The sequence below is a fragment of the Modicisalibacter luteus DSM 23508 genome, from assembly GCF_000378505.1.
Classification (GTDB): domain Bacteria; phylum Pseudomonadota; class Gammaproteobacteria; order Pseudomonadales; family Halomonadaceae; genus Modicisalibacter; species Modicisalibacter luteus.
This window is the reverse complement of record NZ_KB899989.1, coordinates 172,382-230,052: the sequence shown is the minus strand read 5'-3', so window position 1 is coordinate 230,052 and position 57,671 is coordinate 172,382. Positions and strand designations below refer to the sequence as shown.

The 57,671-nt window shown below is 59.9% G+C and carries 50 protein-coding genes and 2 tRNA genes (1 of these 52 cut by a window edge); 30 read left to right on the top strand and 22 right to left on the bottom strand.

The features are described from left to right. Window positions 1-264 precede the first annotated feature (264 nt). The 9 genes from F568_RS0101050 to F568_RS0101010 all read left to right on the top strand — a co-directional run bounded on the left by F568_RS0101050 (window position 265) and on the right by F568_RS0101010 (window position 11,295). Window positions 265-1,035 carry an SDR family NAD(P)-dependent oxidoreductase gene (locus F568_RS0101050; RefSeq protein WP_019016846.1) on the top strand — a complete coding sequence of 257 codons (771 nt, stop codon included), beginning with the start codon at window positions 265-267 and terminating at the stop codon, window positions 1,033-1,035. 29 nt (window positions 1,036-1,064) lie between these two features. Further along, window positions 1,065-1,916 (top strand): SMP-30/gluconolactonase/LRE family protein, encoded by an 852-nt coding sequence (locus F568_RS0101045; protein ID WP_156817308.1) that lies wholly within the window; start codon window positions 1,065-1,067, stop codon window positions 1,914-1,916. A gap of 43 nt (window positions 1,917-1,959) precedes the next feature. Continuing rightward, complete coding sequence (locus F568_RS0101040) at window positions 1,960-3,225, top strand: ABC transporter substrate-binding protein (protein WP_019016844.1); 1,266 nt, start codon at window positions 1,960-1,962, stop codon at window positions 3,223-3,225. 58 nt (window positions 3,226-3,283) lie between these two features. Then, window positions 3,284-4,207, top strand: coding sequence for a carbohydrate ABC transporter permease (locus F568_RS0101035; RefSeq protein WP_019016843.1), 924 nt, complete (start codon window positions 3,284-3,286; stop codon window positions 4,205-4,207). Next, on the top strand, window positions 4,204-5,034 hold the full coding sequence (locus F568_RS0101030; protein WP_019016842.1) for a carbohydrate ABC transporter permease: 831 nt from the start codon (window positions 4,204-4,206) through the stop codon (window positions 5,032-5,034). Before F568_RS0101035 ends, F568_RS0101030 begins: the two co-directional genes overlap by 4 nt. A 3-nt stretch (window positions 5,035-5,037) precedes the next feature. Then, window positions 5,038-6,678 carry a glycoside hydrolase family 43 protein gene (locus F568_RS0101025; protein ID WP_019016841.1) on the top strand — a complete coding sequence of 547 codons (1,641 nt, stop codon included), beginning with the start codon at window positions 5,038-5,040 and terminating at the stop codon, window positions 6,676-6,678. Window positions 6,679-6,682: 4 nt separating this feature from the next. Continuing rightward, window positions 6,683-7,705: an ABC transporter ATP-binding protein gene (locus F568_RS0101020; protein ID WP_019016840.1), complete on the top strand. Its 1,023-nt coding sequence runs from the start codon at window positions 6,683-6,685 to the stop codon at window positions 7,703-7,705. 229 nt (window positions 7,706-7,934) lie between these two features. Beyond that, window positions 7,935-9,338 (top strand): sugar porter family MFS transporter, encoded by a 1,404-nt coding sequence (locus F568_RS0101015; RefSeq protein WP_019016839.1) that lies wholly within the window; start codon window positions 7,935-7,937, stop codon window positions 9,336-9,338. A gap of 154 nt (window positions 9,339-9,492) precedes the next feature. Then, window positions 9,493-11,295: an IlvD/Edd family dehydratase gene (locus F568_RS0101010; protein ID WP_019016838.1), complete on the top strand. Its 1,803-nt coding sequence runs from the start codon at window positions 9,493-9,495 to the stop codon at window positions 11,293-11,295. An 80-nt stretch (window positions 11,296-11,375) separates the two neighbouring features. On the opposite strand, the gene F568_RS0101005 is transcribed toward F568_RS0101010, so the two are convergent. Both F568_RS0101005 and argE read right to left on the bottom strand, forming a co-directional pair. Beyond that, window positions 11,376-12,173: a FadR/GntR family transcriptional regulator gene (locus F568_RS0101005; RefSeq protein WP_156817307.1), complete on the bottom strand. Its 798-nt coding sequence runs from the start codon at window positions 12,171-12,173 to the stop codon at window positions 11,376-11,378. A 101-nt stretch (window positions 12,174-12,274) separates the two neighbouring features. Beyond that, window positions 12,275-13,474: an acetylornithine deacetylase gene (gene argE / locus F568_RS0101000; RefSeq protein ID WP_371827856.1), complete on the bottom strand. Its 1,200-nt coding sequence runs from the start codon at window positions 13,472-13,474 to the stop codon at window positions 12,275-12,277. 90 nt (window positions 13,475-13,564) lie between these two features. Between argE and wrbA the strand changes: the two genes are divergently transcribed. Further along, entirely contained in the window at window positions 13,565-14,170 is a 606-nt protein-coding gene (gene wrbA, locus F568_RS0100995) for an NAD(P)H:quinone oxidoreductase (RefSeq protein ID WP_019016835.1), read from the top strand. Window positions 14,171-14,181: 11 nt separating this feature from the next. Here wrbA and F568_RS0100990 read toward each other — a convergent pair whose 3' ends face one another. Both F568_RS0100990 and F568_RS0100985 read right to left on the bottom strand, forming a co-directional pair. Further along, a complete protein-coding gene (locus tag F568_RS0100990; protein WP_019016834.1) occupies window positions 14,182-17,466 on the bottom strand; it encodes an AAA family ATPase in 3,285 nt (1,094 codons plus the stop codon). Continuing rightward, window positions 17,463-18,698, bottom strand: coding sequence for an exonuclease SbcCD subunit D (locus F568_RS0100985; RefSeq protein ID WP_019016833.1), 1,236 nt, complete (start codon window positions 18,696-18,698; stop codon window positions 17,463-17,465). The genes F568_RS0100990 and F568_RS0100985 overlap by 4 nt, the downstream gene beginning before the upstream one ends. A gap of 209 nt (window positions 18,699-18,907) precedes the next feature. Between F568_RS0100985 and F568_RS0100980 the strand changes: the two genes are divergently transcribed. Together F568_RS0100980 and nfi are read left to right on the top strand one after the other, a co-directional pair. Further along, on the top strand, window positions 18,908-19,330 hold the full coding sequence (locus tag F568_RS0100980; RefSeq protein ID WP_019016832.1) for a DUF1499 domain-containing protein: 423 nt from the start codon (window positions 18,908-18,910) through the stop codon (window positions 19,328-19,330). A gap of 63 nt (window positions 19,331-19,393) precedes the next feature. After that, the gene (gene nfi, locus F568_RS0100975; protein WP_019016831.1) at window positions 19,394-20,155 is read left to right on the top strand and encodes a deoxyribonuclease V; all 762 of its coding nucleotides are present in this window, start codon (window positions 19,394-19,396) and stop codon (window positions 20,153-20,155) included. Window positions 20,156-20,159: 4 nt separating this feature from the next. Here nfi and F568_RS0100970 read toward each other — a convergent pair whose 3' ends face one another. Beyond that, the gene (locus F568_RS0100970) at window positions 20,160-21,050 is read right to left on the bottom strand and encodes an aldo/keto reductase (protein WP_019016830.1); all 891 of its coding nucleotides are present in this window, start codon (window positions 21,048-21,050) and stop codon (window positions 20,160-20,162) included. 105 nt (window positions 21,051-21,155) lie between these two features. Between F568_RS0100970 and F568_RS0100965 the strand changes: the two genes are divergently transcribed. Together F568_RS0100965 and F568_RS0100960 are read left to right on the top strand one after the other, a co-directional pair. After that, entirely contained in the window at window positions 21,156-21,704 is a 549-nt protein-coding gene (locus F568_RS0100965; protein WP_019016829.1) for a DUF1415 domain-containing protein, read from the top strand. 156 nt (window positions 21,705-21,860) lie between these two features. Beyond that, entirely contained in the window at window positions 21,861-22,292 is a 432-nt protein-coding gene (locus tag F568_RS0100960; RefSeq protein WP_019016828.1) for an OsmC family protein, read from the top strand. 74 nt (window positions 22,293-22,366) lie between these two features. Here F568_RS0100960 and F568_RS0100955 read toward each other — a convergent pair whose 3' ends face one another. From F568_RS0100955 to F568_RS0100925, 7 genes are all read right to left on the bottom strand, one after another. After that, window positions 22,367-22,990 (bottom strand): glutathione S-transferase family protein, encoded by a 624-nt coding sequence (locus tag F568_RS0100955; protein ID WP_019016827.1) that lies wholly within the window; start codon window positions 22,988-22,990, stop codon window positions 22,367-22,369. Window positions 22,991-23,100: 110 nt separating this feature from the next. Next, a complete protein-coding gene (locus F568_RS0100950) occupies window positions 23,101-24,780 on the bottom strand; it encodes a GMC family oxidoreductase (RefSeq protein WP_019016826.1) in 1,680 nt (559 codons plus the stop codon). Window positions 24,781-24,871: 91 nt separating this feature from the next. Beyond that, complete coding sequence (locus tag F568_RS0100945; protein WP_019016825.1) at window positions 24,872-25,561, bottom strand: gamma-glutamyl-gamma-aminobutyrate hydrolase family protein; 690 nt, start codon at window positions 25,559-25,561, stop codon at window positions 24,872-24,874. Further along, window positions 25,558-26,559, bottom strand: a complete 1,002-nt coding sequence (locus F568_RS0100940; protein ID WP_026300252.1) for an amidoligase family protein — start codon at window positions 26,557-26,559, stop codon at window positions 25,558-25,560. The genes F568_RS0100945 and F568_RS0100940 overlap by 4 nt, the downstream gene beginning before the upstream one ends. Before the next feature lie 71 nt (window positions 26,560-26,630). Then, entirely contained in the window at window positions 26,631-28,178 is a 1,548-nt protein-coding gene (locus F568_RS0100935) for a cation:proton antiporter domain-containing protein (RefSeq protein ID WP_019016823.1), read from the bottom strand. Between the two features lie 58 nt (window positions 28,179-28,236). After that, window positions 28,237-29,310 (bottom strand): glycosyltransferase family 4 protein, encoded by a 1,074-nt coding sequence (locus F568_RS0100930; protein WP_019016822.1) that lies wholly within the window; start codon window positions 29,308-29,310, stop codon window positions 28,237-28,239. Window positions 29,311-29,350: 40 nt separating this feature from the next. Further along, on the bottom strand, window positions 29,351-30,097 hold the full coding sequence (locus F568_RS0100925; protein WP_019016821.1) for a sulfite exporter TauE/SafE family protein: 747 nt from the start codon (window positions 30,095-30,097) through the stop codon (window positions 29,351-29,353). Window positions 30,098-30,224: 127 nt separating this feature from the next. Between F568_RS0100925 and F568_RS0100920 the strand changes: the two genes are divergently transcribed. Further along, the gene (locus F568_RS0100920; RefSeq protein WP_019016820.1) at window positions 30,225-31,253 is read left to right on the top strand and encodes a succinylglutamate desuccinylase/aspartoacylase family protein; all 1,029 of its coding nucleotides are present in this window, start codon (window positions 30,225-30,227) and stop codon (window positions 31,251-31,253) included. A 36-nt stretch (window positions 31,254-31,289) separates the two neighbouring features. On the opposite strand, the gene dusA is transcribed toward F568_RS0100920, so the two are convergent. Next, window positions 31,290-32,336: a tRNA dihydrouridine(20/20a) synthase DusA gene (gene dusA / locus F568_RS0100915; protein ID WP_019016819.1), complete on the bottom strand. Its 1,047-nt coding sequence runs from the start codon at window positions 32,334-32,336 to the stop codon at window positions 31,290-31,292. A gap of 101 nt (window positions 32,337-32,437) precedes the next feature. Between dusA and F568_RS25215 the strand changes: the two genes are divergently transcribed. Then, window positions 32,438-32,596, top strand: coding sequence for a hypothetical protein (locus F568_RS25215; RefSeq protein ID WP_019016818.1), 159 nt, complete (start codon window positions 32,438-32,440; stop codon window positions 32,594-32,596). Here the strand turns inward: F568_RS25215 and F568_RS0100905 are convergent. The 3 genes from F568_RS0100905 to F568_RS0100895 form a co-directional block, all read right to left on the bottom strand. Further along, a complete protein-coding gene (locus tag F568_RS0100905) occupies window positions 32,593-33,492 on the bottom strand; it encodes an NYN domain-containing protein (RefSeq protein ID WP_019016817.1) in 900 nt (299 codons plus the stop codon). The genes F568_RS25215 and F568_RS0100905 overlap by 4 nt on opposite strands. Window positions 33,493-33,814: 322 nt before the next feature. After that, entirely contained in the window at window positions 33,815-35,095 is a 1,281-nt protein-coding gene (locus tag F568_RS0100900; RefSeq protein ID WP_026300251.1) for a Y-family DNA polymerase, read from the bottom strand. A gap of 2 nt (window positions 35,096-35,097) precedes the next feature. Continuing rightward, window positions 35,098-35,532, bottom strand: coding sequence for a LexA family protein (locus tag F568_RS0100895; RefSeq protein WP_019016815.1), 435 nt, complete (start codon window positions 35,530-35,532; stop codon window positions 35,098-35,100). Window positions 35,533-35,676: 144 nt separating this feature from the next. On the opposite strand from F568_RS0100895, the gene F568_RS24780 reads away from it, so the two are divergent. Further along, on the top strand, window positions 35,677-35,835 hold the full coding sequence (locus tag F568_RS24780) for a hypothetical protein (protein WP_019016814.1): 159 nt from the start codon (window positions 35,677-35,679) through the stop codon (window positions 35,833-35,835). Window positions 35,836-35,923: 88 nt separating this feature from the next. Then, complete coding sequence (locus tag F568_RS0100885; protein ID WP_019016813.1) at window positions 35,924-36,580, top strand: SOS response-associated peptidase; 657 nt, start codon at window positions 35,924-35,926, stop codon at window positions 36,578-36,580. Between the two features lie 573 nt (window positions 36,581-37,153). Here the strand turns inward: F568_RS0100885 and F568_RS26285 are convergent. Both F568_RS26285 and F568_RS0100875 read right to left on the bottom strand, forming a co-directional pair. Beyond that, window positions 37,154-37,507, bottom strand: a complete 354-nt coding sequence (locus F568_RS26285; RefSeq protein ID WP_019016812.1) for a con-10 family general stress protein — start codon at window positions 37,505-37,507, stop codon at window positions 37,154-37,156. 637 nt (window positions 37,508-38,144) lie between these two features. Continuing rightward, window positions 38,145-38,831, bottom strand: a complete 687-nt coding sequence (locus F568_RS0100875) for a type 1 glutamine amidotransferase domain-containing protein (RefSeq protein ID WP_026300249.1) — start codon at window positions 38,829-38,831, stop codon at window positions 38,145-38,147. 282 nt (window positions 38,832-39,113) lie between these two features. Between F568_RS0100875 and F568_RS21930 the strand changes: the two genes are divergently transcribed. Then, window positions 39,114-39,833 carry a Crp/Fnr family transcriptional regulator gene (locus F568_RS21930; RefSeq protein WP_040475718.1) on the top strand — a complete coding sequence of 240 codons (720 nt, stop codon included), beginning with the start codon at window positions 39,114-39,116 and terminating at the stop codon, window positions 39,831-39,833. Between the two features lie 378 nt (window positions 39,834-40,211). Here the strand turns inward: F568_RS21930 and F568_RS0100865 are convergent, their stop codons facing one another. The 3 genes from F568_RS0100865 to F568_RS0100855 all read right to left on the bottom strand — a co-directional run bounded on the left by F568_RS0100865 (window position 40,212) and on the right by F568_RS0100855 (window position 43,169). Then, complete coding sequence (locus F568_RS0100865; protein WP_019016809.1) at window positions 40,212-40,418, bottom strand: hypothetical protein; 207 nt, start codon at window positions 40,416-40,418, stop codon at window positions 40,212-40,214. Between the two features lie 80 nt (window positions 40,419-40,498). Then, on the bottom strand, window positions 40,499-41,134 hold the full coding sequence (locus F568_RS25530; protein ID WP_019016808.1) for a helix-turn-helix domain-containing protein: 636 nt from the start codon (window positions 41,132-41,134) through the stop codon (window positions 40,499-40,501). A 433-nt stretch (window positions 41,135-41,567) separates the two neighbouring features. Then, window positions 41,568-43,169: an SLC13 family permease gene (locus F568_RS0100855; protein ID WP_040475717.1), complete on the bottom strand. Its 1,602-nt coding sequence runs from the start codon at window positions 43,167-43,169 to the stop codon at window positions 41,568-41,570. Between the two features lie 482 nt (window positions 43,170-43,651). Here F568_RS0100855 and F568_RS0100845 point away from each other — a divergent pair, with 482 nt between their 5' ends. The 4 genes from F568_RS0100845 to F568_RS0100830 all read left to right on the top strand — a co-directional run bounded on the left by F568_RS0100845 (window position 43,652) and on the right by F568_RS0100830 (window position 46,474). Next, a complete protein-coding gene (locus F568_RS0100845) occupies window positions 43,652-44,548 on the top strand; it encodes a LysR family transcriptional regulator (protein ID WP_026300247.1) in 897 nt (298 codons plus the stop codon). A 97-nt stretch (window positions 44,549-44,645) separates the two neighbouring features. After that, the gene (gene gltX, locus F568_RS0100840) at window positions 44,646-46,124 is read left to right on the top strand and encodes a glutamate--tRNA ligase (RefSeq protein WP_019016804.1); all 1,479 of its coding nucleotides are present in this window, start codon (window positions 44,646-44,648) and stop codon (window positions 46,122-46,124) included. A gap of 173 nt (window positions 46,125-46,297) precedes the next feature. Continuing rightward, a tRNA-Ala gene (locus F568_RS0100835) sits at window positions 46,298-46,373 on the top strand. Window positions 46,374-46,398: 25 nt separating this feature from the next. Beyond that, window positions 46,399-46,474 (top strand) — tRNA-Glu (locus tag F568_RS0100830). A 630-nt stretch (window positions 46,475-47,104) separates the two neighbouring features. On the opposite strand, the gene gltA is transcribed toward F568_RS0100830, so the two are convergent. Continuing rightward, the gene (gene gltA / locus F568_RS0100825; RefSeq protein ID WP_019016803.1) at window positions 47,105-48,394 is read right to left on the bottom strand and encodes a citrate synthase; all 1,290 of its coding nucleotides are present in this window, start codon (window positions 48,392-48,394) and stop codon (window positions 47,105-47,107) included. Between the two features lie 415 nt (window positions 48,395-48,809). Between gltA and sdhC the strand changes: the two genes are divergently transcribed. The 7 genes from sdhC to lpdA form a co-directional block, all read left to right on the top strand. Then, on the top strand, window positions 48,810-49,187 hold the full coding sequence (sdhC, locus tag F568_RS0100820) for a succinate dehydrogenase, cytochrome b556 subunit (protein WP_019016802.1): 378 nt from the start codon (window positions 48,810-48,812) through the stop codon (window positions 49,185-49,187). Further along, complete coding sequence (sdhD, locus tag F568_RS0100815; RefSeq protein ID WP_019016801.1) at window positions 49,181-49,528, top strand: succinate dehydrogenase, hydrophobic membrane anchor protein; 348 nt, start codon at window positions 49,181-49,183, stop codon at window positions 49,526-49,528. The genes sdhC and sdhD overlap by 7 nt, the downstream gene beginning before the upstream one ends. 3 nt (window positions 49,529-49,531) lie before the next feature. Then, entirely contained in the window at window positions 49,532-51,304 is a 1,773-nt protein-coding gene (gene sdhA / locus F568_RS0100810) for a succinate dehydrogenase flavoprotein subunit (RefSeq protein WP_019016800.1), read from the top strand. 11 nt (window positions 51,305-51,315) lie between these two features. Beyond that, entirely contained in the window at window positions 51,316-52,026 is a 711-nt protein-coding gene (locus F568_RS0100805; RefSeq protein ID WP_019016799.1) for a succinate dehydrogenase iron-sulfur subunit, read from the top strand. Between the two features lie 228 nt (window positions 52,027-52,254). Next, the gene (locus F568_RS0100800) at window positions 52,255-55,092 is read left to right on the top strand and encodes a 2-oxoglutarate dehydrogenase E1 component (RefSeq protein ID WP_026300245.1); all 2,838 of its coding nucleotides are present in this window, start codon (window positions 52,255-52,257) and stop codon (window positions 55,090-55,092) included. 42 nt (window positions 55,093-55,134) lie between these two features. After that, on the top strand, window positions 55,135-56,733 hold the full coding sequence (gene odhB / locus F568_RS0100795; protein ID WP_019016797.1) for a 2-oxoglutarate dehydrogenase complex dihydrolipoyllysine-residue succinyltransferase: 1,599 nt from the start codon (window positions 55,135-55,137) through the stop codon (window positions 56,731-56,733). 51 nt (window positions 56,734-56,784) lie between these two features. Next, window positions 56,785-57,671, top strand: the 5' portion of a protein-coding gene (lpdA, locus tag F568_RS0100790; protein WP_019016796.1) for a dihydrolipoyl dehydrogenase. Its footprint extends 553 nt past the window's final position; the window shows 887 of its 1,440 coding nt (coding positions 1-887); the start codon lies at window positions 56,785-56,787; the stop codon falls past the right edge of the window.

Below are 57,671 nucleotides of genomic sequence, written 5' to 3'. Positions count from 1 at the left end.
AAGGATAATGCCGGTCGAATAAGCTTTCAGCCAGTTAGAAAGGCTCCTTTAAGCCGTTTCATTGCTCATCCTGCACATTTTATGCTCGGTTATTCGCCTTTTGTTGCAACGACTAAAGTGTCATGTGGGGGTATTTAATTCATATGCTAAATTAAATCTCACTCGAAGGTAGCCACATCGTGCGCTTGGTTGCTGATAGGGAGTCAAGCGCGGCTAGCCATGCAACCCCAAGAGCAATCAAGCAGCATGAAAAAAGGAGCCGATATGACCCACCCATCAGCGCGATACCCGAGCCTCGAACAGCGTGTGGTATTCATTACCGGTGGCGGCAGCGGTATCGGCGCCGCCCTGACACGCGCCTTTCATCGCCAGGGTGCCCGGGTGGTCTTCGTCGATATCGCCAAGGAGGCGAGCAAGGCGCTGGTCGAGGAGCTCGAGCTGGAAACTGGCCGGGCCCCGTGTTTCGAGTTCTGCGATATCCGCGATGTCGAGGCCCTGCAGTCCACCATCGTTCGGGTCGGCGAGACGCTCGGCCCCATTCGCGTGCTGATCAACAATGCTGCCAACGATGACCGCCACGATTGGCGCGATGTCGATGTCGCCTACTGGGACGAGCGGATGTCGCTCAACCTGCGTCCGATGTTCTTCACCATCCAGGCCGTGGCCGAGCAGATGCGCGAGGCGGGCGGCGGCTCGATCATCAACTTCGGCTCGATCAGCGTGCGCTTGGCGCTCGGTGACATGGCTGCCTATGTCAGCGCCAAGGCCGCGGTGCACGGGCTGACGCGCAGTCTGGCCCGCGACCTGGGCCCGCATGGCATTCGCGTCAACACCCTGGTGCCCGGCAGCGTCATGACCGAGCGCCAGCTCGAGAAGTGGATCGGTCCCGAGGACGAGGCCAATATTCAGGCTCATCAATGCTTGAAGGTGCGTCTGGAAGCCGAGCATATCGCTCCCGCTGCGTTGTTTCTCGCCGCCGACGATAGCGCCCAGATCAGCGCCCAAGAGATCCCGGTCGATGGAGGCTGGGGGTGAGCGCGCCCGCCGTCGCCGTCGCGCTCGACATGAGTCTGGGCGAGAGCCCCGTGTGGGACGCGGCGAGCGAGTCCCTGCACTGGGTGGATATCAATCGTGGGCTGGTTTACAGCTGGCGACCCGACAGTGACGACACACCGCATAGCGTCGTACTGGGCGAACCCCTGGGTTGTTTGGCGTTGGGTGACGCGGGGCTGGTCGTCGCCGCGCGCTCGGGGATTTACCGGCTGAACCCTGGCAGTGGCGAAAAAACGTTAATCGTCGCCAACCCCGAATGGCTCGATGAATCCGGCAACCGCTTTAACGATGGCCGCTGCGATCCGGCGGGACGATTCTGGGTGGGCACGATTGACGCCACCGAAGCGACGCTGAGTGCCAGCCTGTATCGCCTGGACGGCGAATGCCTCACATCGGTGAAAGGCGCGCTGGCCATTTCTAACGGCCTGGCGTTCAGTCCGGATGGCCGCTTCGTCTATCACAGCGACTCGCCAACCCGCCAAGTATGGCGTTACGCCTTCGACGCCGAACGCGGCACGCTCGAGGCGGGTGAGCCATGGATCGATCTGGCGCGTCATGGCCTGCCCGGGGTGCCGGACGGCGCCGCGGTCGACAGCCAGGGCGACTACTGGTGCGCACTCTACGGAGGCGGGCGGATCGCCAGGTTCAATCGCCACGGCGCTTTTCTGGAAAGCCATGCATTGCCTTGCCCGCATCCCACTATGGTGGCTTTCGGAGGGACCGACCGCAAGACGCTTTACATCACTACGGCCACGCAGCACCTGAGTGACGACGAAAAACACCATCAATGGCCGTCGGCGGGCAGCTTGTTCGCCATGCCCGCGCCCAACCCGGGGTTGGTCGAACCGCGCGTCACGCGCTGAGCGACCGCCCATGCCACGCTCCAACAACAAGACGGGAGTAGCCATGTTAAGCCATCCCAGAAAGACCCTGATGATCGTCTCCGTCGCTACACTGCTCGGCTCCGTACAATCGGCGATGGCGGATACCACCATCCGCGTGATGCGTGTGGAAATCAGCCAAGTCGAGAAGGACTACTACGCCGAGATCGCTCGCGAATTCGAGAACAGCCATCCCGGGGTGACCATCGAACTCGACTACCTTTCCAACGAGGCCTACAAGTCGAAGCTGCCCACCTTGCTGCAGTCCGACCAACGCCCGGACATCTTCTACAGCTGGGGTGGCGAAGCCTTGAAGGAGAAGGTCGAGGCCGGCTTCGTCAAGGACCTGACCGCGGCCATGCAGGACGGCTGGCAGGCGCGTTTCCCGGACTCGGCGATCGATGCCTTTACCATCAATGGCAAGATCTACGGCGCTCCGCTGTACGTGACCGAGGTGGGCTTGTGGACCAATACCGCGCTGACCGAAAAGGCCGGCGTGGATATCGACGCCATCGACACCTGGCAGGACTTCCTCAATGCCGTCGCCACGCTCAAGGAGGCCGGCGTCACGCCGATCGTGGTGGGGGCCAAGGATGGCTGGCCGATGCATTTCTACTGGGGCAGCCTGGCCACACGGCTGGCCGGCCAGCAGGGCTTCAAGGCCGCCAAGGCCGGTGAGGGCGAAGGTTTCGCCGCGCCACCTTTCGTCCAGGTCGGCGAGAAGCTCAAGCAACTGGTCGAGCTCGAGCCGTTCCAGCCCGGCTTCATGACCACCACCTACGAACGGGCCAGCGGCATGTTCGGCGATGGCGAGGCGGCTTTCCATTTGATGGGGGATTGGGACTATCTGCCCTCGAAACAGCGCTCGATGAGCGGGGAAGGGGTGCCGGATGAGGATCTGCGCTTCATCTCCTTTCCCACCGTGGAAGGCGGGCAGGGCAACGAGGCGACCTTCGGCGGGCTGAACGGCTGGGCGATCACGCGCGACGCCCCCGATGAGACAGTGGCTTTCCTCAAGAGCCTGCTGAGTCTCGACAACCAGCGCGAGGCGGCCAGGCGCGGCATCTTCGTGCCGATAGTCAAGGGCGCGGAGAAGGCATTGACGACCCCCTACGGCCGCAAGGTGGCCGAGGACATCGACCAGGCCTCCTATCATCAGATCTTCCTCGATCATGACCTTGGCGTTTCGGTCGGCGCGACGGTGAACGACATCAGCACCGATATCGCTCAGGGCGTGACCAGTCCGGAGGAAGCGGCCGAACGCGTCGAGGAAGCCTGGCAGTTCCGTTAAGCGTGCCTTTCGCCGGGGCCGGCAACGGCCCCTGTCGAGCCTCATATCGGGTGTTTGCATGATTACATCGTCGTATTCCTTTTCCAACTGGCGACAACGGCTGCGGCGCGGCCGCGCCAGCGGTCGGCTGAGTGCAGTACTGCTGTTGCTGCCGCCGGCGCTGATCCTGTTTTCGCTATTCGTCATCCTGCCCTTGGCGGACGCCGCCTATTACAGCTTGTTCGACTGGAACGGCTACGCTAAGCCCAGCGACTTCGTGGGGGCGGAGAACTATCAGCGCTTGCTGGGGCACTCGACCTTTCACACGGCACTATGGAACACCGTCCAACTGGTCATCGTCTCGCTGGTCGTGCAATTGCCGCTGGCGCTGGGCCTGGCACTGTTGATCTATCGCAAGACGCCGACCAATGCGCTGTTTCGGCTGGTATTCTTCCTGCCCTATATCCTAGCCGAGGTGGCCGCCGGGCTGATCTGGAGTTTCGTCTTCGACGGCGAATACGGGGTGACGGCCCAACTGTTTCATGCCTTGGACATGGAGTCGGTGTACATCCTCGCCGATCGCCAATGGGCGTTCGCCGCAATCATGACGGTCATCGTATGGAAGTATTTCGGCTTCCACATGATGATCTATATCGCCGCCCTGCAAGGGGTGCCGAAGGATCTCGTCGAGGCCGCGCGGCTCGAGGGCGCCGGCCCCTGGCAGATTGCCCGCCATGTGCAGATACCGATGATCAAGCACGCTATCGTCGTCAGCGTATTCTTCGCTCTGATCGGTTCGCTGCAGATCTTCGACATCATCATTCCGCTGACCAACGGGGGGCCATCGAACAGCACCCATACCATCGTCACCTACCTCTATACCTTCGGCCTGACCCGGTTGAAGATCGGCTTCGGCAGTGCCGCTGCCATCTTCCTGTTCGTCATTGCCATGTTGGTCGCCTTCTTCTACCAGCGCCACGCGATGGCCAAGGAGGGTGCATGAGCCGCTTGTTCCTGCTGCGCAACAGCTTGCGCGTGATCGTACTGCTGGTCGTCGCCGGTTTCGTCATCGGTCCGCTGCTGGCGGCGTTCTTCGGCGGTTTCAAGAGCAATGCGCAGTTGCGCACCAATCCGCTGGGGCTGCCGGCGAGCTGGGACGTCAGCCACTACGCAGGCATTCTCGATGATCCCAGCTTCTGGCAGTACCTGGGCAACTCGCTGCTGATCTCATCGGCGACGGTGATCCTGACGCTGATCGTCGGGGCGGCGGCGGCCTACGTGTTCTCTCACATCCGTTTCTTCGGCGCGCGCATGCTGCATTCCTACCTGCTGCTGGGACTGATGTTCCCGTTCGCTGCGGCGATCCTGCCGCTGTTCATCAAGGTGCGCGACTTGGGTTTGCTGGACACCTACTGGGCGGTGATCCTGCCGCAGACGGCTTTCGGGCTGTCGCTGGCGATCCTGCTGTTCAAGGCGTTCTTCGACCAGTTGCCACGCGAGCTGTTCGAAGCGGCCTACGTCGATGGCTGCACCTACCTGCGCTTTTTCTGGGCCTTCACGCTGCCGCTGTCGACGCCGATTCTCGCCACGGTCGGGGTGTTCGTCTTCGTACAGAGCTGGAACAACTTCCTGTTGCCACTGGTGGTGTTCAATACCGAGTCCATCTACACCTGGCCGCTGGGCATGATGCAGTTCCGCGGTGAATACCTGACCCAGTGGAACCTGATCCTGGCGTTCGTTTCGCTGACCATCCTGCCCGCCATTGTGTTCTTCTTGGCGGCGCAGAAATACATCGTCGCCGGGCTGACCGGCGGCTCCGTGAAGGGGTGAGGCATGGCCGTCACGTTCACCAATCCCATTCTCCCCGGGTTCAATCCCGATCCCTCAATCTGCCGGGTGGGCGAGGACTACTACCTAGCCACATCGACCTTCGAATGGTACCCCGGGGTACAGATCCATCATTCGACGGATCTGGTCAACTGGCAGCTGGTGCGCAGGCCGCTCGATCGGCCCGCACAGCTCGACATGCGCGGCAATCCCGATTCCTGCGGCATCTGGGCGCCCTGCCTGAGCCATGCGCAGGGCCGCTTCTGGCTGATCTATACCGACATGAAGCGCTACGAGGGTCACTTCAAGGACGGACTCAACTATCTGGTCAGCGCGCCGAGCATCGAGGGGCCCTGGAGCGACCCGGTGTTTCTCAACGCCAGCGGTTTCGACCCGTCGCTATTCCATGACGACGATGGCCGCCACTGGCTGCTCAACTTGAAATGGGACTATCGCCAGGCGGCCGGCCCGGATCGCTTCGGCGGCATCGTGCTGCAGGAGTACGATGCAAAGGCGCAGACGCTGACCGGCCCGATCCACACGATCTTCGCCGGCACTGACATGAAATTGACCGAAGGCCCGCACCTGTATCGGCGCGACGGCTGGTATCACCTGTTGGTCGCCGAGGGCGGCACGGGCTACGGCCATGCGGTGACCATGGCCCGGTCAAGATCGATCACCGGCCCCTACGAGGTGCACCCGGACAACCCGGTGCTGACCTCGCGGGGCGATTCGAGCCTGAGGCTACAGCGCGCGGGGCACGCCGACCTGGTCGACACGCCGTCGGGTGCGACCTATCTGGTACATCTCTGCGGTCGCCCGTTGCCGGGCACCCAGCGTTCGCCGCTGGGCCGCGAAACGGCGCTGCAGCGGGCTCGCTGGGACGACGATGGCTGGCTGCGCCTGGCGGCCGGCGGCAATGCCCCGGCGGTCGAGCTGGTGGCGCCGGACGGCGCGGCGCCCCGGCCACCCGAGCGGGAAGAGCGCCACGTTTTCGAGACCGCGACGTTGCCGATGGTCTTTCAATGGTTGCGCACGCCCTATCCCGAGCGGCTGTTCTCGCTCACCGAGCGGCGCGGATACCTGCGTCTCTACGGCCGCCAGTCGCCGGGCTCGTGGTTCGAGCAGGCGCTGGTCGCGCGCCGCCGCGATGCCTTCGCCTGCGAGGCGGAGACGACGCTCGAGTTCGCCCCCGAAGATTACCAGCAGTGCGCCGGCCTGATCGCCTACTACAACCGCTTCAAGTTCCACTACCTAGCGGTCACGCGCGACGATGCCGGCCAGCGCGTCCTGACGATCCTAAGCTGCGTCGATAACTGGCCGAGCGGCGATCTCGACTTTCCCCTGGCCTCACCGGTGGTGCTCGACGAGACCACGCCCGTGCGCCTAGGCCTGACGATGGACGGTGCCAGCCTCCGGTTTCGCTATGCCGAGGGTGCCGGTGAGTGGCAGCCGATCGGTCCGACGCTGGATGCCGGAATGCTTTCCGACGAGGGCGCGGGGCGTGCCCACGGCTACTTCACCGGCACCTTCCTGGGCATGGCGGCGCACGATATCAGTGGTCGCGGCCTGCCGGCGGACTTCAGCGCGTTTCGCTACATCCGGTCCGACGCGTACGCGGCCGGCAATGACTCACTGAGAGGATGATTCCATGGCCGACGTGACCCTGACGGGCATCCGCAAACGCTTCAAGGGCGGTGCGGATGTGATTCCCGATATGCACCTGGCGATCGATGACGGCAGCTTCACCGTACTGGTGGGGCCCTCGGGATGTGGCAAGTCCACGCTGCTGCGCATCATCGCCGGGCTCGAGACCGCCAGCGAAGGTTCGGTGTCGATCGATGGGCGCGACGTGACCCAGGAGGAACCCTCCGAGCGCAACGTGGCGATGGTCTTCCAGTCATATGCGCTCTATCCCCACATGAGCGTGGCCCGCAACATCGACTTCGGCATGCGCCTGGCCAAGGTGCCCGCCGAGGAGCGCAAGGCCAAGGTCGCCGAGGCGGCTCGGTTACTCAATCTCGAGGATTATCTCGATCGCAAACCGGCAGCACTCTCCGGCGGGCAGCGCCAGCGCGTGGCGATCGGCCGGGCCATCGTACGCAACCCAGGAGTATTCCTGTTCGACGAGCCGCTCTCCAACCTGGATGCAGCGCTTCGCAATCGCATGCGTGTTGAGCTGGCCGAACTCCACCAGCGGCTCGGCGCGACGATGGTCTACGTGACCCACGATCAGGTCGAAGCAATGACCCTGGCCGATCGGATCGTGGTCATGAATGGTGGACGCATCGAACAGGCGGGGAGCCCGATGGAACTCTACACGCGCCCCTCGACGCGGTTCGTGGCCGGATTCATCGGCTCGCCGCGCATGAACCTGATCGAGGGCGAGACTGCGCAAGCGTATGGCGCGCACACGCTGGGAATAAGGCCCGAGCATATCGATGTCAGCCGCGAGCAGGGCGCTTGGCGCGGTCGCGTGCGAGTGATCGAGAAGCTTGGCGCCGACACCTTCGCCTATGTCGCTGGCGAGGTTTTGGGCGATCTCATCGTGCGCTTGCCGGGCGATGACCCGACGAAGCCCGGCGAGTCGCTGTGGCTGACGCCGCGGGCCGACGCGCTGCATTGCTTCGATAACGACGGGATGCGCATCGAGGCACCGCCGCCGAGAGCATGAATCGCATGACAGGCAAACATCTTGTTGGTGACTTGGAGTGGCTGTCTAACGGTAGCCCCTGGGATGCCGGCGTGCGCTTCAAAAATTGGCCAGAACGGGTTCATCCCAGGCGGAGTCACCGTGCAAGCGGCGATTATCCCAGTCCTGCAGATTACGACTGGGTCTGCTGAAGTAGCTGCTTTCTTTCAAACCAGACGGCAATAACAATACACAAATAAAGGAACAAGGCATGCCAGCAACAAGCAAAAGACAACCAGTCTATATCTTCATCATATGTTGTATCGCTGCGATCGGCGGTTTCTTGTTTGGCTTCGATAGCGGGGTCATCAATGGCACCGTTGATGGCTTGCAGTCGGCGTTCGATTCCGACAGCGTCGGTACGGGATTCAATGTTGCCTCGATGTTACTGGGGTGCGCAGTCGGGGCTTTCTTCGCCGGCCGCTTGGCGGATCTTTATGGCCGACGTACCATTCTGCTGGTCGCTGCCGCGTTCTTCCTGATCAGCGCCTGGGGCTCCGGTATTGCTGCTTCGTCGCTGGAGTTCGTCATCTATCGCATCCTCGGTGGGATCGCTGTAGGTGCGGCAAGTGTCATGACGCCTGCGTACATCAGCGAGATCGCGCCGTCACGCGTGCGGGGGCGTTTGGCAACGATTCAGCAAGTAGCCATCATCTCCGGACTGTTCGTGTCCTTCCTGAGTAATTATTTGCTGGCACAGATCGCTGGCTCGTCCGTTTCGGCTTTATGGCTTGATTTTGCCGCCTGGCGCTGGATGTTCTGGATCGAGATTCTGCCGGCGGCGTTCTTTCTATCAGCCTTGTTATTCATTCCTGAAAGCCCACGCTACCTGATCAGTGCAGGCAAGGAGGACAAGGCCAGAAAGGTGCTAGCACTGGCTTACGCCGAGAGCGAGCTGCAAGCAAAAGTCATGGAGATTAAGGAAACCCTTTCCAGCAGCCATAAGCCGCGGCTCTCCGATGTGATCAATCGTGCAACTGGCAAGGTCCATAGTATCGTTTGGGTCGGCATCGGTCTGGCGGTTTTTCAGCAACTGGTCGGCATCAACGTGGTGTTCTACTACGGTGCGGTGTTGTGGCAATCGGTTGGCTTTTCCGAGAATGATGCGCTTTTGATCAACGTAATCAGCGGGGCGGTAAGCATCGGAGCCTGTCTAATCGCCATTTCGCTGATCGACAGTATCGGCCGCAAGCCGCTGTTATGGGGTGGTTCGGTAGGTATGGCGGTCACTCTGGGCATACTGTCCTATGTCTTCTCCACGGCCAGCATAATCAATGGCTCGTTGTCGCTGACAGATGATATGGGTGTTATCGCGCTGCTGTCGGCCAACGCCTACGTGCTGTTCTTCAATGTCTCCTGGGGGCCAGTCATGTGGGTCATGCTGGGAGAGATGTTTCCCAATCAGATGCGTGGCTCAGGCTTGGCGATTTCAGGGCTCTTCCAGTGGCTGGCCAATTTCTCGATCACCATGACTTTCCCGATCCTGTTGGCGTCGGTTGGTCTGGCTGGAGCCTATGGCTTTTATGCCCTTTGCGCAGCGGTTTCGATCTTCTTCGTCGTCAAGTTCGTCAAGGAGACCAGGGGAAGGGAGCTGGAAGCCATGACCTATGAGTGATAGTTGATTCATTATGTTGGACATATAATCCATTTGTTCAACATACAGGGTTTGCGGGATAGGCTACTCTCCCGAAGAAGGTGGTTGGGCGTTTAGGCTGGCCACCGGTAGTGTTTCGATTGTTCACGGATTCATTAGTTAAAGGCGTCAGACCATGAGCGACCAAAAGATTACGCCCAGCCAGCTCCGCTCGCGCTGGTGGTTCGACAATCCCGAGCACCCCGGGACTACGGCAATCTGTATCGAGCGCTACATGAACTATGGGGTGACGCTGGAAGAATTGCGCAGCGGCAAGCCGATTATCGGCATCGCTCAGTCTGGTTCCGACCTTACACCGTGCAACCGTCATCACATCGAGCTGGTCAAGCGCGTCAAGGATGGTATTCGGGCGGCGGGTGGGGTGCCGTTCGAGTTCCCCATGCACCCGATCCATGAGAACGTGCGTCGCCCGACGGCAGCGCTGGATCGCAACCTGGCCTACCTGGGCCTGGTCGAGGTGCTGCATGGCTACCCACTGGATGGCGTGGTACTGACTACCGGTTGTGACAAGACCACACCCGCCTGTCTGATGGCGGCGGCCACCGTCAATATCCCCGCCATCGTGCTTTCCGGTGGTCCCATGCTCAATGGCTGGCGTGGCAGCAACGAGCGTGTCGGCTCGGGCACCATCATTTGGGAGCTGCGCAAGCGCCTGGCGGCAGGGGACATTGATTACGAAGAGTTCCTCTCCCGAGCCACCGATTCGGCACCGTCCGTCGGGCACTGCAATACCATGGGCACCGCCTCGACCATGAACTCCATGGCGGAATGCCTGGGCATGAGCTTGCCCGGCTCGGCGATCATCCCGGCGCCGTACAAGGAGCGCTCCATCGTCGCCTATGATACCGGCAAGCGCATCGTCGATATGGTCTGGGAAGATATACGCCCGCTGGATATCCTCACTCGCGAGGCCTTCGAGAACGCCATCGTCGCCTGTTCGGCGCTGGGGGGATCGAGCAATGCGCCTATCCATATCATTGCCATTGCCCGCCACGCCGGGATCGAGATCACCAATGACGACTGGCAACAACTGGGGCACCAGATTTCGTTGCTGAGCAATGTCATGCCCGCCGGTGTCTACTTGTGTGAGGAGTTCTATCGTGCCGGCGGGGTGCCGGCGGTGCTTAACGAGCTGTTGAAAGTCGGCAAGTTGCATGGCGAAGCGCGCACGGTCAACGGGCGGACACTGGCAGAGAATGTCGAAGGCCGGGAAACATTGGACGAAGACGTCATCCGTCGCTACGACAAGCCGCTGGTCGAGCATGCCGGATTCATCAACCTCAAGGGCAACTTGTTCGACTCCGCGCTGATGAAGACCAGCGTGATATCGGACGAATTCCGTCAGCGCTTCCTGAGCCGTCCCGACGATCCGGATGCCTTTGAAGGTCGCGTGGCGGTGTTCGACGGCTCCGAGGATTACCATGCGCGGATCGACGATCCCGATCTGGAAATCGATGAGAACACGGTCCTGGTGATGCGTGGCGCAGGGCCGGTGGGCCATCCCGGTGGGGCCGAGGTGGTCAACATGCAGCCGCCCGAGGCCTTGATCAAGCGCGGTATCGAGTCGTTGCCCTGCCTGGGCGATGGCCGTCAGTCGGGGACCTCGGGCTCGCCGTCGATTCTCAATGCCGCGCCTGAAGCAGCGGTCGGAGGGGGGCTAGCGCTTCTCGAAACGGGGGATCGTATTCGCATCGACCTGCGCAAGGGCGAGGCCAACCTGCTGGTATCCGATGAGGATCTGGCGCAGCGCCGCGAGCGTCTGGCATCGCGGGGTGGCTATATTTATCCGCCACACCAGACCCCGTGGCAGGAGATCCAGCGCGGCATGGTCGAACAGCACGACCGTGGCATGACACTCGAGCCGGCGACTAAATATCGGGATGTGGCGCGGCGCACACCCCCACGGGACAATCACTGAGCCCACGAGTCAGACTGGTCAGCAAAACGCGCCTCGGGATTGCCCGAGGCGCGTTTTTTCGTGTGGCAGAACCGCCGGGATCAGGTCGCGGCATCCCTGGCTGGCTTTGTCCCATCGAATTCGCGGCCTAAAGCGCTTTCCCCGGGCTCTATGCCTAGCGCCCGTGCTGTACCGCCGAGCACGTGCTGAGCGGCAAGAAAGGCTTCGCGGGGCTGACGGGCGCGGATACTTTCCATCAGGCAACGGTGACGCTCGAGACTTTCTGCGGGGTCATCGGATTCACTCACGTTCGACATCGATACTAACAGGTAGATAGAAGGGCGCAGGATATGCGATAGCTGCGCCCAGACGATGTTGTGCGTCGCCTTGAAGATGGCGACATGGAAGGCGACGTCAAAATCGCTATGCAGTCTGGCCTTGGCGTTGGGGTCGTCGGAAGTCTGCGGAGTACGCAGGTGCTGGCCCATGCCTTCGAAGGCTTCTTCGATGGCGACCAGATCCTTGGCGGTAGCGCGCTGGGCGGCGGTCATTGCGACATAGGGCTCCACGTCGAGTCGGAAGGCCAGGATCTCGCGCTGCAACTGCGGATTGGGCGAGGCATAACGGGTCATCCACTCGGTGACCAGCGGGTCGAGGATGTTCCACTCGGCATGCTCGCGCACCTTCGAACCGTGGCCCGAGATACGCTCGATGATGCCGACGTCCACCAGTTGGCGCAGGTCGCTGCGTACGGCGGAACGGTTGATAGCGAACTGCTCGCAGAGGGCGAGTTCCTTGGGTACGAAATCGCCCGGCTGGTAGTGCCCTGAGAAGATCGCTTCGGCGAGTGCCTCGGCGACACTGGGACGGGAGGCTGTCTTGCGTTTCTTTTCCTTCACGTAACTGATGTCCAACTAGGTTTGGCATCAAGCTGCCATATGTTGAACATTTCGGCAACGTGACTCTTGGTTAACTATCCCTATTGGGGCAAGAAGCTGTATCAATCCCGGCAGAGGTGTTTACCCAGGCGCTGCATGAATGCCATGCAGGCATCGAGCTGGGAAATCTCGATATATTCGTCCGGTTGATGGGCCTGGGCGATACTGCCGGGACCGCAGATGACCGTCGCCAGGCCGGCCCGTTGGAACTGACCGGCTTCGGTGGCATAGGCCACCGCTTCGCTGTCGCGTTCGCCGAGCAAGGCATGGCACAGGGCCAAGGCTTCGGCGTTGTCACGATCGGCCAGGCCCGGGACGGTCTCGGTCAAGGGCTCGGTTCGGATGGACACCCGAGGCGAGCGATGCTGGAGCTCGCTCTCCAGTGTATGCGAGAAGGTCTCGAAGCGGCGGAAGACCTCATCGAAACCATCCTGGGGAAGATGGCGAATCTCCCAATCGAAGCGGCATTCGCGAGCCATGATATTGATCGCCGTGCCACCCTGAATCTTGCCGACATGCAAGCTGGAATGGCCGACATTAAAGGCATCGTCGACCCGTCCCTCGTCACGCAGCTCGGCCATGATGTCCTCGATGCGCGTGACCAGGCGCGCCGCGATATGGATGGCCGATACCCCCTGGTTGACCTGACTGCTGTGGGCCTCGCAACCCGTCACGGTAGTGCGCAGGTTGGTGATGCCTTTCTGAGCGACTACTGGGGCCATCAGCGTGGGTTCGCCGACGATCACGGCGGCAGGGCGGGGATGCCCGGCCATCAGGCGCTCGATCATGCGCGGCGCGCCCAGGCAGCCGACTTCTTCATCGTAGGAGAATGCCAGGTAGATGGGCCGCTCGAGCGGTTGCTCTACCCACGCCGGCACCAGGGCCAGGGCGCAGGCAATGAAGCCCTTCATGTCGCAGCTGCCACGGCCGTAGAGCCGCCCATCGCCACGGTCAGTGAGAGAGAAGGGATCGCTGGTCCAGGGCTGTCCATCGACGGGCACCACGTCGGTGTGCCCCGAGAGCACGACGCCACCGGCGACGTCGGGGCCGATGCGCGCCAGCAGGTTGGCCTTGCTGCCGTCGTCGTTCTCGATGCGTTCGTAGTGCACGCCGAAATCGTCGAGATAGCCCTCGATGAAGCGGATCAGGTCGAGGTTGGAGTCGCGTGACACACTGGCGTGACCGATCAGTGTCTCGAGCAGCAACGGTGCGGAGCCCATGGTGATCATTCCTGGTTCGAAAGCGTCACGCCAGCCTAGCATGCCGTTCGCCGGCGCCGGGAGCGTTTTGACGCCAGCAGGCTTGTAGACCATGGTTGAGAGGGCTTCATCCATGCACACAGGAGAACAGCGATGAGCAGAGTGTTGATTGTCTATTACTCGAGCTACGGCCATATCGAGACCATGGCCAAGGCGGTCGCGGAAGGCGCACGCAGCGTGGCAGGAACCGAGGTGGATATTCGTCGGGTCGCTGAACTGGTCCCTGACGACGTGGCTCAGAACTCCGGTTACAAGATGGATCAGGACGCACCGCTGATCGACGATCCCAACGAACTGGTGAACTACGACGCCATCATCATCGGCACACCGACCCGCTACGGCAACATGACCTCGCAGATGCGCAACTTCTGGGACAAGACCGGTGGCATCTGGGCGCAGGGCAAGCTGATCGGTAAGGTGGGAAGCGCCTTTACCTCCACTGCCAGTCAGCATGGCGGCCAGGAAACCACGCTGACCTCGATTCATACCATGCTGTTCCACATGGGCATGGTGGTGGTCGGTGTTCCCTACTCATGCGCGGCACTGACCGAGCTCAACGAAGTGTCCGGCGGCACCCCATACGGGGCGACGACCATTGCCGGTGGGGACGGTAGCCGCCAGCCTAGCGAGAACGAGCTGACCATTGCTCGCTTCCAGGGTGAGCATGTGGCAACCATCACCCGTCGCATGCAAGAGTAAGCGCTTTCCCGTCATGCCTGCCCTTGAGCAATAACGAGCCGGCTGGCGCCGTTGCCGGCCGGCTCCACGCAAATACGCACCGGGATGCGTTCATGCATTTCCTGGACATGAGAGATCACTCCCACCTTACGGCCCTGCGCTTGCAGGCCATCCAGCGCCTCCATGGCCAGCGCCAGCGATTGCGGGTCGAGGCTGCCGAAACCCTCGTCGATGAATAGCGACTCGATTTTCAATCGGCCCGAGGCCATCGAGGCCAGGCCCAGCGCCAGGGCCAGAGATACCAGAAATGTCTCGCCACCGGAAAGCGAATGCACGGAGCGTTGCTCGTCGCCCATGTCGGTATCAATGATCAATAGCCCGAGGGGGCTGCCGCCGCGTACCAGGCGGTAGCGTCGTGACAGCCCGGTAAGGTGGGTGTTGGCATGCTCCAGCAGGCGCTCGAGATTGTAGGCCTGGGCGATGCGCCGGAATGCCTTGCCATCGGCAGAGCCGATCAGCGAGGAGAGCCTGCCCCAGCGACGCTGCTCAGCGCGCGCCGCGTCGAGTTCTGTCTGCAGCGCACGCATGGCTCGGCGACGGCGGTCGTCGTCACGCAACAGGTGCAGTGTATCGTCGCGTTGCTGCTGAGCCTGCTGCTGGCGGGGCGCAAGCTCGACCTCTTCTCGTTGCAGTGTCGTCGCCAAAGCCTCGATATGGGAAACGCACGCCTCGGGATCGTCGCACAGGGCAGGATCAAGCTGGCCGTGGCGATGTTCCTTCAGTGTCGTAAAGCGCTCCTGAGCTCGCAACTGGCTATCGCGAAGCGACTGGTCGGCCTGCTGTAGCCGGGCGCGCAGTTCGGACTGCGCGGCGTCATCCATGCCGAGTAGCTGTTCCAGTGTCGTGTCGCTGATTGTCGGGTGCGCTTCACGCCATGCTTGCAGCTCACTCTCCAACGTCTCCATCTCGCGTCGAGCGGTAGCCTCTTGTGTGGCGCTGTGTTCGAGTTGCAGGCTAAGGCGCTGGTGCGCCTGACGGGCAGCATCCAGCGTGGTTCGTGCATTGTTCAAGCGCTTATCTGCATCAGTGACGTCTCGTTCCAGCGCGTTACGCCACTGCGCCACATTGGCATATTCGCCGAGCTGCTGTGTCAGCGTTTGGCGCAGTGTGTCCAGCTCGGCGATTCTGGGCGTGAGGCTGGCATCGATCTGCTCAAGCCGCTGCTGCTGCTGCTGGGCCTGGCTATCGAGCCTGCCAATCTCGACGGTAAGGCCCGTCAGCGTTTCGCGCAGTGGCGCCAGGCGCTGCTGATCCTGATCGAACTGGTGCAGGGCTTGCTGCCGATCGTCGCGTTGATGACGAGCGGACGAGAGCTGGGCTTCTAGCCAGTCACCGCGCTGTGCTTCGTCCTGAGCCAGCAGTTCACGGCCTGTCGCCAGGGCATCGAGTGTTTGATACGCCTCCGCAGTGGCACGGGTGGCCTCGTCCAGCGGTTCTTGTCGCTGGGTCAGCTGCGCCTGCAGGGTTCGGTAACGTGCCGTCAGTGCCTGATGGAGTTCGCGAGCCGCCTCGAGTCGCTCGGTGGCCTCGCTCAACTGGCGCTCTTCTTCACGCTCGGTCTGCTCGAGCATTTCCTGGGCTGGCGAGGCGGGTGGCTGGTGGCGGTAGGGGTGCTCGAGACTGCCGCACACCGGGCAAGGCGCGTCTGCCTGCAGTTGGGCGCGCAGCTTCTCGACACTTTCGCTGCGTACGGCACGCAGGCGTTCGATGCTCTCTCGCACTCGTTGCGCCTGTTGCTCCGCTTGCTCGAGGCGTAGCCTGGCGTCGCGGCCCTCTGCAGTGGTCTTTTCCTGCGCCTGACGATCCTGCTGTTGCTGGGTTTCCAGCGCGCTTTGCTGCTGCGTTAGCCGCTGCCAATGCTGCCAGGCGTGGCGGGCCTCTTCCAGTGCCATGAGCCGTTGGCGTGCCTGGTCTTCCGCCTGTTGTAGCGCTTGCCGGTGGTGCGCCGGTGAGCCGTGCTCGCCAAGGCGCCCCTCCAGCTGTTGCAGCTCTGCCTGGGAGTGGCTGTGTTCGTCGCGTTTGGCTGACAAGGCCTGCTGCGTATTTGTGAGGTTGTGCGCAAGTTGTTGACGCTCACGCTGCTGGGCGTCGATGTCCCGGGTGAGATCGTCCAGACGCTGGGCGTGGCGGCTGGCTTCGTCGAGCAGCGGCTGTGCCTGTTGGCGTGCCTCATAAGCTTGGCTGGCCCGGCGTTGGGCAGCGTCGAAGTCGAGCTGGCCGTCCCGCTGCTGACGTTCGGCTTGGTCAAGTGCACGGCGCGTATTTTCCTGCTGATCGAGCAGGTCGGCGAGGTCACGCTTGAGCTCACGCTGGCGCAGGAATCGATGTGCCTGCGGAGCCAGGGCATCGAGTTGAGTGAGTCGGGTGCGCTGATCGGCCAGGGCGGCATGTGCCTTCTCGGCTTGCTGACGGGCGGTTACGGCCTGCTGCCAGCTTTCGCGCAACTGGTATTCCTGCTCGAGCCAAGCACGGCGCGCCTTGAGTGCATCGGCACGGGCCTGAACGGTTTGCCAGGCCTGTTCCGCCTGCTCGGCATCGGCTTCCATGGCCTTGCGCTGTTCGGCGCTGGCTGGCAATTCGCCTTCCAGGCGTGACTCGAGACGCTTGATCTCGTCGCTGGCCTGCCGGGTACGCTGGTAGGCAGCCACTGAGATGCGCGAATAGAGGCCGGTATCGGTCAGTTTCTCCAGCAGCTCGCTGCGAGCATTGTCATCGGCCTTGAGAAAGGCGCTGAACTCGCTTTGCGCGAGTAGCACTGCGCGGGTGAACTGCTCGAAGGTCAGCCCCAGCTTGTCGGGCAGCAGGCGATCGAATTCGCGTTTCTGGCTGGCGAGGACCCGCTCGTCGGGAAGGGCAATCAGTGCCTGTTCCGAGGCTTGCAGTCGGCCTTCCGGGCGGTTCCGGGCGCGACGTACCGACCAGCGGGCGCGATAGTGGCTACCGTCGCGGCCGACGAAATCCACCTCGGCGAAACCCGATGCCGTGCCACGGCGCAGCAGGGTGCGTGGGTCGGCGGTGACCAGTTGTTCTCCCTCGACGTCGGGGGTCTGTGAGTCGCGTGCCGGGGCACTGCGCAGGCGTGGTGTGTTACCGAACAGTGCCAGGCACAGGGCGTCGAGCAGCGTACTCTTGCCGGCCCCGGTCGGGCCGGTAATGGCGAACAGTCCGCTCTCTTGCAAGGGGCCTTGCGAAAAATCCAGTGTGTGCTCGCCGGCCAGCGAGGCAAGGTTCTTCAAGCGAATGGCGAGGATCTTCATTCGTGCTCACTCTCCGCATCGCTATCGATGACCGACTGCAGCAGGTTGGCGAAGTCCTGGCGGGTCGGCTCGTCCGGCAGGCTTCCGTAGCTGTCCTGCCAGGCACGTTCGAACAGCGCCTGGGGGCCAAGGCTTTCAAGGCGCTGCTGGCCCGGTGAAAGGTCGCCTTCGCGTTGAGCGTACAGCGACTGGATGCGTACCAGGCGCACTGCCTGACCGTTCAGGGCGCGCTCGATGACGGCGCGCAGGTCGACTCGCGGCGCATCGAGTTGTACACGCACTTCCAGCCATGGCCAGCGTGAGCGGGGCAGGCGGGTATCGCTTTCCAGCGCTTCGAGTTCACTGACCACGTCATCGAGCGGGGCCGGACCCACGCGTAGCATGTCGACGGCACGTGGCACGGATATGATCTCGACGCCTCCAAGCGTTTCGCCAGCGAGTGTGACCTCGACGATCTGGTGCGGATAATGCGCCTCGGAAAAATCCATGGGCAGCGGGGTGCCGCTGTAGCGGATGCGAGCCTCGCCGACCTGCTGGGGCTTGTGCAGGTGGCCCAAGGCCACATAGGCGATGCACTCGGGGAACAGGTTGGCCGACAGCGATTCCTCGCCACCGATCACGATCGGGCGTTCGCTGTCTTCGGAAACGGCGGCACCGCGCAGGTGGGCGTGGCTCATGGCCACTAGCGCCTGGCCCGGCGCACGGCGTGCCTGTGCTGCCTCGATCAATTGCTGGTGAACCCGGGTGATGCCCGCCACGTAGTCGTCGCCGACTTCGCCGCCGGTAACTTCCGCAGGGCGCAGGAAAGGCAGGGCGAGACACCAGGCGCGTACCTCGCCATCATCATCTTCCAACGGGACCAGCAGGCGATGGGCGTCCAGGCGGCCATCATCGAGCCACACTACGCGGCCCAGTGCATGGGCACGCAGGCGCTTGAGCAAGGCTGCCGGTAATTCGATGCGCGCGCCGCTGTCGTGGTTGCCGGCAATCATTACCAGCGTCAGGCGCGGCAATCGCTCATGGACGGCGACGATGAAGTCGTAGAGCTGCTCTTGGGCGCGCAGCGAGGGATTGACCACGTCGAAGATATCCCCGGCTACCAGTAGGGCATCGGGGCGGCGTGCTTCTAGGGTGTCCAGCAGCCAGTCGAGAAAGCGCTGGTGTTCGTAATGGCGCTCCTGGCCGTGAAAAGTCTGGCCCAAATGCCAGTCGGAGGTATGGATCAGCTTCACGTTATGCTCCCGCCTTGATGCGAGCAGTGTAACAGGGCGACAGGGGTGGCCGAGAGCGAGGTTGCTCTTCTGTGCACCGAGACATGACATTCGCTGACAGCGAAGTGCTCGGTAGGGGCAAGTGGGGCTTGCAGCTTTCCTCCTGACAGACTTGACTGGATAAAGATCCGACAACAAGTCCAAGCGGAGACACGGCGAGGAACCGGCCCATGTTGACTAATCCGATGACCAGCAAGCGCCCCATCAACCTTGGCGTCAGCCAGGGCAGGCTGGCGATTTGCCCGACAACCCATAATTGTGTCTGTAGCCAGGCCGAGGATGAGGCGCACTATGTCGCACCGTTCTCGTCACCCAACATGGACGGCGGCAAGGAGATCCTGGCTCGCCTGGCCAGTGCCCTGCACGCCTGCGAGGAAGCCGAGGTCATCACACAGACCGATACCTACCTGCACGCCGAATGCCATTCGGCCTGGCTGGGGTTCGTCGATGACCTGGAGTTATTCTGGAGTGAGGAAGAGAAGGTTTGCCATGTACGCAGCGCTTCGCGGTTGGGCATGAGCGACATGGGCAAGAATCGGGCGCGTGTCGAGAAACTGCGCACCCTTCTCGAAGGCTGGGGATTCTGCGACTGAGGATTGGCTAGGCGAATAGGCTAGGCTGGGGGGCAGTGTCACACCGCTCAGGATAATGCCCTTATGCCAGATACTCTCCACGATTGGACGCTATCGCCCGAAGATGCCATCGCACTGCAACGTAGCCTGGCGCCACGCGTCGAACGCCGCGACCGGTTGGGCGAGGTCAGCGTTCTTGCCGGTGTCGATATCGGTTTCGAGGACGAGGGCGAAACGACGCGTGCCGCCGTGGTGCTCCTGGCATGGCCGGATCTGGTGCCGATCGAGGAGATCGTCCACCGCGAGCCCACTCGGATGCCCTACATCCCCGGACTGCTGTCGTTTCGCGAAATCCCTGCTGCGCTGGGTGCCTTCGAGCGGCTCTCCCGCCGCCCCGATCTGGTCATGGTCGATGGCCAGGGTATTGCCCATCCGAGGCGGCTGGGGGTGGCCTCGCACCTTGGCCTGTGGCTGGATCTGCCCACTATCGGCATCGCCAAGAAGCGTCTATGTGGACGTCACGGTGAGGTGCCGGAGGAGCGTGGTGAGTGGACCTGGCTGACCGATCGACGGCGCAAGGAAGACCCCGACGATGCGCAGCAGAATGAGGAGGGGCGAGTGGTGATCGGGGCCATGTTGCGCAGTCGCCAAGGTGTCAAGCCGGTCATTGTCTCGCCCGGCCATCGCATCAGCCAGGTCACGGCGCTCGATTGGGTGATCGCCTGCCTCGGTCGTACCAAGCTGCCGGAGCCGACCAGGCTGGCGGATCGGCTGGCATCACGGCGCGGACGCCGCTTCCGGGATGCCAGCAGTCAGGACACCTTGGGGCTCGATGAGAGGGCCTGAACCTTCAAATGATGTCGAGTGGCGGCTTGCGATCCGGGACCGGGAACTCCCTGTCCAGCGTGGCCAGGTCATCTTCGCTCAGGCGCAGCTCCATGGCGGCTGCGTTGGCCTCGACATGGGCAGGTTGCACGGCCTTGGGAATGGCGATGACGTCATGCTTGCCGTCTACTGGGCGGATTGCCCAGGCCAGCAGCACCTGGGCCGGCGTGGCAGCGTGAGCCTTCGCGACGGTACGGACTGCATCGTTGTCGAGTAGCCGCTGGCGCAGCCGTCCACCTTGGGCAATCGGGCTATAGGCCATGGTCGGCAGCCCATGGCGGCGCTGCCAAGGCAACAGGCTGTGTTCGATACCGCGCGAGCCCAGGTGATACAGGACTTGATTGACGGCGCAACGCGGCCCATCGGGCAGGGCGTAGAGCTGCTGCATGTCATCGATATCGAAGTTCGACACTCCGAAGCGCAGGATCTTGCCCTGCTCGCGAAGCCGTTCGAAAGCCTCCCAAGTCTCTTCAAGGGGGATACTGCCCGGCCAGTGCAACAGGTAGAGATCGAGATAATCGGTGCCCAGGCGTGCCAGGCTACTTTCGCATGCTGCAATGGCGCTGTCGCGACCGGCGTTCCAGGGGTATACCTTCGATACCACGAAGGCTTGGTCGCGACGATCGCGAATGGCTTCACCGACGACTTCCTCGGCACCGCCGTCGGCATACATCTCCGCCGTATCGATCAGCGTCATGCCCAGCGCCAAGCCCTGCTGCAGGGCGCGCACTTCATCTCGGCGTGGGGCAAGGCCCTCGCCCATGTACCAGGTGCCCTGGCCAATGGCCGGCAGGTCGAGGGCGGCCAGGTCACCGTCGGCAGCCAGGGCAACGTGGGGTCGGGAATGTTGGGGCATGTCTCTCTCCTGTGCGGCAGTTTTCATGAACCTTGGTGAACTGATCGGGAAAATGCCAGTCCCTGGCGGTGTATACTGCCAACCCATATCCCTAGAGAGCTTGTTATGAATTCCTCGCTCGAGCCGTTGCGCCAGTCCCAAGCCTGGGTCGAGCGTTTCGTGGTGGCACTCGATGTATGCCCGTTTGCCCGGCGGGAAACCGAGCGCGACAGCATACGTTATGTTCCGGTAGACGCTTCCGACGTTGAGCATCTGCTATTGACCTTGATCGAGGAGTGCCGCCACCTTGATGCCTCGCCGCAAACCGAAACCACACTGCTGGTCCTGATCGCTGGCGCTGAAGATTTCGCGCACTATCTCGATTGTCTTGATCTGGGTGAGACCCTGCTCGAGCAGCAGGGTTATGAAGGGACGTATCAACTGGCGAGCTTTCATCCCGATTATGTCTTCGGCGGGACCGCCCCGGACGATCCGGCAAATTACACTAATCGTTCGCCCTGGCCGATGCTGCACATCCTTCGCGAAGCGAGCATCGAGCGTGCCTTGGCCCACTTTCCCCGCCCCGAGCGTATTCCCGAGCGCAATGTCGCGCTGATGCGCAAGCTGGGCATCGAGTCGCTGGCCGCACGTCTGGATGACTTGAAGCGCTCCTGAAGAGGACCTGTCACGGGCATGAGCATGGTCAGAACGCTGCCATCGTCTACAGTGTGTAGGGCGGCAGGCCGCTAAACGCTATCTGAAAATCAGCGAGCGCAGATACTTTTCACGTGTGGCCGCGCATTCTCATCGGTTCACCCATAGGAGGGCAGTATGAGCATCAAGAAAAAGGGCTCCGCAGAATGGCAAGGTAGCCTGAAAGAAGGCAAGGGGACGGTTTCCACCGAAAGTGGTGCTCTCAAGCAGAATCCTTACGGCTTCAATACCCGTTTCGAGGGACAGGCGGGAACCAACCCGGAAGAACTGATTGGGGCCGCGCATGCCAGCTGCTTCTCGATGGCCTTGTCGATGATTCTCGGCCAGGACGAACTCGAGCCGGAAAGCATAAAGACCGAGGCCACGGTGACGTTGGAACAGGATGACAGTGGCTTCACTATCAGCGCCATTCATCTCGAAACACGGGCGCGAGTGCCCGGAGCCGACCAGGCCAGGTTCGAGGAAGCGGCCAACAAGGCCAAGGAAGGTTGCCCGGTTTCCAAACTGTTCAAGGCCGAGATTACGCTAGACGCCAAGCTGGAAAGCTAATCTTCTATTCGCACAGCCAGTACAACGCCGGCCATGGGCCGGCGTTGTCGTGTTCGAAGGGAGTCTGTGCCGACTCAGCTAGTGAAACGCGTGTCGTGAAAGCTGCGCCGCGTCAGGCGAGTATCTTCCCAGGCGGCCAGGGCCGGAAAACGCAGCGGCCATTCGACTTCCGGCAGACGAAAGCGCAGGTAGTCGAGGGCGACGCCAATAACGATATCGTCCAGAGTCAGTTGGGTATCGCCATTGTAACTGTTCCGCGATACGGTCTCGGCCTCGAGACGGCTGAGAATCCTTTCGATGGCGGCTAGACGGCGCTTGCCGAGATGGCTGCGGTCGGCATCTGTGCGACCGGCATACTTGCGGGCAATGACTGTCTGGAAACCGGCATCCACCAGGCCCATGCCGAGGCCGACGCCATGCAGGACCGCTGCCAGCGACTCCCGGGGTAGCAGGATCGGTTTTTCCGTCAGGCTGTCGAGATAGTAGAGGATGGGCAGCGTTTCGGTGATCGAGGTGCGGTCTTCACAGCAGAGCGCCGGCACCTTGGCGCTGGGGTTGACCTCGATGAGTTCTGCATCATCCGCCCAAGGGTCGACCCAATTCAAGATCAGCCTGTCTTCGAGCCCTTTCTCCAGGGCGCACACACGTACGATGCGTGCATAGGGGGACGTGGCGTTGAGAAAGAGTTCCAAGGGCATCGCTATCTCCTGGCCGGTCCTGCCGATAGGGGCACCCTAGGAGGATAGTTGAGAAAATGATGATGCGTTGCCCCAACGCCACGCTTTCTTCTTATACCGGGCCCACGACGTCAGGGATTGACGGCCTCCGAATTGGTACGCGCCGGTGTGGTGTCGCCGATGGCCCTCCATTGTTGCTCCTCGAGGATCATGGCGGCGGCTTTCTCGGCGATCATCAACGTCGGCGAGCAGGTATTTCCCGACGTGATGGTCGGCATGATCGACGCATCGACTACGCGTAATCCTGCCACGCCGTGAACTCTCAGGCGCGGGTCGACGACGGCGTTTTCGTCCTGTCCCATCTTGCAGGTACCTACCGGGTGGAAGATTGTCGTGCCGATGTCACCGGCGGCGCGCATCAGGTCCTCGTCGCTTTGCAACTCGGCCCCGGGCTTGATCTCTTCCGGACGATAGCGCGACAGCGCCGGGGCTGCAGCGATACTCCGGGTCAGGCGAATGGCATCCACGGCGACACGCCGGTCCGCTTCTTCGCTCAGGTAGTTGGGCTGGATGAGTGGCGGTGTGGAGGGGGTAGCGGCGCGAATGGCTACCCGGCCCCGGCTGGCGGGGCGCAGGTTGCACACCGAGGCGGTAAAGGCCGGATAGGGATGCAGCGGTTCGCCGAAGGCCGGTAGCGATAGTGGTTGTACGTGGTACTGGAGATTGGCGCTGGGCTGGTCCGGCGTGGAACGTGCAAATACCCCCAGCTGGCTGGGTGCCATAGTCATCGGCCCGCTGCGTGACAGCAGGTACTGCCAGGCCATGCTGGCCTTGCCGAACCAGGTCCCGGCAATCTCGTTGAGGGTCTTGGCGCCCACGACTCGATAGATCATGCGTAGCTGCAAGTGGTCCTGCAGGTTTTCACCGACACCGGGAGACTCATGCACCACGGGAATGCCGAGTTGAGAGAGCAGTGGGCGAGGCCCAATGCCGGAACGCTGCAGGATCGATGGAGAGCCGATGGCGCCGGCGCTCAGGATGACCTCGCGGGCACGAATCTCCTGCCAGGCGCCGTTCAGGCACACGCGGACGCCACAGGCTCTAGGCATCGCTTCATGCGTATCGAAGATGACTCGATCGACCTCGGCATTGGTGACCAGTGTGAAGTTGGGACGACGCTCGAGCCCTTTGAGGAATGCCTTGGCAGCATTCCAGCGCACGCCGCTGCGCTGGTTGACCTGAAAGTAACTGCTGCCTTCGTTGTCGCCGCCATTGAAGTCCTCTATCGGTGGGATGCCGACCTCGGCGGCGGCCTCGCGGAACGTTTCGAGGATGTCCCACTTGTGGCGTTGCGCTTCCACGCGCCATTCGCCGCTGGCGCCATGCAATGCATTCTCGCCAGCATAATGGTCTTCGCTCTTGCGAAACAGCGGTAGCACGTCCTCCCACGCCCAGCCGGGGTTGCCCATGGACGCCCACTGATCGTAGTCACGGGCCTGGCCACGCATGTAGATCATGCCGTTGATCGACGAACAACCGCCCAGTACTCGCCCGCGCGGGTATCCTAGCGAACGTCCGTTGAGTCCGTCCTCGGTCTCGGTCCGAAAACACCAGTCGGTACGCGGATTGCCAATGCAATAGAGGTAACCCACCGGGATATGGATCCATGGGTAATTGTCGCGCCCGCCGGCCTCGATCAGCATGACGCGGTGGTGCGGGTCCTCGGAAAGCCGTTTGGCGAGTAGGCAGCCGGCGGGGCCGGCACCCACGATCAATGTATCGACGGCGGCATAGGAGTGGGTCAGTGTCATGGCAGCTGTCTTCTCTTGTTATCGTTTCGCTGCTTCCAAGACTAGGCGAGAGTGCCTCGCAGCAAGAGAAGACGTTGGTCGTAGCCGAGGGTCAGTGGGCCTGGGCGCGTTGCTCGGCATGTTCACAGGCGGCACTGACCAAGGCCCGGATCAGGCGCTGCTGGGGCCGATTGAAAATCAGAAATTCAGGATGCCATTGAACGCCGATCAGGAACCGGTAGGCGCGGCTTTCAATGCCCTGGACCAATCCGTCGCGGTCGCGGGCGACGATATCGATGGTATCGCCGGTACGGTCGATAGCTTGGTGATGGAGACTGTTCACCTGGCACCAGGCAACGCCGAGAAGCTCATGCAGGTAGCTTCCCTCGACCACGTCGACCGTCTTGCGTGGCAGGACCGTGCGACGTTTCCTGATGTGGTCGAACGTGGTGTAGATATCGCTGTACAGTGACCCCCCCAAATGCACGTTGATGATCTGCGCGCCGCGACAGATGCCAAGCACTGGACAATTACTTGGCAGCAAGCGCTCGAGCAGGTCGAGCTCGAGAATGTCGCGCTTGGGATCGACCCGCACATCGAGCTGGACTTCGCCGCCGTAGAGCTGGGCACCGATGTCGTCACCGCCACCGATAACCAGCCCGTCGAGCCCCTCTGGCACCGGGCGCGACGGCGACAAGCGTATAGGCTTGCCACCAGCCCGCCATACGGCTAGCCAGTCACACAGCCAGGCAAGGCGGCTCTTGTGGTCCGAGGTCGTGATGCCGATCCGGGGGCGTGTCATGAATCCTTCATCCACTCCTTGAGCCGTTCCAGCCAGCGTGTCACGGAGGAACGGCGATGGTGTTCCAGGTAGGCGTCGCCGCGTTCGGCCAGGCGATCGGGGTCGGCCGCCAGACGTTCGACCTCGACCCAGCGGTTCCACTCGGCGACCGCACTCCAGTCGGGTTGCGAGAGCTGCGCATTGGGCAGACGGTAGTGGAAGGTCGGACGCGGTTTCACCAGTTCATCGGACAGGTACTCGCTCGGGTGATCAGGACGCAGGTGCGCGAACAGCGGATATAGGTCGAGTTCACGGTTGCGTGTAGGGTTGGCGGCGAGGTAATCATCGATCAACGTATCCAGGTCGGGCGCGTAATCGGGGTCGAGTACCTTGAGTGCGTATTCCTTGGTGAATGGATTGGCATGCGGCAGCACTTCCCGCGTGATGTCGATATCGATCTCCTCACGCAGCCACTCAGCCAGAATCAGATAGGCGCGCAGGTGGGCCAGAAGCGAGGCCACGTCGGTACCGGGAACCTCAGGGTTGAGATGCAGACCGAAGCCGTATAGCAGGCTATCGCGGGTATCTCGGGCACCGTGCTGGCGCAAGGCATCGAACAGCAGATCCAGCTCGTTGAGGGCTAGCCAGGGGATTGGTGGACAGACTATCTCGGTTGGCACGACGACAGCCACGGCATCACCAATCAGTTCCCGTGTGCGGTTGTGCAGTTCCAGACGCAAATGCGACAGCTCATCGTCGCTGCCCTTGGCCTCGGCTTTCTGGATGAACTTGGAATCCGGGTGGGCATACTTGGCATCAAGTTCGATAGTGAAGTCACCCCAGCGTGTATCGACGACCTTGATGCGATGAGGGCTGAGTTGCCTGATCTTGCCGCCATAGCTCTCTTGCACCAGCCCGGCAGCAGCCAAGGGCGCAATGGCGGCAAACTCTATCTCCACGCCAACGCGGCGTACGTGACCTTCGCCGCTGCGTGGACAGGGTGGGGCTTCAGGTTTCACACGGCTCTCCTGCCGATTCTTCACCATGGTTCATCGTTGCGGCATCCCTGCGCGAACCACCAATAACTTTATCACGTGGGGTTGAGTCCGTGACGAACATGCTCGGCCAAGCCAAGACCCGCTTCATGCATGGTCAGGTAAGTCTGGTCGGCACCCGCCTGACGGATCAACTCAGCTTCGTCTGCATAAAGGCTATGCGCAACGATGGCGCCCGTAAAGCCATGACTGCGTAACTGACGTGTCGCGAACACCTTCGACTCGGCATCGGGTAACGACAGTACTACCGCCTGTACCCGGCTCAGGTCGACACTGTTCCAGAAACTGATGTCTTCGCCGTCGGCATAGACGACCTGCCGCCCGCCGGCGGTGTGGCTGGTTATCCGGCTGGGGTCGGCATCGATGCCAATGATCGGGATGTTGTCCTCGCTGAGCCGGTCATAGGTCGAGGTACCGGTCCGGCCCATGCCGATGATCAGTACCTGGGCATCGCCCAGCGAGGCCGGCTGCTCATCAGGATGCCACGTATGCGTCTCGAAGCGGATCAGACGAGGCTCCAGGCGCCCGTAGAGGTCATGAGCATAGCGCTGCAGGGGCGAGGCGACCAGGAACGAAAGCGCCACGGCCAGCGCCAGGCCGACCAGCGCGTCGGGAACGAGCGCCGCGGCGACGATCAGGCCGAACTCGCTGTAGCTGGTGAGGCTGACTGCTGTCTGGAAGGCATTGCGTGAGCGCAGCCGAAACAGGATAAGCAGGAAGAAGAATAGCAAGCCCTTGAGCGGCAGAAGAAGGACAAAAGCCACCGCAAAGCCAAGCGATTGCCAGTCGGGCAGGCCGGACATGCCGATCTTGAGGAAGAACCCGACCAGGAACAGCTCCTTCAGTGCCCACAGGGACTTGCCCAGCTCCTGAGCACGCGGATGTTTCGAGACCAGCGCACCCAGCACCAGAGCGCCAACTTCACCAGACAGGCCAAGGGCGGAGAAGCCGGCGCCGCCAACGACGATGGCCAGGACCAGGCCCATCAACATCAGCAGCTCATCATGGCCGCTGGCATCGATCAGGCGGTGCATCACGGGGCGCAGCAGTGGCAGGGCAAGCAGGCCCAGCGCCCAGGGCGAAGGCACCTGACCGACCGAGAAGGCCAGAACAAAGAGGGCAATCAGATCCTGGATGATCAGGATGCCGATCGCTACCCGGCCATGAAAGGCACGCAGCTCCCGGCGGGCCTCCAGGCTCTTGGCTGACAGGACGGTGCTCGAAAAGGCCAGGGCGATACCCAGAATCAGGGCGTTTGACCAGGCAATGCCACCAAGCCAATGCAGGCCAGGGGCGAACACCCCGACGGTAACGGCGAAATGCAGCAGGCCGCCACCGATGACTTCCGGCTGTACCAAGCTCTTGAGCTTGAGCTTCAGCCCGACGGTGAACAGCAGCAGCAACACACCGAGGTGCGCTACGTGATCGAGGATTTCCGGTGTCGAATGGGGCAGGTGCAGAATGTCCTGCAACGGATTGATTAGAAAGCCTGCTGCCAGGAAGCCGATCAGCGCAGGCAGCCCGCAGGCGCGTGCAATCAGGCCGAGCACGAAGGCGAATGACAGGCAGATGACTTCCAGCATGAGCGACTCCGGAGAACGATAAAAACGTCAAGAATAACGCGGCGTTGCGTTGTTGGCCTTAGTCGTGATGCTGCTGGCGAGGCGGGCTCTTCAGGGCGTTGGCGAAGACTTGGCCGATATCTGACCAGGAACGCAGCGAGGAACGAGCCTGTCGGGCACCCTGGCGCAGGCGCTCACGCAGGGCGGCGTCCGTAAACCATTGACGCAGCGAGTCGGCCAGCGCCTGAGGGTCGCCGGGTGGTACACCAATTCCTGCACCGCGGGGCAAGGTGTAGGCCAAGGCGCCGCCAGTGGTCGTGATAATTGGCAGCCCGCGGCTCACGGCTTCGGTGATCACCATGCCATAACCCTCGTAATGCGAGGGCAGCACGAAGAGGTCGGCTTGGTCATAGGACTCACCCAGCTTGTCAGCTGCACGTTCGCCTACCAGTCGAATCCGATCTTCAAGGCCCTTGTCGCGAATACGTGCAGCGACGGCCTCGGCATGGCGAGGGTCGTGTTCGAGCCCACCAATACAGTCACACTGCCAGTCGAATTCGCTTAGCTGGGCCAAGGCATCGACCAGGATATCGTGGCCCTTGCGGGGCGTTAGTGTCGCTACGCACAGCAGCCGTTGGTGGCCGCTTGACGGTTGCTCGACCGAGGCTGCCAGCGGCGCCGGCTCCACGCCGGGCTCGACGACTACCACCTGCTCCGCCGACACCTCGAAATCGGCCAGCCGGTGGGCGGTGAACGGACTGGTGGCAATGACGCGGTTGGCAGCAGCGAGCGCTCGGGTCTCGCTGACCTTGAAGCGGGTTCGTTGTGCGTCGTCGAGGCCGGTTTCGTCCGCCAGTGGATGATGCACCAAGGCTGTGAGATCGAGTCGCTTGGCATGCTTGGCCACGACCTCGGGCAAGCCGCCCATGGCCATGCCATCAATGATGACACTGGCTCCTTCGGGCTGTGCCGCCAGTGCCGATTCCAAAGCCTGGGTTGCCGTAGTGTCGGGTTCGGGAAAACGCCCCTCCAAGCCGATGACCTCTACCTGCCAGCCTTGCTCGCGAAGAGCAGCAGTGACACGGGCGTCGTAGACATGGCTACCGGTCAGCTGGGCAGGGTCGCCAGCCACGATGAAGGTCAGTTTCGGCATATGATTGCTCTCCTTAGCAAAATGACTCAATGATTGGATCCTAGCCAAGCGCCTTGACGATCAGTTGGATGCCGACAACCACCATAGCTACGATGATCAGCCGGTAGAACAGTACCTCATTGACACGATGCTGTAGCCAGAGACCGCTGCGTACGCCGGCCCAGGCGACCGGTACCAGCAATAGCGAGGCACTGGCGCTGGTCAGGTTGATTTCGCCAAGCCACAGATAGGGGCCAAGTTTCATCAGGTTGACTGCCGCAAAGGTTACCACGCAGGTAGCGATGAAGGTTTCCTTGCGTAGCCGGCGCGGAATCAGGTAAAGGTTGATCGGTGGCGCGCCGGCATGGGCCAGGAAACTGGTGAAACCGCAACCGGCCCCGGCAGGGAAGGCCCACCACCGGCTGATGGGGCGTGAGGCGGCTGGCTTGAGCAGCATATAGATGGCGAACAGCAGGGCGATGACCCCCAAGACCAGACGTATCAAGTTTTCATCCAACGTGCCGATCAACAACGTACCTGCAAGCACGCCGACCACTAGCCCCGGTATCAGGCGCTTGACTTCGGTATTGTCCTGGCGCCCCCGCCAGGCCCTGACGCTCAACATATCCATGACCAGTAGCAGTGGTAGCAGCAGCCCGGCTGCCTCGATCGGCCCGATGGCAATCGCCATCAATGGCACCGAGAGCGTGCCAAATCCGCCGGCGAACCCGCCCTTGGAGACACCGGTCATGAAAGTCGCCAGCACGATCAGCGTCCAGGCCAGGGGAGAATAGTCGGGAAGGGGCATTCCAGGTCCTTTGCGAACATGATACGAGGCTGCAGTTTATCAGCCGGCACTGGAAATGGCCGGTTGCGCTCGCCATTGGGCGACGACCCGAGTATAAAAGGAAACACTGTTCTTATAGAGGTAACCCATGGCTCGAGCCCCTTTCGAACTTGCCGGCGTGCGTGTGGCGCCGGGCTCGCGGGCACAGATCGATGTGCCTATTGCCAAGCTCTATACCCATGCGCCGCTACATATTCCCGTCGAAGTCGTTCATGGGCGCCAGCCCGGCCCAGTGCTGTTGGTTTGTGGCGCGATCCACGGTGACGAGATCAACGGCGTCGAGATCGTGCGTCGCCTGCTGCGCTCCTCGGCGATTCGGCGACTCCGCGGTACGCTGATTGCGGTCCCCATCGTCAATGTCTTCGGCTTCGTGCAGCACACCCGATACCTGCCTGACCGGCGCGACCTCAACCGCTGCTTCCCCGGCAGCGAGGCAGGCTCGCTGGGCTCGCGGGTTGCGGCGCTATTTCGAGAGCAGATTGCCGATCAGGCGACCCACATCATCGACTTGCATACCGGGGCCATCCATCGCACCAATCTCCCTCAGGTCCGTGCCCAGCTACAGCAGGGCAGCGAGACTGCTGCCATGGCCGAGGCCTTCGGTGTGCCGGTGATTCTCAATGCGGAACTGCGCGAAGGCAGCTTGCGCGCCTATGCGCAAAGCCGGGGCGTGCCCGTACTGACCTATGAGGCAGGTGAGGCGTTACGCTTCGATGAGTGGGCCATCGCCCCTGGCGTACGTGGCGTATTGCGCGTCATGCGCCAACTGGGCATGCTCGCTGCCAGTCGCCGGCGTAGCCAGCCGCCGGCAGCCGAGGTCGCCAACGGCTCGAGTTGGGCGAGGGCGCCGATCGACGGCATCCTGCGCCCACGAACGCGTCTCGGGGCCCGTGTCGCCAAAGGACAGATATTGGGTGTGGTGGCCGATCCCTTTGGCAATTCTGAAGACGAGATCGTGGCCAATGCCGATGGCATCGTCATCGGCATGAGCAACCTGCCATTGGCCAACGAAGGCGAAGCGTTGTTCCATGTGGCCCGCTTCGATGCTATCGAGGAAGCCGAAAATGCGGTGGAATCGTTCCAGTCGGACTACGAACCGGCGCCGGAAACCCTTTAGCAACATACCTGGCCTGTCCCTGCCGTGGGAGTTGGGTTAGGCCTCGAGGCACGCACGCTCCGGCTCGGGTACCAGCCCCAGCGCATCGTCGAATACCTGCAGTCCGGCTCCTTCACGGTGGGCATGTTCGGAAAGGTGGCGCCGGAAGCGCCGCCCACCGGGACAGCCCTGGAACAGCCCCAGCAGGTGGCGGGTAACATGGTTCAGGCGAGCGCCTTCCTCGAGGCGACGCGTGATGTAGGGACGCAGGGCACAGGCTGCCTGATGGCGTGACTGTGCCGGGCCCGATTGTCCATAAAAAGCTTCGTCGACCGAGGCTAACAACCATGGATTCTGGTAGGCCTCGCGTCCTATCATCACACTGTCGACGTGCTGCAGGTGGTCTCGGCAGTCGTCGAGTGTCTTGAGCCCGCCATTGATACCGATGTGCAGTTCAGGACGACTCATCTTCAGGCGGTGGACACGTGGGTAATTGAGCGGCGGGATGTCACGGTTCTCCTTGGGAGACAACCCCTGCAGCCACGCCTTGCGAGCATGCACGATGAACGTATCACAGCCAGCATCGGCTACCTGCGCGATGAAACGCTCCAGATCGGCATCTTCATCCTGATCGTCGATGCCGATACGGCACTTCACCGTTACCGGAATCGAGACTGCCTCCTGCATGGCGCGAACCGCGTCCGCAACCTTGGCAGGGTATCCCATCAGGCAGGCGCCGATCAGATTGTTCTGTACCCGATCGCTGGGGCAGCCCACGTTGAGATTGACCTCGTTATAACCCCATGCCTCGGCAATGGCCGCGCATTCGGCCAGCTCGCCGGGATCACTTCCGCCCAGCTGCAGCGCCAAAGGGTGTTCGGTGTCGTCGTAGCCAAGAAAGCGAGTCCGCGGGCTACCGTGCAGGATGGCCCCGGTTGTGACCATCTCGGTATAAAGCAACGCGTGGCGAGTCAGTGTCCTGGCGAACACACGGTAATCGCGTGTCGTCCAGTCCATCATCGGCGCGACGGAGAACGTCCTATCCAGCGCAGGCCGCGCGGTGCCAGTATTCATGCCGGTTTTAGCTGTTGCCATCTTGTTCATGACTGTTCATATTTACAGTGGTTTTGCCCTGTTTTACGTCATGTGCTGGTACAAATTTGGTACACAGGGCTTCGGCGATTTGGTACATCGAGGAGGTTCGCTTGGCGACGATCAGGAAGCGCCGCAAAAAGGACGGCAGTTTCTCATACCTGGCGCAGATCCGCATCGGCCGCCATGGTCAGCCTGACTATTCGGAAGCGAGAACGTTCCCTAAGAAAGCGATGGCGGATGAGTGGGCCAAGCGCTATGGATGCTATTAGCGTCTCAGCGACACACTGACCGCACACGGCCCTCTATCGTTTGCCCCGATCTCAAAGCTTACTGGGTCTCCGGCCTTGAGAGCTTCGAAGTCGGTATTCACTACGTCGCCGGAAAAGAAAAATAGGTTGTCTTCGCCGGTTTCTGGGGTAATGAAGCCGAACCCATCCTTGACGTGGTGCACCGTGCCATAGCGGGCCGCTCCGTTATCGCCCTGATCAGCGTATGAGTCTCTGGCCGGGGCGGGCTTCACCCCGCGGGAGAGGAACAGGTTGTCAATGGTGCGATCGTTGCGCAGGGTGCGGTCATCAATCACCTGATGCATAAGCACTGGATAGGTCACGGCATTGAGCAACGCCTGGGCAGTTCGCGTCTCACGTACGCTGCCCCGGTTATCTTTAAAGCGAAAATCCCAGGCAAGCAGCATGACCTTGATGCCCAGCGTATTGAGCTTGCGGACCAATGGCAGGAAGTCGCCGTCACCAGCGATCAGTACCACCATGTCGAAGCGCTTGTAAAAGGCCAGCTCGTACACTTCCAAGGCCAGCCATACATCGATGCCCTTCTCGCCTTCTGCACCCAACGGCAGGTAGTGGGTGGTAACGCCGGCATGCATCAACGCATCGTCGAATTTGCGCTCCTTGAGCAGCACGTCACGTTTCTCAGCGTCTTCGGCGCTCAGGCGCCCTCGGAAGTAATGCGCATCTACCACTTGGCAGTAGTTGGGATCCAGTGACTCCTCAGAGGCTACTCGCTGGCGTATGAAATCATGCAACCCTGAGATACCGATGCGTGCATTGCGCGGATGTTCATACTGGTAATAGTTGCTGACGTGGAAGAAGTAGTTGCCATCGTAGAAGACGCCGATGCGCGTCAAGGCCTTGCCGGTGTTTGCCATGGTGAATCCGTTTTAAGCATGGATAGCATCGCTCTCTTGGAGCCTTGAACACTTGGTATCGGCGACTAGTTGCCCCCGCTTTAACTACGTCAGCTTTGCGGACTGGACCGGGACAGCGGTGGGTGCCGAAGGCTGATCTGCCTCAATACCGTGTGGCAGGTATATTACTAAACCTTCTGTATGTTCTACAGAACCTGTAAGCAATGGCTTACATCACAACGAGCAATTTGACTCATTTTTGCCCGCTGCAAAACACGTAGCATTGGCTCTGGGGTAGGACGCCTGGCTGCAAGACCCCGGCAAGGAATGCCGGGGCGTTTACTTAAAGCACTCTCACCTTGGGAATCTCCTCCCATCGCGTGGACCATCGCGGTGTGCGATTGGCGCAGCGCAGGTGCCAGGCCGCGCCCTCTGTCGGCATGCCCAATCTTAGCGTACCGCGCCCCATCTTCTGGTTCAGCGCATCCATGGTCGCCATCAGCCTTTCGCTCCGTGTGCGATCGGTGGCGCTCTGAGGCGTGTCGAGCAGCGAAAGCTGCTGCCGGTTGGCATCGACCAGGTCGAGCAGCATTACGCCAGCCTTCATATAGGCAAAGCGGGGCAGGAAAATACGCTGCAGCGCCTGACTGGCTGCGTGCAGGATCGGGCGGCTGTCGTCGGTAGGGTGTTCCAGCTCGACGATTAAGCTGGGCGAATACTGGGGCAGGTCAGGGCGGTGCGGGTTGGTCTTGAGAAAGACGAGCACGGCCCGGGCCAGGCTGCCTTGCTGGCGGAGCTTTTCAGCGCCGCGCTGGCCGTGTTGACGAATGGCTTCCTGAACCTCCTGATAATTGCCGGTGAGCTTGCCAAACGAGCGACTGGTCATGATGCGCTGCCTGGGTTCATCAAAATCATTCATTTCGATGCAGGGGGTGCCTTGCAGTTCGAGCACGGTGCGTTCCAGCGTCACGCTGAACTTGCGGCGGATCTGCCTGGGATCGGTGTTACGCAGGTCCCATGCCGAGCGAATCCCCATAGTATGCAGGCGTTCGATGAGGCGCCGACCCACGCCCCAGATATCCCCCAGCTCGACCCGCTGCAGCAGGCCCTTGGTGGTCGTGCTGTCGCGATCCAGTACACATACACCGCCATAACCGGGAATCTTCTTGGCAGCGCAATTGGCAAGTTTGGAGAGCGTTCGGGTTGGGGCAACACCAATGGAAACCGGGATGCCGGTGAACTGGCGCACTTGCTGGCGTAGCTTCCGACAATGCGTGGTCAGCGCCGCTGTCTCGAAGCCGTCGAAGCGTACAAACATTTCATCGATGGAATAGGGCTCCACCTGCGGTGCGAACTCCTCGAGCACGGACTGCACACGGGAGGACATGTCGCCATAAAGCTCATAGTTGCTGGAAAGCAGTACTACGCCGCGGTTATGACTCAGGTGCTTGAGCTGAAATGCAGGGGCGCCCATCTCTACGCCCAGCGCTTTCAGCTCAGTCGAGCGAGCGATAACACAGCCGTCGTTGTTTGACAGTACCCCGACGGGGCGACCTTCGAGATCCGGCCGGAATGCCCGCTCACAGCTCACGTAGAAGTTATTGCAATCGACAAGGCCAATCATGGTCACACCGGATACTCGTGGATCACCGAACGGACGACACCCCAGACTTGGCACTCGTTGTCACCGAGGGGGATGGGGGCATAACGGGAGTTACCGGAGCAGAGATAAGGGCGGTTGCCTATGATCTCGTAGCGCTTGACGATCACTTCGCCATCGACCAGTGCGGCGAGGATTTGTCCAGGACGGGGTTCTATTGAGCGGTCCACGACCAGAATGTCGCCATCCTGCATGCCGAACTTGACCATACTGTCACCGACCACCTGCATGAAGAACGTGGCAGAGGGACGCTTGATCAGTCGTTCGTTGAGATCCAGCGTGCGGCCTTCGTAATCCTGCGCGGGGCTGGGAAACCCGCTCAAACCCGCGCGGATGAGCGTCTCGGGAAACGGCAGGGCGAGCGGCGGCGGTGCAAGCTCGGCATGGATGAGTGGCGACATAGGGATTTTCTCCTGTTGCTGGTTGGATATACAGTATTTAACGAATCCTCGATCACAGGCAAACGCTAATATACGGATGGCCGCCAACGCTGAGGCGGGAGTCGGTAAGTGAAACCAATAAAAACAGGAGGTTGCTGCCGAATAATGTTTGTGATGTATCTCGGCCCGCTGATGGCAGGTGGTCACCATCCGACGCTAGAAGGGTATGGCCTCAGCCAGTTCAGCCCGGCGCGTTTGTTGGTGCCGCCCTGGAAAAGCCGGGATGACTTCCGCGCGGTGGCTGGGCCTGCGGAGTGGCGGTAAATCAGGCCAGGCGGTATGTGCACTAGCATGGCTTGCCGAGCCAGAAGTTACTGCCCACGCTTAGGAAAAGCTCTTTCAGGAGTCGTTTATGTGCGGCCGTTTCGCGTTATATAGTGCCTACCCCAAGTTTGCGACGAAAGTAGGGATATCTACCGTTGAGGGTGAGCCGGCCCCGCGTTACAACGTGCCGCCTGGCACCTGGATCACGGCGATACGGCGCATGTCGGGTGATGAGCCGCCACACATGGATGAACTATGGTGGGGGTACAAGCCGAAGTGGGCGAAGGGCAAGGCGAGCCAGCCGATCAATGCCAGGGTCGAGACGGTGGCCACGTCAGGCTATTTCAAATCTTCCTTCCAGAAGCACCGCTGTCTTATACCCGCCGATGGGTGGTATGAATGGGACAAGGCCGCCTCACCCAAGCAGCCTCATTTCATTTGTCGGGAGGACCGAGAGCCGATTTATTTCGCAGGTATCTATACCGAGCGCGAGGACGGCTCCCTGGGCTGTGCCATCATCACCGAGCCTGCCCGGGGCTCCGCCCAAGACATACATGACCGCATGCCGCTGATTCTGGACGACGAAAGTCTGGAGCCTTGGCTCGACGTTGACCTGACCGATCGCGAGACCCTACGCAACGTAGTGCATCACCTCAATGCCAAGCTGATTACGCACTGGCCGGTCAGCACTAAGGTAAACCGGCCAAGTGGGGCGGGCGACGAGTCGCTAATCAATCCAGCGTAACGATGAGACACCGAATGGTAAAATAGCGTCACAAAATAGGCTTATTCAACGATTTGTACATGAGGCCTCCTGTTAGGGTGTTGGTGTGACGTCTTTTTTACTCGTCCTGCATTCCTTGCAGGTTCGTCATAGCTCTACGTCACTGTCTTTTGCCCCGGCCGATAGCCGGGGCTTATTTTTTCTCTATCTTCCTAATCCGCCTACCTTCTGTAAGCTTTTTCTTACAATTTTATCCTGTTATTCCCTACGTCTTGTGTTCGCATGGGTTAATTGTATATACGCTGAGACAGGGCATAGTGGTCTTGCGTTCATGGATGAACTCATCAAAGGAACCTGGGCAAGGATGCTCAAATTACCAAGGACGCATGAGCAGGATGCTCATGGAGAGATGCAGGATGCATGGCGCTGTGTAGCGTTACGGAGCTCGGTCTCTACAGGCCGAGCTCCATCCAAGCGTAGATGGACCTAACTACTCTAGAAAAATTGACTGCCAACGGTAAGGCCGTTGGCAGTGGCACGGGAACTCGTTCCTTAGGTATACATCCCTCCTTAAATCACTTCCGGACGGAATGATTAGGAGTTACGGCCTCCACCATGGCTATGCTCGCCGCCTTTCTTGCCAGCTTCAGAGGCTTTCTCGCGATCGTTTGCGAAGTTACCGCCACTTTGCTTGCCGCCTTTCTGGCCAGCCTCGGAGGCCTTTTCAGGGTCGTTGGCGAAGTTACCGCCACTATTCTGACCACCTTTGTGGCCTGCTTCAGCAGCACGCTCGGGATCATTCTTGAAGTTGCCACCACTACTCTGACCACCTTTATGGCCAATATCTTCGTAGAACTCCTTACCATGAGATTCTGAAGTGGCTTCGCCGCCTTTCTTGCCAGCTTCGTTTACGCTCATGTTTCCTTGGTTACGCTTATCGTCTGCCATCGAAACTCTCCTTAATTCTAGGGGCTTCTAATTGCCTAGAAAGCAATACTTTCCTTATATTGCTTAATGCCATATGCTAAAGGCGTATTGATAAATTAGGTGCGATATAAGTGTGTCGCAAGTTAATAAAGGTTTCTGTTTTTTAAGACTCGTGTAAAGTGGTTTTTAAACGTGCTTATTGAAAATTAAAACAACGTGATCTGATAAAAACGACACATGGAAAGTTGGCTTTAAGGGCTAGATTTAAATAGCCATGAAGCATCCTTGGTCCATCTTGCTCCGGCGAAAGCCGGAGCCTTCTTGCATTCGATGACAGCCCTGCATATGGTGCCTGAAGCCACACGCCTATGCGAACCCAACTCTACACCAGCGGGCCATTTGGGTATAAAGTGGCTATGAACTGCTTGGTTATTGGCTTTGGCCAATCCAGCGCAGGGCGGCGGAGAGCGTCCTATCCGGCGCAAGTATAGTATCAGTACTGATGCTGGTTTGGCTGCCATGCTTTTGCGTCAGGCAGTATATTGGAAGGGGGCGTTTATTTATGATCAGGATGCGCCCCAAAGAATAGCTGTTTCGTATATATGATGCAGGCTCATCCCCATACAGAGGGCGCCCCATCAAGGAGCGCCCTCTCTTGTCACTGTGCTCGTTTGAGTACTTCAAGCAATGTTTTTGCCGTTTCGTCTGATGAGCCAGGGTTCTGGCCGGTAATCAGGGTGCCATCCACTACCACGTAAGAACTCCAGTCTTCTCCCTTGGAATATTCACCCCCGTTATCCTTCAGCATGTCTTCAACCAGAAAGGGCACGACCTCGGTCAGTTGGACCCCTTCTTCTTCGGTGTTGGTGAAGCCTGTCACTCGCTTTCCACTGACCAGGAGCTGGCGGTCGGCGCTTCGAGTGTGGCGGAAAACACCTGGGCCATGGCATACGGCAGCGACGGGCTTACCTGCCTCGTACATGGTTTCGATAAGCTTGATGGAGTCGGTATCTTCCGCGAGGTCCCAAAGCGGGCCATGTCCACCAGGATAAAACACGGCGTCATAATCCTCAGCGTTTATCTCAGCCAGTTTCACTGTGTTAGCCAAGGCGTCTTGTGCCTGTTTGTCTTGGTTGAACCGTACGATGGATTCGGTCTCGTCGTTGGGGTCATGGCTCTTGGGATCGACCGGCGGTTGGCCGCCTTTGGGTGAAGCTAACGTGATCTCGGCTTCGCCCTCAAGGAATACGTAATAGGGTGAAGCAAACTCCTCCAGCCAGAAGCCGGTCTTGTTACCGGTATCTCCCAGTTGGTCATGTGACGTCAGTACCATTAAAATTTTCATCATCTTTCCTCCCTGAAACTCGTGACCTACTTGCGGCAGAGTAGAAGCTCTACCTTGTATGTGCGAGCCATTTGAGGGTAAAGACAAAAGCCCACCTTGGGGAGGGTTTGGGTCAGGGCGGTTTCAAGATAGGTATCGAGAGCCGCTACCCGGATTATTCTCGGCCACAAAGCCATTCACTGCTGGTTCTTATACTAGCTTCGGCCTGTATCGAGAGTGGTCCTGAATTGCTAGTTTGTTGAGTTACTTCCCTCTTCTGCGCTTAATGAGGCGGTTTTTTCTGTGACAGCTAATTTGCTCAATAAGCTTAATAATTTCATAGAGTTAACGGACGAAGAAAAGCGCTCTATAGAAAACGCAGCCATTATTAGAAAGAACTATCGAAAAGGGCAAGACATCATTAGCGAGGGCCAGCGACCGGATGCTGTTCATCTGGTTGAAGAAGGCTGGGCGTGCCGATACAAATCGCTGGGAAATGGCAATAACCACATCATGGCCTACCTCATTCCTGGTGATCTGTGCGACGTGCACGTCACGATTCTCAATGAAATGGACCACTCTATCCGTGCATTGACCCCACTGAAGGTGGCCTTGTTGCCTGCCCATAAGATCAGCTATCTCATGGAAAGCAATGGCCGCCTTGCGCGGGCTCTATTCTGGTCGACGCTTGTCGACGAGGCGACACTTCGCGAATGGCTGGTCAATGCGGGCAGTCGATCCGCTGACAGGCGTCTGGCCCATGTATTCTGCGAGATGCTGCTGCGTTCACGTATCGCTGGGCTGACCGACAATACCAGCTTCGATCTGCCACTGTCCCAGCTTGAACTGGCCAACTCGATGGGGATGACTCATGTTCATGTCAACCGAACGCTACAGAAACTGCGCTCCGAGGCGCTGATTGCGTTCAGTAACAAGCGCATGACGATTCTGGACTGGGAGCGGCTCAAGGTATTTGCCGGCTTCAAATCCAACTACCTGCATTGCGAAAATATCGAGTGTTAGCACTCTCGGCCGGGCTTTCTATGCGCCGGGCCCTGCTGGAGAATTACACGTCCCTAGGCTCTATTAAGCTTGTCTCACACTTTTTGTAGTCAATGTCTTACAAGAATACATAACGCTGTTTAATTTGCTGCGTGCAAATTCTTGCGATAGTACCCGCCGTGAGCAGGGAGTGGTCCTAAGGAACCCGAGCAAGGATGCTCGACGAACCAAGGATGCCCGAGAAGGATTCTCGTAGATGAACTGCAGGATGCAGGGCGCGATTGGGCGCTACGAAGAAGCCCGGCCTTGATAGGTCGGGCTTCTTTTATGCAAGCCATACAGGAACGCGGCTCGTATTCGGCACTACCGGGCCTTCTCTAGCTCTAGGCGAGGATAGCCTCAAAGGCCGTAATCTTCAGGCTCTTCGCCCTGCTCTCGGAGAAACGCGGCGATCAGTGAATCCTCTCCGTCATAATCGGAACCGCTATTGTAGGCGAACTCGATAAGCTGCTCCTCCTCGAAGCCGTCGTACCATTCCAGATCCTTGTAGTCACTGGTGGAATACCAGTCACTGGCAGCTTCATAGCTATCGAACAGCATGGGCATAGCAAATCCTCCCTGATCACCATTTACTTCTGCAACGTAGGTAGGCATCGAGAGGGATGCAAGTCGAGGCGGCGATCGATTCAGTCTGTCGGCTCTGGCTCGATCGCATGGATATCCTTGCTTTCCACCAGTTTCCAGCGTGCACGGATCTGTCCAACCAGGCGGAAGGGCAGAGCATTGGTAGGTACTGTCTCCACGTGCTCTGATTCGTTCCTGATTTGTACATCCCCGCTCGAAGTGCGGCTCAGGTGCCGGATGGTCAGCTTGCCCAGGTAATCAAGCACATAAAGCCCATCGCGAGCGAAATCGGAAAGAGGAAACACCGCTGCCAAGTCACCTTCAGCGAGAAAATCAAAGGTTTCGCCGTGCCCTGGTGTGACGAGATGGCAATCTCTCGTCAAGCCTGGCAATGGCAAACCGCCGAGAAGATGGGCAGGCACGTCACCATGGTGTAGCCAAGGGGCTGACTGGTGCACCTGTATATGCAAGACGCCATGTTGTGGCGGAGGGGCGGGCGTTCCGTGTAATAGGTCCGCCAGCGTACAGTCGAGTGCACTGGCCAGAGCGACTAGACGCTCATGACCGATCTGCCGGATCGTGCCCGACTCCCAATAGGAAATAGTGACATCGGAAACGCCGACCCGTCGGGCCAGAGCAGCTTTGCTCAATTTGGCCTTTAGTCTCAATTGTTTTATGCGGGATCCCAATGCGTCCATCGTTGCATCTCGCCTTGACGTGAACGCGATAGCATAGCCACCTGCCACCGAAGTTTGTTTCGGATTAAGAATCGTTCTGAAAAGTTCGATGGTCAGGCAGCATGCTAGGTAGAAGCTATCGCGCTAAATGGTTCAGATTGCAGATCCCTATGCCCAAGGCTCGCGGTGGCGGGCCATTCCAATACCGGCATCGCCGGTATCACTGTAATCATGACTTACCAAACGGGCTTAACGGGAAAGACACCGTATACGAGTGGCTAGTACGTTAGTGATGCATACATGAACGCGTGCCGCAACAACGCGGTTGGTAAGACGAAATAAAAAAGCCCGCAGAGCCCAGCGTGCAGCGAGCAAGATCTGATGGGGGGCGTTCGTCCTGCACAAGTTAATCGGTATCAACGGCAGAGGCCCCCCAAGCTTTTACTAGCGCGAACTAGAACTGTAGCCCGAGCGCAAAACCCCCGATCAGGTAGCAGAAGGCAGTGATCAACACGATCCCGACAATGTTGAGAACGAAGCCTCCACGTGCCATCTGGCCGATGGAGACTGCGCCAGTACCGAAGACGATGGCGTTCGGTGGCGTTCCTACCGGTAACATGAAGGCGCAGGTCGCGGCGAAGGCCGCCGGGATGAGCAACGTCATCGGGTCGGCACCAATGCCAACCGCGACACCCCCGAGCACGGGAATGAAGGTCGCGGCTGTCGCTGTGTTGCTTGTCACTTCCGTGAGGAAAAGCACTATCGTGGTCACGGCCGCGACCAGCAACAGGATAGGAAGCACCTCCAGCCCGGTAATCTGCTCGCCGAACCAGCTATCCAAGCCGGTGCCTGCCACCGCGCCGGCGAGGCTCAAGCCACCACCGAACAGCAGCAGTACGCCCCAGGGCAGCCCGTCCTCGGCATCTTTCCAAGTCAGCACCATATCGCTACGGCCTCTACCGGGTAGAATGAACATCGCAATGCCGGCGGCAATGGCGATGGCGGTATCATCAAGCTCGCCGAACGGCCCCAGCCGATTCCCCACCAAAGGAATATTGGCGAGCACGCCGGGTACGACCCAAAGGAACGCCGCCGAGCCAAAAACGAGCATCACCATCTTCTCGCCCTGACTGAGCGGTCCGAGCTTATGGATCTCGTTGTCGATCATTTCCTTGCCGCCGGGAATCTCAGCGATGTCGAAGGTATAGAGCACACGCGTCAGCAGTACCCAGGCCACCAGGATAAAGGTGAAGGCCAGCGGCACGCCGATCATCATCCACTCGAGGAAACCGATGGTACGGCCTAGCTCGTCGGCGGCGTAGCCAGCGACAATGGCATTCGGTGGGCTACCGAGTAGGGTGCCGAGGCCGCCCATACTCGCCGACCATGCGATAGACAGCAGCAGGCAGACGCCAAAGCGTTTAATGTTATCGTCGAAAATGAAGTCGACGTGACCGGCCCGGTGATGGTCATGTCCAGGGGAGGTGGTTGCTAAGGACTCGCCACTACGTTCTGCCACCAGGCGGAGCACGGAGAGCCCGATCGGCAGCATCATTAGTGTCGTTGCAGTGTTGGAGACCCACATCGACAGGAATCCCGTGGCGAGCATCATGCCGAGCACGATCCGTTTCGGTTCGACCCCAACTCGGGCCAGCGTCAGGAGCGCGATGCGACGATGCAGGTTCCATTTCTCCATCGCAATGGCAATCAAGAAGCCGCCGAGAAAAAGAAAGACGATAGAGCTGGCGTAGGGCGCCGTGGCCTGACCGACTGTCCGCTCCGTTAACATCGGAATCAGCACGATCGGCAGCAGAGCCGTGGCCGAGAGCGGGATCGCCTCTGTCATCCACCAGATCGCCATCAGGGTAGCGATAGTCGCGACCCAGCGTGCATCTGACGACAACCCCTCAGCGTAGCCCATGGCAATCCAGACCAGCAGCGCTACAGCCACCCCGAATGCGCGTAGGCCCCATGTCACCCGGGCCGATCGTCCGTTAGACCCTTGCCCTCCGGGCGAGTCTTCGTACTCACTGTTCGGGCGATACTGTTCAGTCATTATTAAGCCTCCCAATTTTTCACTTATGCTAGTTCAATTGCAGGCCAGGACCGCAGGAAGCGCTCTGTGTGCTTCTTGATGAGATATCTGCGCTGATCTTGAAGGCGTACCAGAATTCTCTGCCGGGCAACGACGAGACGGCAGTCGTCAATGACCTTGTACGCCCTGGGCGCTGGTGAGGTTTATGCAGCGTTTTTGAATTACAAAGGGAGAAAAGCCACTCAGGCCTACCTGTTTCGCGGTGCTGCGAAAGTCATGAAAGAAGGAAAAAACGCGCCGGCTGCTCAGGCGAACAGCCCTTTGGCGCTCAAGCATATTGCACTGAAGGCACCACCGGCACATGAGTGCCCATGGTGGCTCTCGAGTGGACACCGAGGTGTTTCTTCAAGAGTGGCTGCAGTATAGGCAGTCGTTATTTGCTGAATAAGTGGGTACAATCGAAAACTAGTGTTTCCTTAATGGAAACTTACCGGAGGTGAAGCCTGACTACCCTGGATGCGCTGAAAGTCTTTGTCGAGGTCGTTCGAGCCGGGAGTTTCACGGCTGCAGCCCGCCGCCTGGGTATTTCCAAGTCATTGGCATCCAAGCGTGTCGCGGCGCTGGAAGAGGAGTTGGGTGTCAGTCTGCTAAATCGTTCGACGCGTTCGCTGCATCTGACCGAAGCCGGGCAGATCTATTATGAGCATGGCTTGCGTATCCGTGAGGAGCTGGCTGCTGCTGAAGCACAGGTGCAGTCGGTCACGGCCAGGCCGAGAGGGCAGCTAAAGGTCAGCGCCCAGGTCAGTTTCGGCTTCATGTACCTGGCGCCTCCGACCACGGCTTTCATGCGCCGGTACCCCGACGTGGCGGTAGAGCTACTGCTCGAGGATCAGCGTTTCGAGCCGATCGACGACTCGGTCGACCTGGCTATCCGCATGGGGCCAATGCCGCCTTCGAGCCTGGTTTCTCGTCCCTTGTGCAAGGTGGTATATGGACTCTATGCCTCTCCGGAGTACCTGGCCCGCGCCGAGCATCCCGTGCACCCGCGCGATATTTCCCAGCACGATAGCGTTTTCTATGGCAATTACGACCTGGGAGCGCACTGGCGTTTTTCATTAAACGGCCAGCCGCTGGATATCGAGCCCAACTCACGCCTGGTCATCAATAACCTGCTGGGTGTCGTCGAAGCCGCCAAGGCCGGTTTCGGGCTAGCCTACCTGCCGACGTTCGCGGCACGTGCCGCCGTGGCCAACGGCGACCTGGTGCCGTTGCTGCAGCCCTACTGGAACGAGCACGGCAGTATGTTGGTACTGTTCCGCTCGCGTAAGTACTTGCCCGACAAGACCCGGGCCTACCTGGATTTCATCACCGACTGGTTCCGCGAACACCTGGCCCTGTAGGGCGCTATGGGCTCTCTTCAGTGAACCTTGGCGGCTGATGGGGCAGGGTTACGTGCGTATAATGTCGCCCAACACTCGAGCCAACGGAACGGAAACCATGACCGTACGTACACGAATCGCCCCTTCGCCGACCGGCGACCCCCATGTCGGTACCGCTTACATCGCCTTGTTCAATCTGTGTTTCGCTCGCCAACATGGCGGTCAGTTCATCTTGCGCATCGAAGATACCGATCGGCAGCGTTCTACGGCCGAGTCGGAACAGATGATTCTCGATTCGCTCCGCTGGCTGGGGCTGGAATGGGATGAAGGCCCGGATGTCGGGGGGCCTCACGGTCCGTATCGCCAGAGCGAGCGCGGCGATATATATGCCGAGTATGCCCGCCAGCTTCTCGACGCCGGTCATGCCTTCAAGTGCTACCGGACCAGCGAGGAGTTGGATGAGTTGCGTGAGGCACGCAAGGCTGAGGGATTGCAGATGGCACTCAAGCCGGCCGACCTGGCCTTATCTGATGATGAGGTCGCACGCCGCGAGGCCGAAGGCATGCCTTATGTGGTACGCATGAAGGTCCCTGATGAGGGAACTTGCGTGGTGACGGATATGCTGCGTGGGACGATTGAGGTCGACTGGGCCCAGGTCGATGCGCAGATACTGCTCAAGTCCGACGGTATGCCGACGTATCACTTGGCCAATGTGGTCGATGATCATCTCATGGGTATTACTCACGTTCTGCGCGGCGAGGAGTGGATCAACTCGGCGCCGAAGCATCAGCTACTCTACGAATATTTCGGCTGGGAAATGCCGCAGCTCTGCCATATGCCGCTGTTGCGTAACCCCGACAAGTCGAAGCTCTCCAAGCGCAAGAACCCGACATCGATCAATTACTATCGCCGCATGGGCTTCCTGCCTCAGGCAGTGACCAATTACTTGGGGCGGATGGGATGGTCGATGCCTGATGAGCGAGAAAAATTCACTCTCGATGAAATGATGGCGCACTTTGACATTCAGCGCGTGTCACTGGGCGGGCCGGTGTTCGACCTCGAGAAGCTGACTTGGCTCAACGGCGTTTACATCCGTGAAGACCTTGATGATGTCGCGCTGCTCAAGGCACTGCGCGACTGGGCCTTCAACGAGAGCTATGTCGGCGAGATTCTGCCGCAGGTACGCCCACGTATCGAGACACTGTCTGATGTCATGCCGCTGGCCGGTCACTTTTTTGCCGGTCTGCCACGTATCGATGCGCGGAGCTTCGATGACGTCAAGCTTGAGCGCGATGAACTGGTCAAGTTATTGCAGTTCCTGATCTGGCGTTTCGAGGGGGTGACCCGCTGGGATAAGGAAAGCCTGTTATCCGAGGTAAAGCTGCTCAGCAATGTCTTCGATCTGAAAATGAAAGCGTTTCTGGCACCCGTGTTCATTGCCATCACCGGATCCGCAACCTCCACCTCAGTCATGGATGCCATGGCCATTCTCGGATCCGATATGACTCGTGCACGCTTGCGTCATGCCGTCGAGGTGCTGGGTGGCGTGTCCAAGAAGCAGGCCAAGCGCTTGGAGAAAGAGTATCGTGAACTCTAAGATGTAGGAGAACGCTGAAGTTTATTGCAAGTGACGATAGGCGGGCCGGTGGTCCGGCCCGCCGACGGCCAGGATGCTGAGTGCAGCACGAAATTCTCGTTTTCCTGTGTTGACGAAAGCAAAGGTTATCAGTAATATACGCCCCGTCCTCGCGAGAGACAAAGCGGTTCAGGGGGGCCTTAGCTCAGCTGGGAGAGCGCGACGCTGGCAGCGTCGAGGTCACCGGTTCGATCCCGGTAGGCTCCACCAATATCTCGCGAAGCGCACTTCTTGCGTCCCATTCGTCTAGTGGTCTAGGACACCGCCCTTTCACGGCGGTAACAGGGGTTCGAACCCCCTATGGGACGCCACTTTATTTTCCCTTCTCTTTCATTGATCTGACGTTGCTTCGCTAACGTCGAGCATGACTTGTTTCATGCTTGAGTCTGTAATTTTGCCGAAGCAGGGTTGACATTTTTCTAAAGTTTTCCCCACCTAAGGGCGCGTTCAGGAAATCTTGTGCATAGATTTCCCGGTAAGCCCGTGGTTGTGCGTTTCCTCGAGTTTCCCTTCTTAATCAACGACTTATATGTGGCTAAAAATTAGTCAATTTGTAGCCAGGCCGCTTGTTATGGCGACTGGAAGACGTTTTTGAGAGGTTTTTAACAGGTTTATCCACAGAAAGTGTGGAAAACGATTCAGGGCGCATGAAACAGGATTTAGCGAGTGGAAAACGTGCTCTTCTTGAACGCTGGAGGCGTTCATTCAAGCGACGCTGAGGGGGCATTGCACGAGTTGGGCTGACAAGTGCGGAATGCTTGAGGCGCTTCCTGCTCGCTGCTGAGACCGGCAGGCGGATGGAGGCTGTTGGTAGTGCTTGGGCACCGAGAAGCGTTCCTCAGGCTCTCTGAACGCCGACACAGATAGTCGAGGGGCGGGGGAGTTGCCTATAAATACAACGGGCCGCCCTGAGGCGGCCCGTTGTTCGGTAGAGGTCGCCGTTATTCCTTTGTGGGATAGTCGCGCTCGGTGTAACCCGTGTAGAGCTGGCGCGGACGGCCGATGCGGTAGCTGCCACTGATCATCTCGTGCCAGTGGGAAATCCAGCCGATGGTGCGTGACACCGCAAAGATGACCGTGAACATGTTGGTCGGGATGCCGATGGCCTTGAGAATGATACCGGAATAAAAATCGACATTCGGGTAGAGCTTGCGCTCGATAAAGTATTCGTCCTCCAGGGCAATCTGCTCTAGGCGCTTGGCGATCTTGAGCTGGGGGTCGTCGGCCATGCCCAGTTCGCTGAGAACCTCGTCGCAGGTCTCCTTCATGACCTTGGCGCGCGGGTCAAAATTGCGATAGACGCGATGACCAAAGCCCATCAGGCGGAACGGATCATCCTTGTCCTTGGCGCGATCGACGAAGCGCTGAATGTTCTCCTCGGAGTCGTCACCAATCTCGTCGAGCATGTTGAGTACGGCTTCGTTGGCGCCCCCGTGGGCTGGTCCCCATAGGGCGGCGATACCCGCACTGATACAGGCGAATGGGTTGGCACCGGTAGAGCCAGCGAGGCGAACCGTGGACGTAGAAGCGTTCTGCTCATGGTCGGCATGTAGCATGAAGATGCGATCCATGGCCTTTGCGAACACCGGGTTGATCACGTATTCCTCAGCCGGATTGCCGAACATCATGTAGAGGAAGTTTTCGGCATAGTTGAGGTTGTTGCGGGGATAGTTGAACGGCTGACCGATATTGTACTTATAGGACATCGCTGCCAGGGTCGGCATCTTGGCAATCAGGCGAATCGCGCTAATATAGCGGTCTTCCTCCCGGGTGATGTCCAGGTGGTCGTGATAAAAGGCCGCCAGGCCGCCAACCACGCCGCACATAATCGCCATCGGGTGCGCATCACGACGGAAACCCTTGTAGAAATTGGCAATCTGTTCGTGAACCATCGTGTGGTAACGGATGGTCTTTTCGAATTCCTTGTACTGCTCATCGGTGGGCAGCTCGCCGAACAGCAGCAGGTAGCTCATTTCGACATAGTTGGAGCTGTTGGCCAACTGGTCGATGGGGTAGCCGCGGTGCAGGAGAACACCGTTGGCACCATCTATATATGTAATGGCGGATTCGGTGGCGGCAGTGGCAACGAACCCCGGATCGTAGGTGAAGAAGCCCTCGGCTGTGAGGCCGCGCACGTCGATGACATCGGGTCCGGTAGTGCCGGAATAGACCGGAAACTCAATCGTTTTGTCCAGCCCCTCAACAGTCAACTTCGCTTTTCTGTCAGCCATGTCGGCCTCCTTCTTCGTTATCGCATTCTGTACGTAAGTCGTTGTCTTGCCTGCCAGCCCGGCGCAAAAAGGTCCGCCCACTATAGGAATGACGAAACAATTGTCAATTGCTCGTTGGTGTTCATGGCAGGGGTCTCGTGCCCCGTTTTGAGGAATTCTCAGGAAAGTTATAGCGCACTGCAGCATAGCTTAGCACGCGGCGGAGAGGTGTTACCGAGAGTAACACTAAGGTCGCAAAATTGCGGTAACGATTTGTCTTACCTATGCCCAGTCCCTATAATCTTCCCCGCGCGACTGGCGGGAAAGGGATTCGGTCGTGTCACTTGGCAGGACCGCCGAGGCCCTTCTTCAAACCACCGCCCGCTCGGGCCTAGCCCGATAGACGTAGAGCGGGCCAAGAGAGTGTGTAAGTGCCGTGAATAGCAAAAGACCCGTAAACCTCGACCTCTCCACGATAAAGTTTCCACTCCCTGCGCTGACCTCCATTACTCACCGTATCACCGGCGTCATCCTCTTCGTTGGTCTGATCTTTCTCTTCTGGGCGCTGGATGCCTCGCTATCTTCGCCCGAAGGGTTTGAATCCGTGCGTAATGCTCTTGAGCACAACTTCTTTGCCAAGTTGGTGACTTGGGGGTTGTTGGCCGCTCTGGCGTTCCACTTCGCGGCGGGCGTGCGACATCTGCTGATGGATCTCGACTTCGGTATCGAGCTCGAGGCTGCAGTTAAATATACGAAAATCACCATTGTGGCTAGCGTGGTCCTGGTGGTACTGGCGGGAGTCTGGGTATGGTAACCAATATCACTAACTTCGGCCGTAGCGGCCTGTCCGACTGGCTGATCCAGCGGGTATCGGCAATCATCCTGATGCTCTACACCATTTTCATGGTGGGCTATCTGCTGTTCGCGCCGGACCTCGACTATCTGACTTGGCGCGGCCTGTTCGACCAGACATGGATGCGCATCTTCTCCTTGCTGGCTTTCCTTTCACTGGCGGCTCACGCCTGGATCGGCCTGTGGACCGTAGTTACTGACTACATCAAGCCGACCGGTATCCGTTTCGCCGTTCAAGTCGCCATTATCCTCGCCATCTTCATCTTTCTGGTGTGGGGCGTTCAAGTTCTTTGGGGAGCCTGATCCATGTCTACCATGCGTAATCTGACATTCGACGCAATCATCATCGGTGGTGGCGGCTCCGGCCTGCGTGCCGCGCTCGAGCTGGCCAAGTCCGGCAAGAAAACCGCCGTCATTTCTAAGGTTTTCCCTACCCGCTCGCACACTGTTTCCGCACAGGGTGGCATTACCTGTGCCATCGCGTCTGCTGACCCCAACGATGATTGGCGCTGGCACATGTACGATACCGTCAAGGGCGGCGACTACATCACTGACCAGGACGCGGCCGAGTACATGTGTTCTGAGGGCCCAAAAGCGGTGTTCGAACTCGAGCACATGGGCCTGCCATTCTCGCGTTTCGACAACGGCCGCATCTACCAGCGTCCGTTCGGTGGCCAGTCCAAGGACTTCGGGAAGGGCGGCCAGGCGGCGCGCACCTGTGCCGCAGCCGACCGTACCGGCCACGCGCTGCTGCATACGCTGTATCAGAACAACCTGAAGAACAACACCGTATTCCTTAACGAGTGGTATGCGGTGGATCTGGTCAAGAATGCAAACGGCGACGTGGTCGGCTGCATCGCGCTGTGCATCGAGACCGGCGAAGTGGTGCACATCAAGTCCAAGGCCACCGTATTGGCGACCGGCGGTGCCGGCCGTATCTACTCGTCCACCACCAACGCGCTGATCAATACTGGTGACGGCGTCGGCATGGCGCTGCGTGCTGGCGTCACGGTGCAGGACATGGAAATGTGGCAGTTCCACCCGACCGGTATCGCCGGGGCAGGGGTGCTGGTCACCGAAGGCTGCCGTGGTGAAGGTGGCTACCTGATCAACAAGGACGGCGAGCGCTTCATGGAGCGTTATGCGCCAAACGCCAAGGACCTGGCCGGTCGTGACGTCGTGGCCCGTTCCATGGTCATGGAAATCCTTGAAGGCCGCGGTGTCGGCGAGAACGGCGACCACGTGCTGCTCAAGCTTGACCACCTGGGTGAGGAAGTGTTGCACAAGCGCTTGCCGGGTATCGTCGAGCTGGCCAAGACCTTCGCTGCCGTCGATCCGGCCAAGGAACCCATCCCGGTTGTGCCGACCTGTCACTACATGATGGGTGGCCTGGCCACCAATGTTCATGGCCAGGTCATAAAGCAGGACAGCGACGGCAATGACGAGGTCGTCAACGGCCTATTTGCCTGTGGTGAAGTGGCTTGCGTTTCCGTACATGGTGCCAACCGCCTGGGCGGCAACTCGCTGCTCGACCTCGTCGTGTTCGGTCGTGCTGCCGGCATGTTCATCGAAGGCGCCCTCAACGAAGGTATCGAATACCTGGATGCCGCCCAGTCCGACGTCGATGCCGCATTGGCGCGCATGAATCGCTGGGATGAATCCAGCGGTGGCGAATCGGTGTCCGAGCTACGCGCCGAGCTGCAGGCAACCATGCAAAAAGCCTTCGGTGTCTTCCGCCAGGAAGATCATATGCAGGAAGGCGTCAAGAAAGTGGCCGAACTGCGTGAGCGCATCGCCAATGCGCACCTGGGCGACAAATCCAATGCCTTCAACACGGCCCGTGTCGAAGCGCTGGAACTCGACAACCTGTTGGAAGTGGCCGAAGCGACCGCTATCTCTGCGCTCGAGCGCAAGGAAAGTCGCGGCGCCCATTCTCGCTACGACTATCCGGATCGGGACGACGTCAACTGGCTCAAGCACTCCACGTACTACCCGCTGGAGAAGAAGCTGGGCAAGCGTGAAGTCAACTTCTCGCCAAAGACAGTCGACACCTTCGAGCCGAAAGTCCGTACTTATTGAGGGGGACCACGATGTCCATGCTTCAGGTATCCGTATACCGCTACAACCCGGAGACCGACTCCGCTCCTTACATGCAGGAGTTCCAGGTGGACACACAGGGCCGCGACCTGATGGTCCTGAATATCCTCGAGCTCATCAAGCAGCAGGATAGCTCGATGGCCTACCGTCGCAGCTGCCGTGAGGGTGTCTGTGGCTCCGATGGTATGAACATGAACGGTACCAATGGCCTGGCCTGCGTCACGCCGCTCTCGGCCGTGACCAAGGGCGGCAAACTGGTGCTGCGTCCGTTGCCCGGCCTGCCGGTGATTCGTGACCTCGTCGTCGACATGGGAATCTTTTACAAGCAGTACGAGCGCATTCAGCCGTACCTGCAGAACGAGAATTCTCCGCCGGCTATCGAACGACTGCAGTCGCCCGAAGAGCGCGACAAGCTCGACGGACTCTACGAGTGTATTCTGTGTGCCTGCTGTTCGACCTCTTGTCCGTCGTTCTGGTGGAACCCTGACAAGTTCGTTGGCCCGGCCGGTCTGCTTCAAGCTTATCGCTTCCTGGCCGATAGTCGTGATACGGCAACCCGCGAACGCCTCGCCGAACTCGAGGATCCGTTTAGCGTGTTCCGTTGCCGCGGCATCATGAATTGCGTTGCGGTTTGTCCGAAAGGGCTCAACCCGACCCGCGCGATCGGCAAGATTCGTGAGCTGCTATTGGCGAATGCTACTTAAATCGCGGCCTACGACTTGCTATCATTGGAGCCCGTTTCACCTGCGGCCTCGTGCCGCAGGTGAGGCCGGCCCACGCGTCAAGAGCCGGTGCCAGGAGCACCGGCTCTTGACGATCACGCCGCGCATTCCGCGGACGACACCTCGTCCGCATGCAAGACAAAGAGTGACGCCGGTGCGCACCCCGTATCAGGCGCCGACACCACCCCATAAGTGCAGGGTGACCGAGAGATGCAAGAAGGCATAATGGAGTTGATGTGGCGCTCCTCGCATGTGAGTGGCGGTAACGCTCACTACGTCGAAGCGCTGTACGAGCAATACCTCGTCGATCCCAATGAAGTTCCGGATGAATGGCGTAACTATTTCGACCAGTTACCGCGCCCGGAAGGCAGCCCCTCCTACGATACTCCCCTCAGTCCGATCCGAGACCAGTTCTACCAGTTGGCACGCAACCGTCGCACCGCTACCCAGGGCGTGGCTGCAGTCGACAGTGGCGAGAACAAGAAACAGGTCAAGGTTCTCCAGCTGATCAACGCCTATCGATTCCGTGGTCACCAGAAGGCCAACATCGATCCGCTCGATCTGCGCAAGCCGGTTCCGGTTCCGGACTTGGAGCTGTCCTTCCACCAGTTGTCAAAGGCCGACATGGACACCGAGTTCCAGACCGGCTCCTTCTTTCTGGGCAAGGACAAGGCACCGCTGAAGGAAATCGTCGAGGCACTGGAGCAGACTTACTGCCGCAGCATCGGTTGTGAGTTCATGCACATCGTCGATACCGAAGAGAAGCGCTGGTTGCAGCAGCGTTTCGAATCGGTGCGCTCGAAGCCGAAGTACAGCAATGAAGTCCGCCAGCACGTACTCGAGCGATTGACCGCTGCCGAGGGTCTGGAAAGCTACTTGGCATCCAAGTACCCCGGCACCAAGCGTTTCGGTCTCGAAGGGGGCGAAAGCTTCATTCCGATGATGGACGAGCTCATTCAGCGTGCCGGCGGTTATGGCACCAAGGAGATCGTCATCGGCATGGCCCACCGTGGCCGCCTCAACCTGCTGGTTAATATCCTTGGGAAGAGCCCGTCAGAGCTGATCGATGAGTTCGATGGCAAGAAGGTCATCACCAAGGGGTCGGGCGACGTCAAGTACCATCAGGGTTTCAGCTCCAACGTCATGACACCGGGCGGTGAGGTGCATCTGGCGCTGGCTTTCAACCCGTCCCACCTCGAGATCGTCTCACCGGTAGTTGAAGGCTCGGTGCGTGCACGTCAGGATCGTCGCGACGATACCGACGGCGACAAGGTGCTGCCGATCACTATCCATGGCGATGCGGCCTTTGCTGGCCAGGGCGTGGTCATGGAAACCTTCCAGATGTCACAGACGCGTGGCTATCGGACGGGTGGCACGGTACGTGTCGTGATCAATAACCAGGTAGGGTTCACGACATCGAATCCGTTGGACACGCGCTCCACCGAGTATGCGACCGATATCGCGAAGATGGTTCAGGCACCGATCTTCCATGTCAATGGCGATGACCCGGACGCCGTGCTACATGCCGCGCAGGTCGCCATCGACTATCGTCAGCAGTTCCACAAGGACGTCGTCATCGACTTGGTATGCTATCGCCGCCGCGGCCACAATGAGGCCGACGAGCCGTCCGGTACCCAGCCGATGATGTACCAGAAGATCAAGGCGCAAAAGAGTTCCCGTGAGCTTTATGCGGCACGCCTGGTCAAGGAGGGCGTGCTCTCCGAGGATGATGCCAAGGCGCTTGTCGAACAGTACCGTGAGGACTTGCTGGCCGGTAATCACGTCGCCAATGCGCTAGTCAAACAGCCCAACACCGAGCTGTTCGTCGACTGGACGCCTTATCTTGGCCACGAGTGGAGTGGTGATTTCGATACCTCCTTCGACATGAAGCGTATGCAGCAGTTGGCAGCGCGCATGTGCGAAATTCCCGATGGTATCCAGGTCCAGCGTCAGGTTGCCAAGATTTATGAAGACCGCCGCAAGATGCATGCTGGCGGCATGGCGCTCAACTGGGGCTTTGCCGAAACCCTGGCCTACGCCACGTTGCTCGACGAGGGCCATCCGATCCGGCTCACCGGTCAGGACTCGGGCCGTGGTACCTTCTCGCATCGTCATGCTGTGGTGCACAACCAGAAGGACGGCACTACTTACGTTCCACTGGAGAATATTCGCGAAGGCCAGCCACGCTTCACCATTCGCGATTCCTTCCTCTCGGAAGAAGCCGTGCTGGGCTTCGAGTACGGCTACGCTACGACCGTGCCGAACTCTTTGGTTATCTGGGAAGCGCAGTTCGGTGACTTCGTCAACGGCGCTCAGGTGGTCATCGACCAGTTCATTTCCTCTGGGGAATCGAAGTGGGGTCGTCTCTGTGGGCTGACCATGCTGTTGCCTCACGGTTATGAGGGGCAGGGGCCGGAGCACTCCTCCGCACGCCTCGAGCGCTTCCTGCAGCTATGTGCCGAACACAACATGCAGGTTTGTGTGCCGACCACTCCGGCGCAGATCTTCCATCTCCTGCGTCGTCAGGTCATTCGCCCGCTGCGCAAGCCGTTGGTAGTGATGTCGCCGAAGAGTTTGCTGCGCCACAAGGAAGCGACTTCTACGCTGGAGGAGTTGGCCAACGGCCGTTTCCAGATGGTGTTGGAAGATCAGGGCAAGCTCCAGGCCGACAAGGTTAAGCGTGTCGTCCTCTGCTCGGGCAAGGTCTACTACGATCTGGCGGCCTACCGCACCGAGAATGAGCGCGAGGATACGGCCATCCTGCGTGTTGAGCAGCTCTATCCGTTCCCGAAAGATGAGCTTCTGGAAGCGATCAAGGGCTACGCCAACCTGGAGCAGGTGGTGTGGTGTCAGGAAGAGCCGCTCAACCAGGGGGCCTGGTACCAGAGCCAGCACCACATGCGTGTGGCTGCGGACATGCACAAGGAAGGCCTGGGCCGCGAACTCAAGTTCGCCGGTCGTCCGGCCTCGGCGGCACCTGCCGCAGGTTACATGTCCGTCCACGTCGAACAGCAGCGCCAACTGGTGGAAGACGCCTTTAACGCCTGAGGCGAACCACCAGGACGAGAGAGAACCCACTAAGGAAACCAAATGGCTACCGAGATCAAAGCGCCCAGTTTTCCGGAATCCGTTGCCGAGGGCACGGTTGCTGCCTGGCATAAGAAGCCCGGCGACAGCGTCGAACGTGACGAGCTGATCGTCGAAATCGAGACGGACAAAGTCGTACTCGAGGTTGTGGCACCGGAAGCGGGCACGCTGTCAGAGATCAAGGTCGAAGAAGGCGATACCTGCCAATCGGAGCAGGTCCTCGGCACGTTGGGCGAAGCCGGCGAGAAGGCAGAACCCAAGTCGGGTGCTGATGCTGGCTCCAAGCCCCAGGGTGGCCAGGACTCCGAGCCGGAGCAAAAAGCCGAACCGCAGACCGAAAAGCCGGCGGCTTCCGGCCAGACCTATGAGGTCAAGGCGCCGTCCTTCCCCGAGTCAGTTCAGGAAGGTACCGTGTCGACCTGGCACAAGAAGGTCGGCGAAGCGGTCAAGCGCGATGAAGTGTTGGCCGACATCGAGACTGATAAGGTCGTACTAGAAGTCGTTGCTCCTGCTGACGGTTCGCTGAGCGAGATCAAGGTGCAGGAAGGCGAGCAGGTCGAGTCCGAAGCCCTTCTTGCGACCTTTGCCGAAGGGGAGGGAGGTGCCGCGAGTGGTTCCGCCGAGTCCCGCGGAGACCAGAGCGAAGCGCCGGCTGCTAGCGGTGGTGATGAAGGTGAAGAGAAGGTCGGTGACAAGATCGTCGCGCCCGCCGCGCGCAAATTGATCGCTGAGCATGATCTGGACGTCAGCAAGATCGAGGGTACCGGCAAGGGTGGCCGCGTCCTCAAAGAAGACGTGCAGAAGGCGGTCAAGGAAGGCAGCGCGAAGAAGTCTGCGCCGGCTGCCAAGAGCGGTGGTGGTGCGAAGAGTGCCGCAGCTGCAGCGCCGGCCATCGAGGGCGAGCGCCCCGAGAAGCGCGTGCCGATGAGCCGTTTGCGTCAGACCATCGCCAAGCGTCTGGTCCAGGCCCAGCAGACTGCCGCCATGCTGACCACCTACAACGAGGTGGACATGACCGCGGTAATGTCGCTGCGCGCTCAGTACAAGGACACCTTCCTCAAGGCGCACGACACCAAGCTCGGCTTCATGGGCTTCTTCGTCAAGGCCGCCAGCGAGGCGCTCAAGCGCTTCCCGGATGTCAACGCCTCTATCGACGGTACCGACATTGTCTACCATGGCTATCAGGATATCGGCGTTGCCGTGTCGACTGATCGTGGTCTGGTGGTGCCCGTGCTGCGTGATACCGACAGCATGAAGATCGCCGACGTCGAGAAAACCATCGTCGACTTCGGTAAGCGTGCGCGTGACGGCAAGCTGGGCATCGACGAGATGCAGGGCGGCACGTTCACCATCACCAACGGCGGTATCTTCGGATCGCTAATGTCGACGCCGATCATCAACCCGCCGCAGACCGCCATCCTGGGTATGCACAAGATTCAGGAGCGCCCAGTGGCGGTCAACGGCAAGGTCGAGATCCGCCCGATGATGTACCTGGCTGTGTCATACGACCACCGCATGATCGACGGCAAGGATGCAGTGCAGTTCTTGGTTGCCATCAAGGACCTGCTCGAGGATCCGGCGCGCCTGCTGCTGGACATCTGACTCGTCTGACGTCAACGGACTCTCAAGCGAACCGATCAACAGGAAACATTCATGGCCGATAAATTTGATGTGATCGTCATTGGTGCGGGCCCCGGCGGCTATGTCGCCGCCATCCGTGCAGCGCAGATGGGCCTCAAGACCGCCTGTGTCGAGAAATGGGTGAACAAGCAGGGCAAGACCGTCCACGGCGGTACTTGCCTGAACGTGGGCTGCATCCCTTCCAAGGCACTTCTGGAGACCTCCCACAAGTTCATCGATGCGCGCGACCACTTTGGCGACATTGGCCTAGAAGTCGGCGAGATCACGCCGAACGTGCCCAAGATGCTCGAGTTCAAGGAGAGCGTCATTGCCAAGAATACTGGCGGCATCAGCGCCCTGTTCAAGGCCAATGGTGTCACTGCGCTGGAAGGCACCGGTAAGGTGCTCTCCAACAACAAGGTCGAAGTCACTGGCAAAGAGGGCGAGAAGGAAACCTACGAGGCCGACAATATCGTCATCGCCTCCGGTTCCGTGCCGGTCGAGATTCCTCCGACCCCGCTGACCGAAGGGTTGATCGTCGACTCCGCAGGTGCGCTGGAATTCACCGAGGCACCCAAGCGTCTGGGTGTGATCGGTGCAGGCGTCATCGGCCTCGAGCTGGGCAGCGTGTGGAGCCGCCTGGGCAGCGAAGTCACCGTCCTCGAGGCGATGGACTCCTTCCTTCCGATGGTCGACCAGGCCGTTGCCAAGGAAACCCAGAAGCTGCTCGGCAAGCAGGGCCTGGACATCAAGCTGGGCGCGCGTGTCACCGGCTCCGAGGTCAAGGACAACGAAGTCGTCGTCAAGTACACCGACAGCAAGGGCGAGCAGGAACAGATCTTCGACAAGGTCATCGTCTGTGTCGGCCGTCGCCCCTACACCCAAGGCGTGCTGAGCGACGATGCCGGCGTCAAGCTCGA

Bases quoted from the DNA above. Each gene is read 5' to 3' on its own strand.
- F568_RS0100965 (WP_019016829.1), top strand. From the start codon at position 21,156: ATGAATTCCTCGCTCGAGCCGTTGCGCCAGTCCCAAGCCTGGGTCGAG.
- nfi (WP_019016831.1), top strand. From the start codon at position 19,394: ATGCCAGATACTCTCCACGATTGGACGCTATCGCCCGAAGATGCCATC.
- F568_RS0100865 (WP_019016809.1), bottom strand. From the start codon at position 40,418: ATGCCCATGCTGTTCGATAGCTATGAAGCTGCCAGTGACTGGTATTCC.
- F568_RS0100925 (WP_019016821.1), bottom strand. From the start codon at position 30,097: ATGCCCCTTCCCGACTATTCTCCCCTGGCCTGGACGCTGATCGTGCTG.
- F568_RS0100960 (WP_019016828.1), top strand. From the start codon at position 21,861: ATGAGCATCAAGAAAAAGGGCTCCGCAGAATGGCAAGGTAGCCTGAAA.
- F568_RS0101045 (WP_156817308.1), top strand. From the start codon at position 1,065: ATGAGTCTGGGCGAGAGCCCCGTGTGGGACGCGGCGAGCGAGTCCCTG.
- F568_RS0100875 (WP_026300249.1), bottom strand. From the start codon at position 38,831: ATGAAAATTTTAATGGTACTGACGTCACATGACCAACTGGGAGATACC.
- F568_RS0101015 (WP_019016839.1), top strand. From the start codon at position 7,935: ATGCCAGCAACAAGCAAAAGACAACCAGTCTATATCTTCATCATATGT.
- F568_RS25530 (WP_019016808.1), bottom strand. From the start codon at position 41,134: ATGGACGCATTGGGATCCCGCATAAAACAATTGAGACTAAAGGCCAAA.
- sdhD (WP_019016801.1), top strand. From the start codon at position 49,181: ATGGTAACCAATATCACTAACTTCGGCCGTAGCGGCCTGTCCGACTGG.
- argE (WP_371827856.1), bottom strand. From the start codon at position 13,474: ATGCTAGGCTGGCGTGACGCTTTCGAACCAGGAATGATCACCATGGGC.
- gltA (WP_019016803.1), bottom strand. From the start codon at position 48,394: ATGGCTGACAGAAAAGCGAAGTTGACTGTTGAGGGGCTGGACAAAACG.
- F568_RS0101030 (WP_019016842.1), top strand. From the start codon at position 4,204: ATGAGCCGCTTGTTCCTGCTGCGCAACAGCTTGCGCGTGATCGTACTG.
- F568_RS0101020 (WP_019016840.1), top strand. From the start codon at position 6,683: ATGGCCGACGTGACCCTGACGGGCATCCGCAAACGCTTCAAGGGCGGT.
- F568_RS0100930 (WP_019016822.1), bottom strand. From the start codon at position 29,310: ATGCCGAAACTGACCTTCATCGTGGCTGGCGACCCTGCCCAGCTGACC.
- F568_RS0101025 (WP_019016841.1), top strand. From the start codon at position 5,038: ATGGCCGTCACGTTCACCAATCCCATTCTCCCCGGGTTCAATCCCGAT.
- F568_RS0101010 (WP_019016838.1), top strand. From the start codon at position 9,493: ATGAGCGACCAAAAGATTACGCCCAGCCAGCTCCGCTCGCGCTGGTGG.
- F568_RS0100945 (WP_019016825.1), bottom strand. From the start codon at position 25,561: ATGACACGCCCCCGGATCGGCATCACGACCTCGGACCACAAGAGCCGC.
- F568_RS0100955 (WP_019016827.1), bottom strand. From the start codon at position 22,990: ATGCCCTTGGAACTCTTTCTCAACGCCACGTCCCCCTATGCACGCATC.
- dusA (WP_019016819.1), bottom strand. From the start codon at position 32,336: ATGAACAAGATGGCAACAGCTAAAACCGGCATGAATACTGGCACCGCG.
- F568_RS0100990 (WP_019016834.1), bottom strand. From the start codon at position 17,466: ATGAAGATCCTCGCCATTCGCTTGAAGAACCTTGCCTCGCTGGCCGGC.
- wrbA (WP_019016835.1), top strand. From the start codon at position 13,565: ATGAGCAGAGTGTTGATTGTCTATTACTCGAGCTACGGCCATATCGAG.
- F568_RS0100895 (WP_019016815.1), bottom strand. From the start codon at position 35,532: ATGTCGCCACTCATCCATGCCGAGCTTGCACCGCCGCCGCTCGCCCTG.
- F568_RS0100855 (WP_040475717.1), bottom strand. From the start codon at position 43,169: ATGACTGAACAGTATCGCCCGAACAGTGAGTACGAAGACTCGCCCGGA.
- sdhA (WP_019016800.1), top strand. From the start codon at position 49,532: ATGTCTACCATGCGTAATCTGACATTCGACGCAATCATCATCGGTGGT.
- F568_RS26285 (WP_019016812.1), bottom strand. From the start codon at position 37,507: ATGGCAGACGATAAGCGTAACCAAGGAAACATGAGCGTAAACGAAGCT.
- F568_RS0100950 (WP_019016826.1), bottom strand. From the start codon at position 24,780: ATGACACTGACCCACTCCTATGCCGCCGTCGATACATTGATCGTGGGT.
- F568_RS0101040 (WP_019016844.1), top strand. From the start codon at position 1,960: ATGTTAAGCCATCCCAGAAAGACCCTGATGATCGTCTCCGTCGCTACA.
- F568_RS0100900 (WP_026300251.1), bottom strand. From the start codon at position 35,095: ATGATTGGCCTTGTCGATTGCAATAACTTCTACGTGAGCTGTGAGCGG.
- odhB (WP_019016797.1), top strand. From the start codon at position 55,135: ATGGCTACCGAGATCAAAGCGCCCAGTTTTCCGGAATCCGTTGCCGAG.
- F568_RS0100800 (WP_026300245.1), top strand. From the start codon at position 52,255: ATGCAAGAAGGCATAATGGAGTTGATGTGGCGCTCCTCGCATGTGAGT.
- F568_RS0101050 (WP_019016846.1), top strand. From the start codon at position 265: ATGACCCACCCATCAGCGCGATACCCGAGCCTCGAACAGCGTGTGGTA.
- F568_RS0100885 (WP_019016813.1), top strand. From the start codon at position 35,924: ATGTGCGGCCGTTTCGCGTTATATAGTGCCTACCCCAAGTTTGCGACG.
- F568_RS0100970 (WP_019016830.1), bottom strand. From the start codon at position 21,050: ATGCCCCAACATTCCCGACCCCACGTTGCCCTGGCTGCCGACGGTGAC.
- F568_RS24780 (WP_019016814.1), top strand. From the start codon at position 35,677: ATGTTTGTGATGTATCTCGGCCCGCTGATGGCAGGTGGTCACCATCCG.
- gltX (WP_019016804.1), top strand. From the start codon at position 44,646: ATGACCGTACGTACACGAATCGCCCCTTCGCCGACCGGCGACCCCCAT.
- F568_RS0100805 (WP_019016799.1), top strand. From the start codon at position 51,316: ATGTCCATGCTTCAGGTATCCGTATACCGCTACAACCCGGAGACCGAC.
- F568_RS0100935 (WP_019016823.1), bottom strand. From the start codon at position 28,178: ATGCTGGAAGTCATCTGCCTGTCATTCGCCTTCGTGCTCGGCCTGATT.
- F568_RS0100905 (WP_019016817.1), bottom strand. From the start codon at position 33,492: ATGGCAAACACCGGCAAGGCCTTGACGCGCATCGGCGTCTTCTACGAT.
- F568_RS0100980 (WP_019016832.1), top strand. From the start codon at position 18,908: ATGTTGACTAATCCGATGACCAGCAAGCGCCCCATCAACCTTGGCGTC.
- F568_RS0101035 (WP_019016843.1), top strand. From the start codon at position 3,284: ATGATTACATCGTCGTATTCCTTTTCCAACTGGCGACAACGGCTGCGG.
- F568_RS0100920 (WP_019016820.1), top strand. From the start codon at position 30,225: ATGGCTCGAGCCCCTTTCGAACTTGCCGGCGTGCGTGTGGCGCCGGGC.